This is a genomic window from Streptomyces sp. NPDC058663 (assembly GCF_042716745.1).
Taxonomy (GTDB): domain Bacteria; phylum Actinomycetota; class Actinomycetes; order Streptomycetales; family Streptomycetaceae; genus Streptomyces.
Window position 1 is genome coordinate 1 of the sequence record NZ_JBHXRV010000047.1, and the last position, 57,164, is coordinate 57,164.

Annotated in this window: 48 protein-coding genes (1 of these 48 running past the window's edge); 20 read left to right on the top strand and 28 right to left on the bottom strand. The window is 70.7% G+C overall.

What is annotated here, in order from left to right; all coding sequences use genetic code 11:
* The first annotated feature begins 140 nt into the window (after positions 1-140).
* The 5 genes from ACFWVV_RS29095 (at position 141) to ACFWVV_RS29115 (ending at position 5,418) form a co-directional block, all read left to right on the top strand.
* Positions 141-1,871: a protein kinase gene (locus ACFWVV_RS29095; RefSeq protein ID WP_384355386.1), complete on the top strand. Its 1,731-nt coding sequence runs from the start codon at positions 141-143 to the stop codon at positions 1,869-1,871.
* Between the two features lie 106 nt (positions 1,872-1,977).
* Entirely contained in the window at positions 1,978-2,943 is a 966-nt protein-coding gene (locus ACFWVV_RS29100; protein WP_384355384.1) for a zinc-binding dehydrogenase, read from the top strand.
* A gap of 69 nt (positions 2,944-3,012) precedes the next feature.
* Complete coding sequence (locus tag ACFWVV_RS29105; RefSeq protein ID WP_384355382.1) at positions 3,013-4,524, top strand: cellulase family glycosylhydrolase; 1,512 nt, start codon at positions 3,013-3,015, stop codon at positions 4,522-4,524.
* A gap of 82 nt (positions 4,525-4,606) precedes the next feature.
* Positions 4,607-4,816 carry a helix-turn-helix domain-containing protein gene (locus tag ACFWVV_RS29110; protein ID WP_384355380.1) on the top strand — a complete coding sequence of 70 codons (210 nt, stop codon included), beginning with the start codon at positions 4,607-4,609 and terminating at the stop codon, positions 4,814-4,816.
* Positions 4,816-5,418, top strand: coding sequence for a Clp protease N-terminal domain-containing protein (locus ACFWVV_RS29115; protein ID WP_384355396.1), 603 nt, complete (start codon positions 4,816-4,818; stop codon positions 5,416-5,418). Before ACFWVV_RS29110 ends, ACFWVV_RS29115 begins: the two co-directional genes overlap by 1 nt.
* Before the next feature lie 26 nt (positions 5,419-5,444).
* On the opposite strand, the gene ACFWVV_RS29120 is transcribed toward ACFWVV_RS29115, so the two are convergent.
* The gene (locus ACFWVV_RS29120; protein ID WP_384355378.1) at positions 5,445-5,642 is read right to left on the bottom strand and encodes a hypothetical protein; all 198 of its coding nucleotides are present in this window, start codon (positions 5,640-5,642) and stop codon (positions 5,445-5,447) included.
* Positions 5,643-5,926: 284 nt separating this feature from the next.
* On the opposite strand from ACFWVV_RS29120, the gene ACFWVV_RS29125 reads away from it, so the two are divergent.
* Positions 5,927-6,187, top strand: a complete 261-nt coding sequence (locus tag ACFWVV_RS29125) for a Scr1 family TA system antitoxin-like transcriptional regulator (protein ID WP_384355374.1) — start codon at positions 5,927-5,929, stop codon at positions 6,185-6,187.
* On the top strand, positions 6,184-6,387 hold the full coding sequence (locus tag ACFWVV_RS29130; protein ID WP_384355372.1) for a DUF397 domain-containing protein: 204 nt from the start codon (positions 6,184-6,186) through the stop codon (positions 6,385-6,387). Before ACFWVV_RS29125 ends, ACFWVV_RS29130 begins: the two co-directional genes overlap by 4 nt.
* 1,816 nt (positions 6,388-8,203) lie before the next feature.
* Here the strand turns inward: ACFWVV_RS29130 and ACFWVV_RS29135 are convergent.
* The 4 genes from ACFWVV_RS29135 to ACFWVV_RS29150 all read right to left on the bottom strand — a co-directional run bounded on the left by ACFWVV_RS29135 (position 8,204) and on the right by ACFWVV_RS29150 (position 15,006).
* Positions 8,204-8,731 carry an RHS repeat-associated core domain-containing protein gene (locus tag ACFWVV_RS29135; RefSeq protein ID WP_384355370.1) on the bottom strand — a complete coding sequence of 176 codons (528 nt, stop codon included), beginning with the start codon at positions 8,729-8,731 and terminating at the stop codon, positions 8,204-8,206.
* Between the two features lie 238 nt (positions 8,732-8,969).
* On the bottom strand, positions 8,970-12,356 hold the full coding sequence (locus ACFWVV_RS29140; protein ID WP_384355368.1) for an RHS repeat-associated core domain-containing protein: 3,387 nt from the start codon (positions 12,354-12,356) through the stop codon (positions 8,970-8,972).
* Positions 12,357-12,851: 495 nt separating this feature from the next.
* Positions 12,852-13,934, bottom strand: a complete 1,083-nt coding sequence (locus ACFWVV_RS29145) for a helix-turn-helix transcriptional regulator (RefSeq protein WP_384355366.1) — start codon at positions 13,932-13,934, stop codon at positions 12,852-12,854.
* A gap of 1 nt (position 13,935) precedes the next feature.
* Positions 13,936-15,006, bottom strand: a complete 1,071-nt coding sequence (locus ACFWVV_RS29150; protein WP_384355364.1) for a hypothetical protein — start codon at positions 15,004-15,006, stop codon at positions 13,936-13,938.
* 148 nt (positions 15,007-15,154) lie between these two features.
* Between ACFWVV_RS29150 and ACFWVV_RS29155 the strand changes: the two genes are divergently transcribed.
* Both ACFWVV_RS29155 and ACFWVV_RS29160 read left to right on the top strand, forming a co-directional pair.
* Positions 15,155-15,997, top strand: a complete 843-nt coding sequence (locus ACFWVV_RS29155) for a hypothetical protein (protein ID WP_384355362.1) — start codon at positions 15,155-15,157, stop codon at positions 15,995-15,997.
* Positions 15,998-16,077: 80 nt separating this feature from the next.
* Positions 16,078-16,953 (top strand): hypothetical protein, encoded by an 876-nt coding sequence (locus ACFWVV_RS29160; protein WP_384355360.1) that lies wholly within the window; start codon positions 16,078-16,080, stop codon positions 16,951-16,953.
* 15 nt (positions 16,954-16,968) lie between these two features.
* On the opposite strand, the gene ACFWVV_RS29165 is transcribed toward ACFWVV_RS29160, so the two are convergent.
* The 5 genes from ACFWVV_RS29165 to ACFWVV_RS29185 form a co-directional block, all read right to left on the bottom strand.
* Positions 16,969-17,436, bottom strand: coding sequence for a nuclear transport factor 2 family protein (locus ACFWVV_RS29165; protein WP_384355358.1), 468 nt, complete (start codon positions 17,434-17,436; stop codon positions 16,969-16,971).
* A gap of 98 nt (positions 17,437-17,534) precedes the next feature.
* Complete coding sequence (locus ACFWVV_RS29170) at positions 17,535-17,720, bottom strand: DUF6104 family protein (RefSeq protein ID WP_384355356.1); 186 nt, start codon at positions 17,718-17,720, stop codon at positions 17,535-17,537.
* 202 nt (positions 17,721-17,922) lie between these two features.
* On the bottom strand, positions 17,923-21,774 hold the full coding sequence (locus ACFWVV_RS29175; RefSeq protein WP_384355354.1) for a multifunctional oxoglutarate decarboxylase/oxoglutarate dehydrogenase thiamine pyrophosphate-binding subunit/dihydrolipoyllysine-residue succinyltransferase subunit: 3,852 nt from the start codon (positions 21,772-21,774) through the stop codon (positions 17,923-17,925).
* A gap of 279 nt (positions 21,775-22,053) precedes the next feature.
* Positions 22,054-23,109, bottom strand: coding sequence for an ATP-binding protein (locus ACFWVV_RS29180; protein WP_384355394.1), 1,056 nt, complete (start codon positions 23,107-23,109; stop codon positions 22,054-22,056).
* A gap of 77 nt (positions 23,110-23,186) precedes the next feature.
* The gene (locus ACFWVV_RS29185) at positions 23,187-23,924 is read right to left on the bottom strand and encodes a response regulator transcription factor (RefSeq protein WP_362418308.1); all 738 of its coding nucleotides are present in this window, start codon (positions 23,922-23,924) and stop codon (positions 23,187-23,189) included.
* A gap of 868 nt (positions 23,925-24,792) precedes the next feature.
* Between ACFWVV_RS29185 and ACFWVV_RS29190 the strand changes: the two genes are divergently transcribed.
* Positions 24,793-25,707, top strand: a complete 915-nt coding sequence (locus ACFWVV_RS29190; protein WP_384355351.1) for a rhomboid-like protein — start codon at positions 24,793-24,795, stop codon at positions 25,705-25,707.
* Between the two features lie 68 nt (positions 25,708-25,775).
* Here the strand turns inward: ACFWVV_RS29190 and ACFWVV_RS29195 are convergent, their stop codons facing one another.
* From ACFWVV_RS29195 to ACFWVV_RS29205, 3 genes are all read right to left on the bottom strand, one after another.
* Positions 25,776-26,369 carry a hypothetical protein gene (locus ACFWVV_RS29195; protein WP_384355349.1) on the bottom strand — a complete coding sequence of 198 codons (594 nt, stop codon included), beginning with the start codon at positions 26,367-26,369 and terminating at the stop codon, positions 25,776-25,778.
* Between the two features lie 245 nt (positions 26,370-26,614).
* The gene (locus tag ACFWVV_RS29200; protein ID WP_384355347.1) at positions 26,615-27,265 is read right to left on the bottom strand and encodes a GNAT family N-acetyltransferase; all 651 of its coding nucleotides are present in this window, start codon (positions 27,263-27,265) and stop codon (positions 26,615-26,617) included.
* A gap of 126 nt (positions 27,266-27,391) precedes the next feature.
* Positions 27,392-28,255, bottom strand: coding sequence for a hypothetical protein (locus tag ACFWVV_RS29205; RefSeq protein WP_384355345.1), 864 nt, complete (start codon positions 28,253-28,255; stop codon positions 27,392-27,394).
* A 125-nt stretch (positions 28,256-28,380) separates the two neighbouring features.
* On the opposite strand from ACFWVV_RS29205, the gene lon reads away from it, so the two are divergent.
* Positions 28,381-30,786, top strand: coding sequence for an endopeptidase La (gene lon, locus ACFWVV_RS29210; protein WP_384355343.1), 2,406 nt, complete (start codon positions 28,381-28,383; stop codon positions 30,784-30,786).
* A gap of 235 nt (positions 30,787-31,021) precedes the next feature.
* On the opposite strand, the gene ACFWVV_RS29215 is transcribed toward lon, so the two are convergent.
* Both ACFWVV_RS29215 and ACFWVV_RS29220 read right to left on the bottom strand, forming a co-directional pair.
* On the bottom strand, positions 31,022-31,408 hold the full coding sequence (locus tag ACFWVV_RS29215) for a VOC family protein (RefSeq protein ID WP_384355341.1): 387 nt from the start codon (positions 31,406-31,408) through the stop codon (positions 31,022-31,024).
* Positions 31,409-31,535: 127 nt separating this feature from the next.
* A complete protein-coding gene (locus ACFWVV_RS29220; protein WP_384355339.1) occupies positions 31,536-32,543 on the bottom strand; it encodes a helix-turn-helix domain-containing protein in 1,008 nt (335 codons plus the stop codon).
* 164 nt (positions 32,544-32,707) lie between these two features.
* Between ACFWVV_RS29220 and ACFWVV_RS29225 the strand changes: the two genes are divergently transcribed.
* Both ACFWVV_RS29225 and ACFWVV_RS29230 read left to right on the top strand, forming a co-directional pair.
* On the top strand, positions 32,708-35,578 hold the full coding sequence (locus ACFWVV_RS29225; protein ID WP_384355337.1) for a M4 family metallopeptidase: 2,871 nt from the start codon (positions 32,708-32,710) through the stop codon (positions 35,576-35,578).
* 336 nt (positions 35,579-35,914) lie between these two features.
* The gene (locus tag ACFWVV_RS29230; RefSeq protein WP_384355335.1) at positions 35,915-36,346 is read left to right on the top strand and encodes a MarR family winged helix-turn-helix transcriptional regulator; all 432 of its coding nucleotides are present in this window, start codon (positions 35,915-35,917) and stop codon (positions 36,344-36,346) included.
* 270 nt (positions 36,347-36,616) lie between these two features.
* Here the strand turns inward: ACFWVV_RS29230 and ACFWVV_RS29235 are convergent, their stop codons facing one another.
* A complete protein-coding gene (locus tag ACFWVV_RS29235; protein ID WP_384355392.1) occupies positions 36,617-37,423 on the bottom strand; it encodes a hypothetical protein in 807 nt (268 codons plus the stop codon).
* 384 nt (positions 37,424-37,807) lie between these two features.
* Here ACFWVV_RS29235 and ACFWVV_RS29240 point away from each other — a divergent pair, with 384 nt between their 5' ends.
* From ACFWVV_RS29240 to ACFWVV_RS29260, 5 genes are read left to right on the top strand one after another with little or no spacing between them, the layout of a single operon-like run.
* Complete coding sequence (locus ACFWVV_RS29240) at positions 37,808-40,948, top strand: nitrate- and nitrite sensing domain-containing protein (RefSeq protein WP_384355333.1); 3,141 nt, start codon at positions 37,808-37,810, stop codon at positions 40,946-40,948.
* Positions 40,945-41,424: a roadblock/LC7 domain-containing protein gene (locus tag ACFWVV_RS29245; RefSeq protein ID WP_384355331.1), complete on the top strand. Its 480-nt coding sequence runs from the start codon at positions 40,945-40,947 to the stop codon at positions 41,422-41,424. The genes ACFWVV_RS29240 and ACFWVV_RS29245 overlap by 4 nt, the downstream gene beginning before the upstream one ends.
* Complete coding sequence (locus ACFWVV_RS29250) at positions 41,421-41,837, top strand: DUF742 domain-containing protein (protein WP_384355329.1); 417 nt, start codon at positions 41,421-41,423, stop codon at positions 41,835-41,837. The genes ACFWVV_RS29245 and ACFWVV_RS29250 overlap by 4 nt, the downstream gene beginning before the upstream one ends.
* The gene (locus ACFWVV_RS29255; RefSeq protein ID WP_384355327.1) at positions 41,818-42,591 is read left to right on the top strand and encodes an ATP/GTP-binding protein; all 774 of its coding nucleotides are present in this window, start codon (positions 41,818-41,820) and stop codon (positions 42,589-42,591) included. Before ACFWVV_RS29250 ends, ACFWVV_RS29255 begins: the two co-directional genes overlap by 20 nt.
* 35 nt (positions 42,592-42,626) lie before the next feature.
* Positions 42,627-43,874 carry a styrene monooxygenase/indole monooxygenase family protein gene (locus ACFWVV_RS29260; protein ID WP_384355325.1) on the top strand — a complete coding sequence of 416 codons (1,248 nt, stop codon included), beginning with the start codon at positions 42,627-42,629 and terminating at the stop codon, positions 43,872-43,874.
* Between the two features lie 20 nt (positions 43,875-43,894).
* On the opposite strand, the gene ACFWVV_RS29265 is transcribed toward ACFWVV_RS29260, so the two are convergent.
* The 3 genes from ACFWVV_RS29265 to ACFWVV_RS29275 form a co-directional block, all read right to left on the bottom strand.
* Positions 43,895-45,217, bottom strand: coding sequence for an NlpC/P60 family protein (locus ACFWVV_RS29265; protein ID WP_384355323.1), 1,323 nt, complete (start codon positions 45,215-45,217; stop codon positions 43,895-43,897).
* Between the two features lie 100 nt (positions 45,218-45,317).
* Positions 45,318-45,626 carry a hypothetical protein gene (locus ACFWVV_RS29270; protein ID WP_384355322.1) on the bottom strand — a complete coding sequence of 103 codons (309 nt, stop codon included), beginning with the start codon at positions 45,624-45,626 and terminating at the stop codon, positions 45,318-45,320.
* A gap of 125 nt (positions 45,627-45,751) precedes the next feature.
* The gene (locus ACFWVV_RS29275) at positions 45,752-46,711 is read right to left on the bottom strand and encodes a diiron oxygenase (protein ID WP_384355321.1); all 960 of its coding nucleotides are present in this window, start codon (positions 46,709-46,711) and stop codon (positions 45,752-45,754) included.
* A 226-nt stretch (positions 46,712-46,937) separates the two neighbouring features.
* Between ACFWVV_RS29275 and ACFWVV_RS29280 the strand changes: the two genes are divergently transcribed.
* A complete protein-coding gene (locus ACFWVV_RS29280) occupies positions 46,938-48,044 on the top strand; it encodes a ferritin-like domain-containing protein (protein ID WP_384355319.1) in 1,107 nt (368 codons plus the stop codon).
* 224 nt (positions 48,045-48,268) lie between these two features.
* On the opposite strand, the gene ACFWVV_RS29285 is transcribed toward ACFWVV_RS29280, so the two are convergent.
* Complete coding sequence (locus tag ACFWVV_RS29285; RefSeq protein WP_384422841.1) at positions 48,269-48,637, bottom strand: hypothetical protein; 369 nt, start codon at positions 48,635-48,637, stop codon at positions 48,269-48,271.
* A 64-nt stretch (positions 48,638-48,701) separates the two neighbouring features.
* Complete coding sequence (locus ACFWVV_RS29290) at positions 48,702-49,562, bottom strand: alpha/beta fold hydrolase (protein WP_384355315.1); 861 nt, start codon at positions 49,560-49,562, stop codon at positions 48,702-48,704.
* Between the two features lie 328 nt (positions 49,563-49,890).
* On the opposite strand from ACFWVV_RS29290, the gene ACFWVV_RS29295 reads away from it, so the two are divergent.
* On the top strand, positions 49,891-50,502 hold the full coding sequence (locus ACFWVV_RS29295) for a Uma2 family endonuclease (protein WP_384355313.1): 612 nt from the start codon (positions 49,891-49,893) through the stop codon (positions 50,500-50,502).
* Between the two features lie 53 nt (positions 50,503-50,555).
* On the opposite strand, the gene ACFWVV_RS29300 is transcribed toward ACFWVV_RS29295, so the two are convergent.
* The 7 genes from ACFWVV_RS29300 to ACFWVV_RS29330 form a co-directional block, all read right to left on the bottom strand.
* Positions 50,556-51,008: a DUF3291 domain-containing protein gene (locus tag ACFWVV_RS29300; RefSeq protein WP_384355311.1), complete on the bottom strand. Its 453-nt coding sequence runs from the start codon at positions 51,006-51,008 to the stop codon at positions 50,556-50,558.
* The gene (locus ACFWVV_RS29305; protein ID WP_384355309.1) at positions 50,975-52,039 is read right to left on the bottom strand and encodes an amidase family protein; all 1,065 of its coding nucleotides are present in this window, start codon (positions 52,037-52,039) and stop codon (positions 50,975-50,977) included. The genes ACFWVV_RS29300 and ACFWVV_RS29305 overlap by 34 nt, the downstream gene beginning before the upstream one ends.
* A 22-nt stretch (positions 52,040-52,061) precedes the next feature.
* Complete coding sequence (locus ACFWVV_RS29310; RefSeq protein WP_384355307.1) at positions 52,062-53,519, bottom strand: penicillin-binding transpeptidase domain-containing protein; 1,458 nt, start codon at positions 53,517-53,519, stop codon at positions 52,062-52,064.
* Entirely contained in the window at positions 53,516-54,883 is a 1,368-nt protein-coding gene (locus tag ACFWVV_RS29315) for an FtsW/RodA/SpoVE family cell cycle protein (protein WP_384355305.1), read from the bottom strand. The genes ACFWVV_RS29310 and ACFWVV_RS29315 overlap by 4 nt, the downstream gene beginning before the upstream one ends.
* A 177-nt stretch (positions 54,884-55,060) precedes the next feature.
* Positions 55,061-55,486, bottom strand: a complete 426-nt coding sequence (locus ACFWVV_RS29320) for an SH3 domain-containing protein (protein ID WP_384355303.1) — start codon at positions 55,484-55,486, stop codon at positions 55,061-55,063.
* A gap of 97 nt (positions 55,487-55,583) precedes the next feature.
* Positions 55,584-57,035, bottom strand: a complete 1,452-nt coding sequence (locus ACFWVV_RS29325; RefSeq protein ID WP_384355301.1) for an ATP-binding protein — start codon at positions 57,033-57,035, stop codon at positions 55,584-55,586.
* Positions 57,023-57,164 carry the 3' end of a hypothetical protein gene (locus ACFWVV_RS29330; protein WP_384355299.1) on the bottom strand. 1,385 nt of this gene lie beyond the right edge of the window, so only the last 142 of its 1,527 coding nucleotides appear in the window; the start codon falls outside the window, past its right edge — the gene reads right to left on this strand; the stop codon is at positions 57,023-57,025. The genes ACFWVV_RS29325 and ACFWVV_RS29330 overlap by 13 nt, the downstream gene beginning before the upstream one ends.

Here is a 57,164-nt window from a genome sequence, read left to right on the forward strand (position 1 = left end):
TGCCCCCGGTGCGGGGGGCACGGGCGCGGCCCGTAGGTGCTTGTGGAGAGGAGTACTTGGGCCCCCGGGCCGGGTGACCCCGCGCCTATACTCCGTGTCTGCTCCGGGCTGCCGGGGCGTACGGCGGACACGGGGGAAGCATGTCGGTGGACTGGTCGGGGATGTCGTCGACGCTGGGGCTCGCCGCCGTCGCGGTACCCGCACTGGTGGTACGGCTGGCCTCGCTGCCCCTGCTGCACCGGGCCCAGCGGGACCTGCACGAGCGGGAGTCGGCGGCGCGTGCGGGAAGCGTCTCGCCCTGGGGGCTGTCCGGGGCCGGGGCGGGGGAACTGGTGCTGGGACTCGTCGGCGGGGCCGCTCTGTTCCTGTGGCTCGGGACGCAGTCGTTCGCGGGCTTCGACATGCTGTCCGGAGGGGTGCTCGGCATGGCCCTCGGTTCGAACCACGCCGCGCACGAGCTGGCGATGCAGTTCCACCTGACGATGTCGGGCGCGACGAACATCTTCTTCGGCATCGCCCTGACGCTGCTGGCCCTGTGGTTGCTGCTGTGGTTTCTGACGCAGCGCAATCTGCGGAGCGTCGGGATGCCCGCGTCGCGGGCATCGGGGGCGGCGCAGTCGGTGGGTCCGCGGCTGGCCCTGCTGGGCGGGGCGCGGCTGGCGCTCGGGCTAGTGCTGCCGATCGGTCTGGTCGTGGCGGCGCTGGTGGTCCAGCTCGTGGCCGCGCTGGCCAGTAGGCGGGTGCTGCCCGCTGTGGGAGCGCCCGCGCCGGGCGCGGGACTGTTCGGGCCGGGCGTGGGAACGCCGGGACCCGCCGCCGGGGTGTTCGGCCCGCCGCAGGGCTTCGCACCGGGCCCGCCGTCCCCCTACGCCCCGACCGCGTCGGCGTACGTCCCGGCCGCCACGACGCCGCCCGTGCCCGCGTCCGCGCCGGGGCGGCACTCCCCGTACCCGTCGGCGTCCGCGGGGCCCCACTCCCCGGTCTCGTACCAGGAACTCCACCCCAACGAGCCCCGCACCATCGCGGGCTACCACCTCATCGGCCGGATCGGCTCCGGCGGCATGGGCACGGTCTACCTCGCCCGGCGCGAGGGCTCCGCCACGCAGGTCGCGCTGAAGACCATCCACCCCGAGCTGCTCGACCATCCCGAACTGCTGCGGCGGTTCGCGCGCGAGTCGGAGGTGCTGGCGATGGTGCCCGGCGCGTACACCGCGCGCGTGCTCGATTCCGGGGTGGAGGCCGGGCGGCCGTACCTCGCCATGGAACTCCTCGACGGACGTCCGCTCGACACGCACCTGCGCGAACAGGGCCCGCTCCGCGCCCCCGAGGCCCTGCGCGCCCTCGCCCTCGCGCTGGCGACGGCCCTGTCCGGGGTGCACAGGCTGGGTCTTGTCCACCGGGACCTCAAGCCCGCCAACATCATGCTGACCACCGCAGGGCCCCGGCTCCTCGACTTCGGGATCGCCGCGCTCGTGGACGGGACCCGGCTGACCAGGACCGGCGGCGGGCCGGGGACGCTGACGTACATGGCGCCCGAGCAGTTCGGCGACGAGCCGGTGGGGACGGCGGCCGACATCTGGGCGTGGGCCTGTTGCGTCGTGTGCGCCGCACACGGCACCAGCCCCTTCCAGGCGACGAGCACCGGCGCGGTGATCCGCAGGATCGTCGACACCGGGCCCGCCCCGGAGGCACTGGAGGCCGTACGGGCCCTGGATCCGGCACTCGCGGATGCCGTGCGGCAGGCGCTGACGGCCGACCCGGCGGGGCGGCCGGCGGACGGGGCCGCCCTGGTCGCACTGCTCACCGCCGACCGGGACCCCGGCGACATCCGCGCGGAGATCACCCGGGGCTGGCAGACGATGGCGGTGTGAGCGGGGCGTCCGGTGGACGGGCGTGGGCGGCCGGGGCACGCGACGCGGCGCGGGTCACACCCTTCAGCGGTTCCGTCGCGGACCCCCGCCCGCCTAAGGTCGGGCCATGTTCGCCGCCTACGCAGCCCGTATCGACCGTGACCAGCCGCTCAACGGACTTGAGTTGGGGGAGCGCCCCGAGCCGGAGTCCCGGCCCGGGTGGACCACCGTGACCGTGAAGGCCGCGAGCCTCAACCACCACGACCTGTGGTCGCTGCGCGGGGTGGGGATCACCGAGGAGACGCTGCCGATGATCCTCGGCTGCGACGCGGCAGGCATCGACGACGAGGGCAACGAAGTCGTCCTGCACTCCGTCATCGGGCAGAGCGGGCACGGCGTCGGACCCCACGAGAAGCGGTCGATCCTCACCGAGAAGTACCAGGGCACCTTCGCCGAGCGCGTCTCCGTGCCCACCTGGAACGTGCTGCGCAAACCCGAGGAGCTCAGCTTCGAGGAGGCGGCCTGCCTGCCGACCGCCTGGCTGACCGCGTACCGGATGCTGTTCACGAACGCGGGCGTACGGCCCGGGGACGCGGTCCTCGTGCAGGGCGCAGGAGGCGGTGTCGCGACCGCCGCGCTCGTCCTGGGCAAGGCCGCCGGGCTGCGGATGTACGCCACCAGCCGCGACGAGGCCAAGCGGAAGCGGGCCGTCGAACTGGGTGCGGTGGATGCCTTCGAGCCGGGCGCCAGGCTCCCGCAGCGGGTCGACGCGGTGATCGAGACCGTCGGCGCGGCCACCTGGTCGCACTCGGTGAAGTCGCTCCGGCCGGGCGGCACCCTGGTCATCTCCGGTGCGACCAGCGGACAGAACCCGCCGTCCGCCGAGCTCAACCGGATCTTCTTCCTGGAGCTGAAGGTCGTCGGTTCGACCATGGGCTCCAAGGACGAGCTGGAGGACCTGCTCGCGTTCTGCGCGGCCACCGGCGTACGCCCGGTGATCGACCAGGTGCTGCCGCTGGACCGGGCCCGCGAGGGCTTCGAGCGGATGGCGGGCGGCGACCTGTTCGGAAAGATTGTGCTCACCGGGTCTTGAGAGTCCGAGGGGGCACTGTTTTGATCTCCGGCACCTGACTGCCTGCTTGCCCGCCGGAGGGGTGCCCCCATGCGCAGCACGTACGCAAGGTCCGCCACGTACGCAAGATTCGCCTCGTACGCCTCGTACGCCACGTACGCACGAGCAAGAACCGCCGTCGCCTGCCTGCTGGGCGGAGTGCTGCTCGCGGCCGGGGCACTCACCGCCCCGGCCGCGCAGGCAGCCCCCGCTCCGGTTCCTGATGCGGGCGCGGCCCGCACCGCCGCCCCCGCCATTCCGCCGCTGACCGACGAACGCGGCCGGGCGCTGACCCTGCGCGGCTGGAACGTCGAGGACAAGACCCACCGGGGCGACAAGGCCCTCTCCCTCATCACCGAGAAGCACTTCCGCGACATGAGCGCGCAGGGCTTCAACTTCGCCCGCCTACTGGTCTTCTGGGACGACCTGGAACCCCGGCGCGGCCGGTACAGCGAGCAGTACCTGCGCAAGATCGACCGGATCCTCGGGTGGGCCCACAAGCACGGCATGAAGGTCCTCATCGACGGCCACCAGGACGTCTTCGGCCCCGCGTTCGGCCACCGGGGCATCCCGGAATGGGCGACCCGCACGGACGGCCTCCCCTTCACACCCAACCCGGACGACTGGTTCTCCGAGTACTTCCAGCCCGCCGTACAGCGCGCCTTCACCCACCTCTACGAGGACAAGGACCTCCAGAAGGCACAGGCCGACATCTGGCGGCTGCTGGCCGACCGGTACGGCGACCACCCGGCCGTCTTCGGCTACGACTTCCTCAACGAGCCCATGGGCGAGCTGAAGGAGGGCGAGGACCTGCCCACGGCCGCCCGCCGGATCGAGCGCGACCAGGTCACCCCGATGCACAACCGGCTCGCGGCGGCGGTGCGTTCGGTGGACGCGAAGAAGTGGCTGTTCGTCGAGCCGACCCCGATCGTCGGCGAGGGCGTTCCGACCGGCCTCGGCGAGATCAAGGACCCGAAGCGCAAGGTGGTCTACGCCCCGCACTTCTACAACACCGCGATGGAGGCGGGCGCGGACTACGACCCGGCGGCCGGCTGGATCGAGGCGTACGAGGCGGCGGTGACGCAGTACCCGCAGCGGTACCGGGTCCCGGTGGTGATCGGCGAGTGGGGCCCGCTCAACAACGCAGGCCCGAACATGGCCCGCTTCTACGAGGACGCCCTCGCCTCCTTCGCCCGCTACAGCTCCGGCTGGGCAGGCTATGTGTGGTGCTACGGCGGCGGGTACTGCGCGGTGGACGGCGAGGGCAGACTGCGCGGACACAAGGCACGCACGGCCGAACCGTACGCGTCGGCGGTCGCGGGCCGGGCGTCATCGGCCTCGTACGACCCGGGCGCGGGCCGCTACTCCCTCACCTACGAGGCGGGCCGGCGCGGCGGCACGACGACCGAGATCTCGGTCCCGGCGAGCGCGAACGGCTGGTGGGTGAGCGTACGGGGCCGGGCGTGGAGCGGGACGCGGTACGTGGAGCCGGGGCGGGCGGAGGTGGTGCGGGTGCGGGCGGTGCCGGGGGCGGTGGTGACGGTCACGGTACGACGCGGCTGAGGGCCGCCCCGCCGACACGGGACGACACCCCTCTTTGTCAACCAGGGTTGACGCGAGGGGTCCGTCAACGTATGTTGACACCATGAGTGAAGCAACCGACCTCGCCGCCATGGCGGGGGACCGGGACCCACGGGTCGGGCTGCGCGCGGTGGTCGCCCTGCGGCGACTGCTGGAGCAGCTGGAGGCCGTGCAGGTCCGCGGTGCGAGGAATCAGGGCTGGTCGTGGCAGGACATCGCGGCCGAGCTCGGTGTCAGCAAGCAGGCCGTGCACAAGAAGCATGGGGGTCGATGATGTTCGAACGTTTCACGGAGAGCGCGCGCCGGACGGTGACCGGCGCGGTCGCCCAGGCACAACGGCTCGACCACCCCGAAGTCACCGAGGAACACCTCCTCCTCTCCCTGTTGGACGCAGCCGAGGGCCGCGTGCTCTTCGCCTTCACGGCCCTGGGCGTACGGGACCGGCGCGAGGAGATCGAGGCGGCACTGTCGGCGGCCCGCCGCAGGGGCGGCCTCTCGAAGTCCGAAACGGACGCGCTCGCCGACCTGGGTATCGACGTGGACGCCATCGTCCGCAAGGTCGAGGAGACGCACGGCGAAGGGGCGATGGCCGGTGCCCGCCGGAGCGCCGGTGACGACGTCCCCGAGCGGGAGGGCGGACGTGTCCGCGACCGGCTCAAGCGGAAGCTCCTGGACCACCGCCCCTTCACGCCGGAGGCGAAGAAGGTGCTGGAGCAGTCGCTGAGGGTGGCGCTGGGCCGCGGCGACAAACACATCGGTGAGGAGCACTTGCTGCTGGCGCTGGCGGTGCGCCCGGGAGTCGTCTCGGAGGTCCTGAAGGACTTCGGGGCGGGCTACGGGGAGGTGGAGAGGGTGATGTTCGGGGGCCCGAAGTAGGGGCGTAAAGGGTACGAAGGTCACTTTCACGCCCGCGGCGACGGAAACGCGGAACGGGGGAACGGGGCGCCCGGGTAGCTGTACGGGTAGTCGCGCCCCGCCACGGCCTCGCTCAGCGCGAAACGGCGCTCGTGCTGGAGGTGCCGGTGCTCGATGGCCCGCTGGATCTGCTGTTCGACGAAGCGGTGCGGCTTGTCGTGGAAGGGGCGGGGACGCCGCGTCACCCCTACGGGCTGGGGTGGGGACATGCAGACCCGAGCGATGCTCCGGTGACGGCCCCGCGCCGGTAGGAGGATGCGCAGGATGAGGTGCAGGGCGTGGGCGAGCAGGGTGCTCACGTGCCGGCCGCCGAGGTCTGCGCGGGCAGGTGTGCCCAAACGGTCTTGCCGGGGCCGCGAGGACGCACGCCCCAGTTGGCACTGAGGGCGTCCACGAGGATCAGCCCGCGTCCACCAGGATCCAACGCGTTCTCGGGCTTGCGCAGTTCGGGCATCCCCCACTGGTACAGGTGCTACCGCACGACGAATGGCGTGCGGCCCACTTGAGCTCGCACTTCGTCATGTTCAGCTTCGGCCCCGAGCCTTCGACCGAGGCCGTGGCATACGACACCACCACCAGCACGGTCATCCTTGAAGACCTCCCCGAGATGGCCACCCACTCGCGCATCTTCGAAGCACTGTGCTCCGCCGCGATGACTCCGGACCAGAGCCTTTCGTTCCTTCGCAAGGTTCTGCGCCAGATCCCGGACACCGAGAAGGAAGAGGAATGAAGAACCGAAGCATCGTGACGGCATTCAAGAAGGCCAGCGCCTCGCAGGGGGGCTCCCAGGAATGCGTAGAAGTCGCCCACACCGCCGACGGTGGCCGCGCCGTACGGGACACCAAGGACCGCGACCGGGGCACCCAGTTCCACCCCCCGGCCACCTGGAGCGACTTCCTCCAGGCAGTGAAGGCGAACAGCTTCTGTTGACCCCTCCTGTCTCCGAGCGGAGAACCGGGTGCCCCGGGAGGCCCATTCCGTACGGAACACTGGGCGCGGCCGCAGCCCACCATCCGTGCGCGGCAGCCCCTGGCGGCACTGCGCTGAACTTCCCTGCCTGGCAGGAGAGTTACCTCCGCCTGCGCCGCACGAGCAAGGCCGCGAGGGCGACGGCGAATATCACGAAGACGACGATGAAGATCGTCGCTCCTCCGTTGGATGACCACATCTTGGCCAGTTCAATCGAGGCCTCCTCCGATGCCATGTAGGTTCATCGTTACCGGAGGGTTGTCACTCAAGTAGGCGGCCAGAAAAACCATACGCCCTCCTTAAATCCCTCCTGCTGCGGCGGCGGTTATCGCCCAGTGGATACGGTGTACGCCTTATGCGTTGGTCCCGGCTAACCGATGGTACCTTCCGGACTCAATGCGCCCAGAGTGCTCTATTACTTTCTCAGTCGTACGTACAAAGCCGCCGCGATTCCGATGATCACGACCACTGTGGCTATGGCTGCGCCAGAAGTTCCGGTCAGTGCCGCGAGCGTAGTGCTGTTCATGTCGCCTCCTGGCGCGGGATGTTCAGGCAGCTGGAGGTGTCTCACGGATGCAGCCTCCCTTGCGCAATGAGAATTCGGCGGTGATTGCCTCGTTGAGGCGCCGGTACTGTTTGGGGGTAAGTAGATCTTTTGCAGAGCTATTGCGGTTCCCGCTGCGAACAACAGCAGGTGCAGGCCCGTCGGGTGATGCCCAAATGTCCGGCAGCGTCGGGCCGGGTACGCTCCACTTCGGAAGACGGTTCGGCTTCAGCCGGGCATGACCCCTTCCCTATTCCCCGACAGTCATGCCGCCGGCATTTTGTTGACCCATCTACTTGGCCGCGTCGCCCGTTAGATAGCGGGCGAGAGCGAAACCGGCAGCGGCCCCCGCCACGGCCCCTACCCCTGTAAGAACGACCAAGCACCAGCCGAACCCCGACGTAATCACACGCGGAACGAAGGTGGCAACTGCACCCATGAGTGCGCCTTGCATTGCTGCCCGGCTACGGTTGTATGACCTTTCCTTGCCGGATTCGACCATGACGCTCCTCGAAAGTGACATTCTGGGGCCTCGCTCAGTACCGAGCGAGGCCCCAGAAGAGATTAAAAGAGATTTCGAATGAATGGCGCCTTGCTGATTGGGGACGCCCCCAAAGCGCCACCGAGGGCCTCGTTGTAGAAGGCGTCCGTCGTGTCCTCGTTGTCGGCTCCTCCCGCAGCGTTGTCGGCTCCTCCCGCAGCGGCACCGATTGCCGCACCGGAACCGCCGCCAACCGCTATTGCCGCAGCTGGCACAGACACGGCCTGTTGACCTGGTTAGTCGTTGTCTTCCGCTCGCTGATATCACAAGAAGCAGATGTATACTCCACTCGTGCAAAGGAGTGCGCCACCTCCGATGAAGCAGGCCAGGAACATAGCCTTCTCGCCTTGACTTGTCTGACGATTAAGCCGGGTCTGAGACCTTTTGATGCTTGCCTGGGTTATGCGGGTGGAGAACAAGATGGAAGCTACCCCTAGAATCGCTAACAGTGATCCTGCTACCACCACGAGAACTACCCCTTCTTAAAGCGTCGGATGGTTGCGGTCTGCCCGCCGCCCTCAACAGTAAGAGGACGGCGGGCAGACGTTAGGTTGACTACTTGCCTTTTTTCTTCTTTTCTCGAATAGTCACAACAGCGAAGGTCAGGGCCCCGGCAGCAAGTACGATGATGGTCATCGTGGTGCTGTCCGTAATGAATGCGGCTAGTCGAGTCATGTTTTTCCTCCTTGTATCTACATAACCTTCCCCGCAACGACGCCAGCACCCCAGTAGCCGAGGTTGCTGCCACGGGAGGTCGACTTGCCCACCTTGGAGAGATCGGCGGCAAGTCCCACCTTCCCGCCGACAAGATTGACGACTGCACCGCCCGCAATTTTGGAGGCGCTGTCTCCGTTCGCGATTCCGCCAGCCACTTCGAGGCCAGTGCTCAACGCCGTCAGCCCAAGGCCTACCGGTAGGGCAGGCGCCGCGATGGCGCCTGCGAGTCCGACTGCCTGACCAGCGGGGTCGATGCGGTTGACCGGGTCGCCCTCCGCGTACAGGTACGGGTTCTTCTCCTGGCCGGAGGGGTCCGGGCTGGTGAAGCGGCCGATGCGGGGGTCGTAGTAGCGGGGTCCCAGGTGGTACAGGCCGGTCAGGTCCTGGTAGCCCCCGGCGTACCGGTAGGGCTGGGGGATCTTTTCGATGAAGGTGCCGTCGACGCGCGGGGACCGACGCGGCGCGGCGACGTGATCTTCGCCCAACGGCATGCGGCTGGCCACTGAGTAGCCAGTGACCAGCCGCAAACTTAGGCGCTCGCGAGAAGGGGCCCAGATTCCCGGTGACGCTGGCGATCCGCGTCACCGTTTCTTACTTTCCTCGACCTCGCATAAGACTGATCGCGAAGAACACGGCCACGGCAACCGCAACCACACCGAAGACGATCCCAAGCCACGGCGGGCCGTCAGGTCCGCCGCCAGGGGCTGCCAGTTCTATCGCACGCATCTGTGAGCCTCTCTATTAAAAGGTCTTTTTGATCTTCGCCGAGCACCCCGGCTTGGCGCTGTAAGAAGTACTGGCACCCGCCGAGGTCTCACCTTGAGAACTCACTGACGCACGGTAGTGACCGGCGGAGCATTCCACTTCGCCGGTCCAGCCCTCCGAAGCGTCACTGGCGCTGGTCTCGTATCCCCCACTCACTCCCGGGGTTCCTGCTCCGCCCGAAATGCTGGCATGGAGCGCACCGTCGTCATTCCTACTCAGACCGCCTCCGATGCAGCCTCCGAAGGCACAGACCTCGAGGTTCCATCCTTCCGAGGCGAGTCCGCTGGGGTCGATGCGGTTGACCGGGTCGCCCTCGGCGTACAGGTACGGGTTCTTCTCCTGGCCGGAGGGGTCCGGGCTGGTGAAGCGGCCGATGCGGGGGTCGTAGTAGCGGGCGCCGTAGTGGTAGAGGCCTGTCGGGTCCTGGAAGCCGCCGGCGTAGCGGTAGGGCTGGGGGGCCTTTTCGGTGAAGGTGCCGTCGACGCCGCGGGGGCTGTAGCGGTACTCGTTCACCTTGGTGCCGGTCTCGTCGGCCATGGCCAGGACGGAGCCCAGTGCGTCGGTGAGGTAGTAGTACGACTTGCCTGCGGTCGTCATGGAGTTCAGGGTGCCCCCGGGCTCCCGGTTGAATCCCATGTCCCCGGTCGGGTCGGTCTTGCCGGAGAGGCCGAGCGGGCCGTTGTGCATCGTGGTGTCGCCGTAGAAGAGGCGCTCGGACTGGTCGGTCGAGCCGTACAGGCCCACGTACTTCTTGCCCGCGACGGTCACCGACGTCTGCTGGGAGTGGTCGGACCAGATGCCGCCTGTGCGGGCCCGTTCGGCGCCGCTGGCGCCGTCGGTTTCGTTGCCTGCCTTGTCGTAGCCCCAGCCCGCGGTGGAGCCGGCGCGGGAGATGAGCTGGGAGACATCGTTGTAGGTCAGGGCGACGCCTGAGGGGCAGCCCTTCGTGGAGCCCTGGGAGGTGAGGTTGCCCGCTGCGTCGTAGCAGTACTGGTAGGACGCGGCGAGGGTGGTGCCCTTCTTCTCCTCGGAGTAGGAGAAGCGGCCCGCGCTGTCGTAGGTGTAGGTCTTCGTCAGACCCACGACCCCGTCGGTGGCGGTGCGGATCTTCGTGCCGTCCTTCGTCGCCGTGCCGGAGACGTAGGAGTAGGTGTACGAGGTGTTCGTCAGGGTGCCCTTGGGGGAGGTCGCCTTGATCAGGGTGGGCCTGCCGGACTTGTCCGGGGTGACCTCCTGGACCGTGCCGCCGGGGTACGTGGTCTTTGTGCGGGTGTCGTTGGCGTTGTAGGCGTACGTCGTCGTCCTGCCCGACGGGTCCTTGAGCGCGGTGAGGCGGTTGGCGGCGTCGTAGGTGTAGTCGGTCAGGCCCGCCGGGTCCTTGTAGGTGTCGACGTTGCCGGCCGGGGTGTAGGTCAGCTCGGTCTGGGAGCCGTCCTGGAGGGTGCGGATCGTCTCGCGGGACAGCGGGTCGAAGGCGTACTTGATGAGACCGCCGTCGTCCGTGCGCTGGGAGAGGTTGCCGTCGCCGTCGTAGACGTAGGTGACCGTGGTGGTGGAGGAGGAGACCTCCTTGATGCGGTCGCGGTTGTCGTAGGTGAAGACGGAGTTGACGCCGCGGCCGTCCACCGAGGTCTCGACGCGGCCGAGTGCGTCGTAGGTGTAGGTGGTCTTGCCGAGCGGGGCGGGCGGGGTGACCTCGGTCAGGTTGCCCTTGGCGTCGTACTGGAACTTGGTGACCTTGCCGCGTGCGTCGGTGGCCGTGCACCGCTGGCCCTCGAAGCCGCCGCAGGTCGGGGTCGCCTTGTTGTACGTGAACTTCTCCGTGCCGCCGCCCGTGCCCGAGACGGCCACCGATTCGGTGTTGCCCGCCGCGTCGTAGGTGAAGGACGTCTTCTCACCGTCTGCGGACTCCATCGTGCCGGGGACGTCCCGGCCCGCCTTCGTCGCGTACGCGCCGGCCGCCGAGGTCGCCCCGGTGGGGAGCTTGGCGGAGGTGGGATTGTTGCGGGCGTCCCAGCCGTAGGCGGTCTCGTTGCCCGGTGTGGTGCCCACCCCCATGGCGTCCGTGGCCGTCTTGACGTTGTGGTTCGCGTCGTAGGTGGAGGAGCGGGAGTGGCCCAGGGCGTCCGTGGTCTTGGTGACGCCGCCGTCCTTGTTCAACTCGTAGGTGGTGGTGTGCTGTTCGGGGTCGGTGACCTTCGTCTTGCCGGCCTCGTAGGTGTACGTGTGGGTGGGGCCCGTGTAGGCGTCGCCGTTGAAGGCGGTCGCCCGCTGCATGGAGGTGACGCGGTTCGTCGCGTCGTAGCCGAAGTTCGTCACCCGGCCGTCCGGGGTCGTGATCCGGCTCAGGCGGCGCGAGGAGTCGTACGCGAAGACCGTGGCCTTGCCGTCCGTGTCCGTGGTCTTCGTCAGGTCACCGGCCGCGTTGAGGTCGAAGACGGCGGTGCGGCCGGTGTGGTCCTTGGCCTGCCACTGCGAGGCGTCCGTCTTCACCAGGTCGACCCACCGGCCCGAGCGGGTCTCCGTCAGCTTGAAACCCTTGTGCTCCGCACCCTCGTCGTGCTGCGTGACGGTGATCGTGCCGTTGTTGCGGTCGGTCACCTTCGTCAGGGTGCCGCCCACGTTGTACGTCTCCTTCGAGCCGGACTTGCGGTCGGTCAGGGTGTACGTGCCGTCTGCGTTCTTCGTCAGGTCCTTCGAGTAGCCGACGGGGGTGGTGTACGTCCCGTCCGCCTTCTTCGCGAACCGCACCGAGGCGCCCGTCGCGTCGAACCACACGAACTCCGCATCCGTGATCTGCGCGTACCGCTCCCAGCCCTGCCACCACCGCTGCGAGACCTTGCCCCACGGGGCGTCCATGGAGTTGTACGTACGGGTCAGCTGGAGGCTCTGGCCGACACCCGGGACGTCGAAGTCCGTGCCCGCCAGCATCAGGTTGCCGGTCGAGTAGTTCACCCTGGCGACCAGGGAGTCCGTGATCCGGAAGTCGGAGATCCGGTGCCAGGGGACCGCGCCCTGCCCCTTAGGGATCTCCGCCAGCAACGGCGCTGCCGGGGCCGCCAGGCGGGCCTTCTGGGAGGAGCGCGAACGCTGCTTCTGTGCGGCACGCCAGGCCGCCCGGTCCTTCGACGGGGTCGCCTCCGCGACCGGCGCGGGAGCCTTGTTCGTGCCCACCTTCACCGGCGGAATCGGCAGCCGGGGTGCGTCCTTGCCCCACACGGAGTTCGCGGGCACCGGCGGCGGCTTCACCGGGTCGGCCATCGCGGTCGGCAGTGCGCCGGCGCCCAGGGCGAGTACCGCCAGCGCCACCGTCAACGTGCGTCTTGCCCGTACCTGCGTGCGGGCATGGGTGTGCTTCTGCATCAACTTCCCCCCACAGAAAGTCAGTTGCCGGTCGCCCCGACGGCCACCGGAGACGCACACGTTCACACATGTCCCACACGGATGTGGGGGCCGTGCCCCCTTCTCTCGAACGTATGCGCGCAGGAATCAGCCCCTCCCCTTCGGGGGAAACATCCCGACGTATCCGGATGGAAGCGATGGCTCCGTCCTGCGGTGCAGGTGAGGGCCGGACGGGGATTGGCTGGTCCTGTTCGCCGTGGGGTGGGCGGAATTTGCTGCCGAGAAGCACGGCATAGGCCGGGGGGATGAGTGGCGTTGGCTTAAGAGGGTGGGCTGTCCGGGTGCTACAGGCGTCCGGGGGCGGAGCGCACAAAAGAAGGAGTAGGACACTTTGGGGGTAAGTGTCCTACTCCTTGACCGCTGTAGCCCGCAGCGGTCCAGCCCCGGGGTGGCCTCCGAGCTCGGGCGGTTCGGGCCGGCTGCGGTGCCGGACGCTGAGGGGGTCCTCCCGGTTCGTTACTTCTGCGTACCCCGCAACATGTGACCGATGTGGGCCGCGGCACCCGCCAACCGGGCACGGGCGTCGGCCAGTTGTGCGTCCGTCACGCCGTGGTCGCGGGCCGCGTCGCGGATGTCGTCGCGGAAGCGGTCCAGGAGGCGGTCCAGTTCGCGCGCGGGGTCCGCACCAGGCTTTGTGTCCTCGTACGCCCAGCCGGGCAGGGGGAGATCGGGGGTGTCGTCGCGTACGGCGTCGGCCCAGACGCCGCCGGGGGCGGTCTTGTCGGCCTTATCGGCCTTGTCGGCGCGCTCCACCGTGATGTCCGGGGACTCCTTCGGAGCCTCGTGGCCCTTGCCGAAGCGGCCGAAGTCCTTGCCCCAGGCGCGGCTGAACTCCTTCTCGATCTCCGCCAGTCCGTCCCGTACGGCCGAGGGCCAGTCGCCGCGCGACACGTGTTCGCGGACCTGTTCCTCCACCCGGCGGGCGGCCTGCTGCATGTGCTCGCGGGCGCGGTCCGAGGCCTCCTTCGCCTGGCGGCGGGCCTCCTGGGCGTCCTCACGGGCGCGGCGGGACTCGTCCTTGGCCCGGCGGGCCTGGTCTCTCCACTCCTGGCGGGCCTTGCGCATCTCCTCCTTGGCCAGCCGCCAGGCCTCCTTGTCGCCCCACGGGCCGCCCCATTCACCGCCGGACGCCGCGGAGTCCTTGCCGCCCGCGCCGGCCGACGCCGCCTGGGCGCGCATCTCGCGGCGCAGGTCGCCCGCCGCGCCCCGTACGTCGTCCCGGATCTCGGCGGCCAGCTCGGACACCGACTCGCGGATCTCCAGCTCCAGGTCGGCCAGCTCGCCGCCCCGGCCCGCCAGTTCCTCGCGGCCCGCCTCGGTGATCGAGTAGACCTTGCGGCCGCCCTCGGTGGCGTGCGTGACCAGGCCCTCGGCCTCCAGCTTGGCCAGGCGCGGGTAGACGGTGCCGGCGGACGGCGCGTACAGGCCCTGGAAACGTTCTTCCAGGAGGCGGATCACCTCGTAGCCGTGGCGCGGGGCCTCGTCGAGCAGCTTGAGGAGGTAGAGGCGGAGACGGCCGTGGGCGAAGACGGGAGCCATGTCAGAGGACCTTTCCGGAAGAGGGGCCGTCGGAGGGAGGGGTGTCCGAGGGCGGAGTTTCCGCGGGCGGGGTGTCCGTGGGTGCGGAGCCGGTGGAGGGCGGGGTGGGCGGTGCGGCCGGAGGAGGGGTGTCCACCGGTGCGTCGCCCCGGGCAGGGGAGTCCGTCGGTACGTTCTCCCCGGCGGGCGTCTCGGCCGGTGCGGCCTCCTCCTGCGGGCGGCGCAGCAGGGCGATCGAGCCGGACACCGTCGTCGCGCGCAGCTTGCCCGCGCCCGTGCCGAGCGTGCCGGTGATCTTCTTCTGGGCCCAGCCCCACGCGCTCGGGCCGCCGTGCTCGGTGGCGCAGCCGCCGCCGGATACCCGCAGGTCCTCGAAGGCGTTGGAGACCGAGCCGCTGGTGGTGTTCGCCTCGACCTTGGCGTCGGCGGGGTGCGGCAGCCGGATCGCGATCTCGCCCGAGACGGTGGTCAGACCGATGTCGGTGGGGCCGCTCTTCGACGTGTCCACGTCGATGACCATCGCGCCGCCGACCGAGTCCGCCCGTACGGAAGGACCGGCGCCGTCGACCACGGTCAGATCGCCGGTCACGGACTTGAAGCGCAGCTTGCCGGTGAGGGAGTGGGTCTCGACGTTGCCGGAGACCGTCTCCGCGCTCGCCGGGCCCGACAGGCCGACCAGGGTGGCCTCGCCGGTGACGCTCCGGACGTCGGTGCGTGCGCGGAGCCCGAAGAGCACCGCGCTCGCGCCGACCACGCCCACGTCGACCTTCGCCCCCCCAGGGACGGTGAGCGTGACGGTCGCGGAACGCTGCCAGCTGTGCCGGTCGAACATCTTGAGGAAGCCCTGCCAGGGCAGGTCCTCGTACGTGACGGTCAGTTTGCCGTCCTCATGCGTGACGACCAGCGGCGGACCGTCGAGCTCGGTCACTTCGAGGCGGGCGGTCGGCTCCCCGTCCGAGAGTCCGTCCGTGCCGACGACATTGACGGTGCCGTTGACCACGCGCACGCTCAGCGCGGTCACCGGCCCGTCGAAGGAGAGTTTCCGCGGTTCGGTGACGGACCACTCGGACATGGTGATTCCTTCCCCAGTAGGTCTTTCCCCGTGAACGCAACATATCGCGTCTTCTGTCCAACACGATATATCGCGGGTAGGTGAAGTCAAGATAAGAACTTCGAGCAGCGAGAGGTGGGTATGAGCTATTTGCCCTAGCGTGGGCTCTATGTCACACCCTGTTTCGCCGTCCGCGCGCACCACCGGGGCCACCGGCGCCCTGCTCCTGTGCCGCGCCCCGGTCGCCGACGTACGCCCGGCGGCCCCCCTGCTGCGCGAGCGGATGCTGCTCGCGCCGGCGGGCGAGGGCTGGAGCGTGCTGGTCCCGGAGGGCAAGCCGTGGCTGGCGACGGGGAGTGCGTACGAACCCGTCGACCGCGTGCTCGCGGGCTGGGCCACCGCCCTCGCCGTCTCCACCCGCTGGCCGGTGCTGGCCCTGTGGTGGGACCCGGACCGGGCCGGCTACTCGCTGGCCGCCGGGTTCCGGCGGAGTGTGGGGTACGAGTGGCGGGCCGACGGTACGCCGCTGGGCGAGGACGAGGCGATGCGCTCCTTCGCGGTCCGGCTCGCGCTCGACCCCGTGCACGACATGGAGTCCCTGGAGACCTTGGCCCGCCCGGACGGCGACGCGGACGCCCGGGCCCGGCTGCTCGGACTGCTCGCCGTACTCCACCGGGCGGGCCTGCTGCTGCCGCCCGGCCTCGGCCCCGGCGGGAGCGCGGACCAGCTGCGCGAGGCGGCCAGGGCGGGCACGGGAGTGGAAACGGTGGAGTGGGCAGGCTGGCGCGACGCCCTGCGCGCCGAACTGGACCGGGTCGACCACGGCCCCCTGGGCGAGTGGCTGCGCGGCCCCCGCGCCCGGCTGACGGGAGCGGCCCAACTCGCCTGCGGACTGCCCCTGCTGGTGTGGGGACTACGCCGGGGCGGCCCGGGCTGGGCGGTCGCGGGCGCCCTGCTGACGGCGCAGGGAGCGGCGGGACTCACGTACGACAGGATCCGTGCAGGGGGGTGAGGGGGTGGGTTGTCACTCGTATGCATGAGGCATATTCGAAAGGCACCCGAAGGGCTGCGGCTCCCCGCTACGTTCCGAGCATGGTCAGCTCATCGCACGAGGCGATGCACCGCATCTTCCTGGCGGCGCCCGAACTGCTTCCCCGCACGATGCGGATCCTCAACCAACCGTTCGACGACCCCGTTTCCGTCACCGAGTTCCCCACCGATCTCACGGAACTCCGCCCGCTGGAGCGCAGAGTGGACTCACTGCTGTGCGTCGAGATGGCGGACCCTGCCGAGAGCTTCCTGCTGGTGGTGGAATCGCAGTCCGGGACGTCCCCGAAGAAGCCGTCGGCCTGGGCGTATTACCTGGCGTATCTCTACGCGAAGCACGGACTCCCACCGGTGCTCCTGGTGACCTGCCAGGACGAGGCCACCGCGCGGTGGGCGTCGCGGGCGGTCGGGATCGGCCCGTCTCTCGTCCTGACTCCACTGGTGCTGGGCCCGCACAACGTTCCCGCGGTCACGGACCCGGACGAGGCCGTGGCCGACGTCCGGCTGGCGGTGCTGTCCGTGCTGACACACAGCCGGGATCCGGACGTCGGTGCCATACTGAAAGCGCTGGCGACAGCCCTGAAGACCGTTGATGAGGACGCCGCGAGCGTCTACATCGAGTACACCGAACAGAGCCTGGGCTCGACCCCGGCAGCGGACCTCTGGAGGGAACTGATGGCTGCTGACCTCTCCTTCTTCGTGTCGGAGACGGCCCAGAAACTGCGTCGCGAGGGCAAGGCCGAAGGGAAAGCCGAGGGCAAGGCGGAAGCCATTCTGCGGCTCCTGGACATGCGGGGGATCGCCGTGTCCGAGGAGGTCAGGGGGCGGGTGTTCGGCTGTGCCGACGCGACCACCCTCGATCTCTGGTTCGAGCGGGCCTTCAGTGCGGAGGCGGCCGACGAGTTGTTCGGTGAAGGCTGAGCTGCATCGGAGGGATCAGGTCGTCGGGGTGGGTTCCGTGCAGGCGGCGGCGATGGCCGCGGTGTCCCAGTAGAAGGGGCGGACCTCGGTGATCCGGCCGTCCTCGACGGTGATCGTCTGGAGGATGGGGAAGCGGAGCTCACGGCCGCTCGCACGGGCCCGCGCACGGACCTGGGTGCGTACGACCGCGGTCCCGCCCGTGGCGAGGAATGCTTGGTCCAGCAGATCGAACGTTTCCCAGGCCCTCGCCATGGCGAGGAAGAACCGGGCCATTCCCTCGTGCCCGCGCCACGTGCCTCCGTACGGCAGGGCGTCCGCCTGGTGCAGCACCACATGGGGTGCGAAGTAGGGGGCGAGCAGGTCGAACGAAGCCCGGCCCGGGCCGCCGGCCGCCAGGTACTCGGCCTCGGCCGCGTACATGCCGTTCAGGACGGTCACTGAGTCCGACGTGGGTGGCGCGGGTGGGGTGGGTGAGGTGGTCATGGGGTCAGACTGCCCGGGGGAGGTGCGTCCCGCTCGCGGGAATCGGACCTCGTGGTGCGGCGCTGACGGCGCCCGCTGCCGACTGACCCCGGCCGGGCCTACTCCGCGTCGTCGTCCTCGTCGTCCAGCCGGGCCAGCCACGTGGCCAGACGTTCTACCGGCACCTCGAAGTCGGGGTTGAGGTCCACGAAGGTGCGCAGCTGCTCGGCGAGCCACTCGAAGGTGACCTCCTCCTCGCCGCGCCGCTTCTCCAGCTCTTCGATGCCACGGTCGGTGAAGTACATGGGGAAAGGATAAAGCGGACCCCGGACCCCGGTGTGCCCGGGACGGGTGCGCGAGATCGGTGCGCGGCCGGGCGCGCCGCGGCCGGGCGGTGCGCGGCTCCCGAAATCCCCACCGCACGCCAAAGGGCCCGCCCCCGCGAAACCGTCTCGCGGGGGCGGGCCCTCAGCCACGTACAGAGGCACGTACGGGGGTATCAGACGCTCACGCGTCGAAGACCTCGTTCACCAGCGCCTGCTGCTCCGCCTGGTGCCGCTTCGCCGAACCGACCGCCGGCGACGAGCTGTGCGGCCGCGAGATGCGGCGCAGGCGCTCGCCGTGCGGGATGTCCGCGCCGACCGCCAGGTCCAGGTGGTCGATCAGGTTGAGGGCGATGAAGGGCCACGAGCCCTGGTTCGCCGGCTCCTCCTGCGCCCACAGGTACTTCTCCGCGTTCGGGTACTTGGCGATCTCGGCCTGGAGCTCCGCACCCGGGAGGGGGTAGAGGCGCTCGACGCGGATGATCGCCGTGTCCGTGGCGCCCCGCTTCTCCCGCTCGGCGTCCAGGTCGTAGTAGACCTTGCCCGCGCAGAACACGACCTTGCGGACCGCGCCCGCTTCCACCGAGTCGTCACCGATGACCGGACGGAAGCCGCCCGTGGTGAACTCCTCCGCCTTCGACGCCGCCGCCTTCAGACGCAGCATCGACTTCGGGGTGAAGACGATGAGCGGCTTGTGGTGCGGGTTGTGCACCTGCCAGCGCAGCAGGTGGAAGTAGTTCGAGGGGAGGGTCGGCATGGCGACCGTCATGTTGTTCTGGGCGCACATCTGGAGGAAGCGCTCCGGGCGGGCGGACGAGTGGTCCGGGCCCTGGCCCTCGTAACCGTGCGGCAGGAGCAGGGTGACGCCGGACGTCTGGCCCCACTTCTGCTCGGCGGAGGAGATGAACTCGTCCATCACGGTCTGCGCGCCGTTGACGAAGTCGCCGAACTGGGCTTCCCAGATGACGAGGGATTCCGGGCGGGCCAGGGAGTAGCCGTACTCGAAGCCCATCGCCGCGTACTCGGAGAGCAGCGAGTCGTAGACGTTGTAGCGGGCCTGGTCGTCCGAGAGGTACTGGAGCGGGGTGTAGTCCTCGCCCGTCTCCTGGTCGACGAGGACCGCGTGGCGCTGGCCGAAGGTGCCGCGGCGCGAGTCCTGGCCCGCCAGGCGGACCGGGGTGCCCTCCATCAGGAGGGAGCCGATGGCAAGGGTCTCGCCCATGCCCCAGTCGATCGTGCCGTCCGAGACGGATGCCGCACGGCGCTGCATCTGCGGCATCAGGCGCGGGTGGACGTGGATGTGGTCGGGGATGTTGACCTGCGACTCGGCGATCCGCTTCACGGCCTCCTGCGAGATCGCGGTGGTCACGGCCACCGGGAACTCGGCCTGGATGTCGTGGTACGGGGCCGCGGACGGGGCCGAGTTGGCCTCGCGGACCTCCGCGAACACCTTCTCCAGCTGGCCCTGGAAGTCCTGGAGCGCCTGCTCCGCCTCTTCGAGGGTGATGTCGCCGCGGCCGATCAGCGACTCGGTGTAGAGCTTGCGCACCGAGCGCTTCTTGTCGACCAGCGAGTACATCTGCGGGTTGGTGAACTGCGGGTTGTCGCCCTCGTTGTGACCGCGGCGGCGGTAGCAGATGAGGTCGATCACGACGTCCTTGTTGAACGTCTGGCGGAACTCGAAGGCCAGGCGCGCGACGCGGACCACGGCCTCCGGGTCGTCGCCGTTCACGTGGAAGATCGGCGCCTCGATCATGCGGGCCACGTCGGTGGCGTACATCGAGGAGCGCGAGGCCTCCGGGGCGGCGGTGAAGCCGACCTGGTTGTTGATCACCACGTGCACGGTGCCGCCGGTGCGGTAACCGCGCAGCTGCGACATGTTGAAGGTTTCCGCGACGACGCCCTGGCCCGCGAAGGCCGCGTCGCCGTGCAGGGCGACCGGCAGGACGGTGAAGTCCGTGCCGCCCTTGTTGATGATGTCCTGGCGTGCGCGGGCGATGCCCTCCAGGACCGGGTCGACCGCCTCCAGGTGCGAGGGGTTGGCGGCCAGCGAGACCTTGATCTGCTCGCCGTCCAGACCGGTGAAGGTGCCCTCGGCGCCCAGGTGGTACTTCACGTCGCCGGAGCCGTGCATCGACTTCGGGTCGAGGTTGCCCTCGAACTCGCGGAAGATCTGCGCGTACGACTTGCCCACGATGTTGGCGAGCACGTTCAGCCGGCCGCGGTGGGCCATGCCGATGACGACCTCGTCCAGGCGCGACTCGGCGGCGCTGTCGATGACGGCGTCGAGCAGCGGGATGACCGACTCGCCGCCCTCGAGGGAGAAGCGCTTCTGGCCGACGTACTTGGTCTGCAGGAAGGTCTCGAAGGCCTCCGCCGCGTTCAGCCGGCGCAGGATGCGCAGCTGCTCCTCGCGCTCCGGCTTGGAGTGCGGGCGCTCCATGCGGTCCTGGATCCACTTGCGCTGCTTGGGGTCCTGGATGTGCATGAACTCGATGCCGGTGGTGCGGCAGTACGTGTCGCGCAGCACGCCGAGGATGTCGCGGAGCTTCATCATCGACTTGCCGGCGAAGCCGCCGACGGCGAACTCGCGCTCCAGGTCCCACAGGGTGAGCCCGTGCTCGTTGATGTCGAGGTCGGGGTGCTTGCGCTGCTTGTACTCCAGCGGGTCGGTGTCGGCCATGACGTGGCCGCGTACCCGGTAGGAGTGGATCAGCTCGAAGACGCGGGCGGCCTTCGTGACGTCGTCGTCGTGCGAGGCGTCGATGTCCTTGAGCCAGCGGACCGGCTCGTAGGGGATGCGCAGCGCCTTGAAGATCTCGTCGTAGAAGTGGTTCTCACCCAGCAGCAGGTTCGCCACATTGCGCAGGAACTCGCCGGAGGCGGCGCCCTGGATGACCCGGTGGTCGTACGTGGACGTGAGGGTCATCACCTTGGAGATGCCCAGCTTGTTCAGGGTGTCCTGCGAGGTGCCCTGGAACTCGGCCGGGTAGTCCATCGAGCCGACGCCCATGATGACCGACTGGCCGGGCATCAGACGCGGGACGGAGTGGACGGTGCCCAGACCGCCCGGGTTGGTCAGGGAGACCGTGACGCCGGTGAAGTCGTCCATCGTCAGCTTGTTGTCGCGGGCGCGGCGGACGATGTCCTCGTAGGCCTGCCAGAACTCGAAGAAGTCGAGCGTCTCGGCCTTCTTGATGCCGGCCACCACCAGCTGGCGGTCGCCGTTCGGCTTCACCAGGTCGATGGCGAGACCGAAGTTGACGTGCTCCGGCTTGACCAGGGTCGGCTTGCCGTCCTTCTCCGTGAAGGAGTAGTTCATCGACGGCATGGCCTTGATGGCCTGCACCATCGCGAAACCGATGAGGTGGGTGAAGGAGATCTTCCCGCCCCTGGCCCGCTTCAGGTGGTTGTTGATGACGATGCGGTTGTCGAAGAGCAGCTTCACCGGGACCGCGCGCACGGACGTGGCCGTGGGGACCTCGACGGAGGCGTTCATGTTCTTCGCGACGGCGGCGGAGGGGCCGCGGAGCGTGACGTACTCGGGGCCCTTCGGGGCCTCCGCCGCGGGCTCGGCCTCGGCGGGGGCAGGCTTCGCGGGGGCGGCGGCGGGCTTGGCGGCCGGAGCCGCGGCCTTGGGCGCCGGTGCGGCAGCCGCGGGCTGGGCGGCCTGCGCCGCCGGTGCCTGCGCGGCGGGCTCGGCCTTGGCAGGTGCGGCGGCCGGTGCGGCCGGTGCGGCGGCCGGAGCCGACGCCTGGGCAGGGGCCGCGGGTGCGGACTGCGCCGGGGCTGCTGGGGCTGCTGGGGCCTGTGCGGCGGGTGCGGGCTTCTCGGCCGCCGAGCCGGTGGTGCCCGGCTTGTAGTCGGCGAAGAAGTCCCACCAGGCGCGGTCGACGGAACTGGGGTCCTGGAGGTACTGCTGGTAGATCTCGTCGACGAGCCACTCATTGGGACCGAAGGCCGCGGCAGGGTTCTTCCCCTGCCCGTCCTGGTCGGTCGACGAGAGACTTGAGCTACTGGGGGACTGAGACGACACGGCGTTAACCGCCCTCTTCCGCTTCGCAAGGTGGTGGACAGCGGAAATAAAGGCTACGCCTCCCCGGCCGGGAGATGCAGACCGGGCGGGGCATCCGTCGCGTAAGTCACATCGGAGAGCTGGTTTCGGCGCACGATTTGGCGGGAAACAAGCGTGGTTCCGCTGTGGACCTCGCGTCAACCGGGTGCGAGCCGGGTGCATCCGACCGAGGACGCGGCCTTTAGTCCCGCATCCTGGCAGGACGGACGCAGAACGTCCGTTTCTATTTCGAACCCTACGTCAACCGCGTGGACCGCTGATCCCCGGAAGGCTGACCTGGATCCGGCAACCGCGTTCTGATTCGGCCACTCCGATGTGACCGCCGTGCAGATCGACCGCCCAGCGGGCGATGGCGAGACCGAGACCGGTACCGCCGTCACTGCCGGACGAGGGCTTGGCAGGCGCCTTCCCCTGGTTGAACCGTTCAAAAACCCGATGCCACTGGGACTTGGGTATACCGGGGCCCTCGTCGTGCACTTCCAGCTCCAGGGACTCCGGCAGCTCGCCGCGCCGCGCCCGTACCGTCACCCGGCCGTGCGGGGGACTGTGCTTGACCGCGTTGTCGATCAGGTTGGCGACGACCTGGTGCAGCCGCTCCTGGTCCGCGTGCGCGGTCAGCTCGGGCGGGGAGACATCCAGGTGCAGATGGACGTCCTTGCGCGTGTGGTGCCCGGAGCCGGAGATCAGACCGCGCTGCGCGGCGGCCAGATTGGCCTCCTTCAGCACCCCGGAGAGGTACGGCCACACTTCGAAGCGGTACGCCTTCAGCGGTACGACACCGTTGTCCAGCCTGGCCAGGTCGAGGAGGGTCTCCACCAGCCCGCCGAGCCGCTCGGTCTGCTTGAGCGCGGTCCGCATGGTCTCCGGGTCGGCCGCCACCACACCGTCCACCACGTTCTCCAGCACGGCGCGCAGCGCGGCGATCGGGGTCCGCAGCTCGTGCGAGACGTTGGCGACCAGCTCCTTGCGGTTCTGGTCGACGGCCTGGAGCTCCTCCGCCATGCGGTTGAGCGTGGTGGCAAGCCCGCCCAGCTCGTCCCGGCGGCCCTCGCCGCCGACCCGCCCGGTGTAGTCGCCGTGCGCCATGGCCGCGGCCACGTCCCGCATCTCGTCCAGCGGCTTCGTGAGGTTGTGCGCCACGAACTGGGTGATCAGCATCGACGCGATGATCGAGAAGACCGTGATGAAACGCAGCTCGGTCTTGGTGGCCAGCGCCACCATCACCAGACCCGTGGTGAGGGCCACCGACACCACGACGAGCGCGATCAGCTTCGCCCTGATCGTGAAGGGCCGCAGCACGAAGAGCGACGGCTCCCGCCGCTGCCCCGGCACCGCGCGCCGCAGGACCGACCCCTTCGTCCCGGCCGCGCTGGTCACGGCGCCGGTGTCTCCAGCGCGTAACCCACACCGTGAACGGTACGGATGCGCTCCGCGCCGATCTTCCGGCGCAGCGCCTTGATGTGACTGTCGACGGTCCGGGTGCCGGAGGCGTCCGCCCAGTCCCACACCTCTGCCAGGAGCTGCTCACGGGAGAGCACCGCGCGCGGGGTGTTCGCCAGACAGACGAGCAGGTCGAACTCGGTGGGGGTGAGGTGCACGTCCTCGCCGTGCACGCGCACCCGGCGCTGTGCGTGGTCGATCTCCAGCTCGCCGAGGCGCAGGATGCCGCTGCGCGGGGTGGCGGCGGCGATCGTCGCCCGCTCGACCCGGCGCAGCAGTACGTGCACCCGGGCCGCCAGCTCCCGCATGGAGAACGGCTTCGTCATGTAGTCGTCGGCTCCGACGCCCAGACCGACGAGCATGTCCGTCTCGTCGTCGCGGGCCGTGAGCATCAGCACCGGAACCGGCCGCTGTGCCTGGACCCGGCGGCAGACCTCCAGGCCGTCGAAGCCGGGCAGCATGATGTCGAGGACCATCAGGTCCGGCTGCCAGGCCTCGGCGGTGTCCACCGCCGCGGGGCCGTCGCCGGCCGTCTGTACCTGGAAGCCCTCGGCCCGCAGCCGGGCCGCGATGTTGTCCACGATCGTGGAGTCGTCCTCGACGACCAGTACCCGGCGCTGAGCGCCTGGCGTGGCCGCGAGTCCGTTGTGGCTGGTGTGTGTCTGCTCCATCGCCCCGCCCCTGGAGTGCGTTCGTATTCCCGCGGTCAGATGAGCAGCGTACGGGCACTGACCAGCCCACGGCTACGCGGTGCAACAACCGGAGAGGGGGACCGAACGGGATGTGCCAGGCAAGTCGCACGGCATCCTCCCAATCCTGCTGAATACGACATTCCGCAATGACTCTTCGTAAGTCCCGTCGTGACAACTCGCCCTGTGCACAAGGAGGTAGACGTTGCGTAGGCAAGGTGTCCCGCTGTGTCGTCAGGGTGACGCCCTGTTCACCCGCGGCAGGGTTGTACCGGCACCCGTGGGGAACCTGTGAATGTTCTCCCGGGGGCGGGGATCAGGTGTGCGGGGAGCCGCCCGGGAGGGGCCGGGGGGTCGGTCCTGCCGACGCTCCCTCTGCTGTGAAGGTTGCCTCGGGAGGATGCGATGTGAGGTGTGTCATAGACGTGGCGGGATATCGGGGCAGAAAGTGAGCGTTGTCTGCAAGAGAGCAGGAACGACGGGCCGACGGGTCTGTCCGTAAGCAGCAGGCGAACGCGAGAGACGCGGCCGAGGGACACGGGCGTGGCTTGACGATTCCGGCCGCGCACCCCGGGTGCGGTGGTCCGGGGGAATGGGGCCTCACGCAGTGCACCGTGCAGCGACGCAACATCAGCAGAAGGCCGGGCGGCGAGGGGCCGCAGCGGGAGAGTGGGCCTCAGCCTCAGCGGGTCCGCAGGCGCGGTCGGCGGAGGAGCAGGGGCTCACCGGGGTGCCGGCGCTCTCCGGGGTGCCGGGCCAACGGCAGGTGACTGTCTCGGCCGCGGTCCCGGATGAGGTGTCCGTGGTGGGTCCGGCCGGTCCGGTGCCGCTTGCGGGTGCTGGTGCCGCGGTGGGCCCGGCCGTCACGGCCGCTACCCCGGATGCATCCGCCGCCACGGACCCCGCCGAGGGCGTTCGTACCGGCCGGGCCGTCACCGCCGACTCAGCGGTCGTCCCCGGTCGGGCCTCCGCCACCGGCGGGGACGCCCCCGCGGTCTGCGGGGTCACTGCCGCCCCCGTCGCCACCACAGGCCTGTCCGCCCCCACAGGCCCGACCGCCTCAACCGACCCGGCCGTCACCGCCGTCAGCCCCCCATCCGCGAGCCCTCACAGGCCCCCGCACGCCAGGCGTTGGCATCTCTGGCACCTGCTGCCCACTCCCACCGGCACCCCCTTCACGTTCTGTTACGCACTCGTCCTGGTCGCCACGTCCCTCTACGCCCAGCTCGGCGACCCGGCCACCGTTTCGGCGCTGCTGCGTGCTTCCAGCACCGACGTCGCACACCTCACCAGCACCCCGGTGTTCTCGCTGGTCGGCAGTGCGCTGTGGGTGGCCGGCGGGCTGGCCTCGCCGTACGCCCTGGGATTCCTGGTCGTGCTCACCGCGTTGGAACGCCGCATCGGGGGACTCGGTACCGCCGCGGTCTTCGCGTTCGGACATGTGGTGGCCTCGCTGGCCACCGAGGTGCCTGTCGGTGTCGCGGTCTGGGCGGGCCACCTCCCGGAGACCTCCCTGCACCGCCTGGACTTCGGCATCAGCTTCGGCCTGATGGCGTCGGTCGGAGCGCTGGCCGGAGTGCTGCGGCTGCCGTGGTTGAGGTGGGGGCTGCTGGGCGGCGTCGGTCTCGTACTGCTCCAGGACCTGGTGGCGTACGCGGACCCGCTGACCGCGCTCGGGCACCCGCTGGCGCTGTGCGTGGGGCTGACGACCTGGCCGCTGGTACGCCGCTGGAAGGAGCGCCGGGCCGCGCCCTCGTACCTGTAGGCGTCGCGCTTCGGGGCGCGGCGGTACCGGGGGCGGACGGGGAGGCGTCGGCCGCCGTCGGCGACCGGCTAACCGAGTCCCGGAAGGGCCGCGATGATCCGGTCCAGCTTCGGGATCTTCTTCATTCCGTCGGTGGTGACCTCGTGCCCCTGGTGGACGACCGCGGTGGTGATTCCGTCCATGACGGGCGGATCGGCCTTCGAGACCCGGGGGAGCTTCGCGAAGCCGGACTCGGCGAGCGCGGTGCGGAGTTCGGCCAGTTCGGCGGGGCTCATCCGGCCCCGTCCGGACCCCTTCTTCCGGTCCGTGGTGGTGTACGTGCCCTCGGTGCTGACCACGACGCTGCGGTGCCGGCCGTCGATGCCTCCGCTGACGGTGGCGGCGACGAGTTGCTGGCCCTTTCCGGGTACGGAGGTTGAGGGCGCGGGATCACCGGTCACCGGGGGCGCGGTGGGGGAGGGGGTGCCGTCGCCGGGCTGTGCCGTACCGGACGGGGCGCCGGTACTCGGCAGTCCCGTACCGGACGGGGTGCTGTCGCGCGGCGAGGCAGCCGAGGTCCCGGCGGACGAGGGGCCTCCGGTGGCCGTACCCGTTGCGCCGCACCCGGTCAGCAGCAGTCCGCCGCACAGGACCGCCGCCGCGGCCACCCCGGCGGACCGCACGGGCCGGGCGGAACCCAGCGGCCGGGCGGCGCCCAGGGACCCGGCGGCTCGCAGGGACCGGGCAACTCGCAGGGACCGGGCAACTCGCAGGGACCGGGCGGAACGCGTGCTCCGAGTGGATCGCATGATGCTCCCGTCGTGTGCTGTGTCGTCTGCTCCTGTCGCCGCTCTGACGTACGCACCACCCCCACGCGTTCCACCGCCCCCTTCCCCGGACGGTTCAACCCACTTCCTGCACCCGCCCGTCAAGGCCGGAAGACCCCCGTCAGCGGCGATACCCACTCCCAGCCCAGCGTCGAGTACAGCGCGTACCCGTCGTCCGACGCGCCGAGCACACAGTCCTCGGCGCCCTGCTGGGCCGCGTACGCCTGGAGTGTGCGCATCATCAGCGTGCCCAGGCCCCGCCTCCGGTGCACCGCGTTGGTCTCCACCTGGTCGACGACCGCCGTGCGCCCGACGACCGCGACCTGCCCGCGCACCCCGAGGGAGCCGTCGTCGGCCAGCACCAGCACCCGGGTCAGCCCCGCCCTGGACCAGCTGCGCCGGGTGAAACCGGCCGGCACCTCGGGCGCGGACACGCCGGGTGCGAGGGCGAGTGTCATCAGGTGCCCCGGGGCGTCGTACTCCCACCCCTGCGCCATCCACGGAGCCACCGCCTCGGGCGGCTCCACGCACTTGACCCAGGTGCCGGGCGCCGTGTCGTCACGCACCAGCTTGCGGAACGCGGCCCCGTCGGAGGCGTTCCGGCCGAACAGCACGTGCCGGGTGACGGCGTGCGGCAACCCGATGTCGATGGTGACGCCCCACGGCTGCGGCACCGGATCGGCGGCCCCGCGCGAAAGGGCCCACCCCTGCGCCCAGGCGTTGACGACGTCGGTGGTGGCGGCGAAGGCCATGCTGTTCCCCTTGCGCGACGTAATGGTCAGTTGCGGCTAGGGATCATTACACCTTCCCGGGTGGCGGGTTGTCGAGCTCCTTCTTGCAGGGAGGGGGAGTTGCCCGGGCCGCATGCGTCGGGGTGCTCAGCCGGCGCCGACCCGGTCGGCGACGACGAAGTCGGTCGCGCAGTCCGGGCAGGTGGCGTGCCCGAAGACATACGTCAGCAAGTGGGCGACCCGGTGCTGGCCGTCGGCGAGTGCGATGCCGTGCAGGCGCCGTCCGATGCCCGTCAGGTCGGCGGGGCTCACCGGCCGGAGCGGCTGCGCTCCGGCGTTGTCGCCAGACAGGTCGTACTCCTCGGCCGTGCAGAACAGTCCGCCCTCGGCCAGGACGACGAACAGGTCGCTCGCGCAGTCAGGGCAGGAGACCTCGTACTCCTCGTTCCCCAGGCCCCAGGCCAGGTCCTCGCTCCATCCTCCGGAGCCCGTGAGGCCTTTGACGCCTTCCACGCCGTCGAGTCCTTCCGTGCCCACGACGTCCTCGACGTCCTCGACGTCCTCGACGGCCTCCACGCCCTCGACGTCCTCCACGCCCTCGACGTCCTCCACGCCTTCGAGGCCGAGCATGGCCTCCAGGAGCCCGATGTACTCGGTGTGCCCGCTCGCGGACCGGAGGCGACGGCGCACCGCGGCCAGCAGAGTCGCGAGGTCCTGCGAGTGCTTCGTGCGCACATCGCCCGCCCCGTGCGGTTGCTGCCCGGCGCCCGCCATGATGGCGCCGGCCAGGGTCAGTGCGTTCACGGCCTGTTCCCGGTCGCCGCTCCCGGTCATGGCTGCCAGGTGGGGGAGGGCCGCGAAACTGGCCGTGCAGACGTCGCCCTGAGGGCAGAGGGCGGCCCACAGGTCGTCCCAGCGCGCGGGCGTGGGCTCCCGCGCGATCCGTTCCAGCAAGGCGGGGATGCCCTCGGCGGAGTCGTGGGCGCTCGTGGGTTCTGGCCAGTCGGTCATGGGCGGCATCCCACCAGGCCGGTGTCCGCCGGGTGATCGCTCAGAGCGAACACGGGTTGGGGAACACTGAAGGGCTCATATGCATTGAGTCGGTATAGCTCAACTTCACTGCCCAAGGGGAGATCATGGCATCGACGTCCACACCGCTCACCCTGCCCGTGCTGCCGCTCGACGACGAAGTCGTGCTGCCCGGGATGGTGGTGCCGCTGGACCTGTCCGACACCGAGGTGCGCGCGGCGGTCGAGGCGGCACAGGCTGCCGTCCGTACCGAGTCCAGCAAGCCGCAGGTGCTTCTTGTTCCGCGCATCGACGGCACGTACGCGGCGACGGGCGTGCTCGGCACCGTCGAGCAGGTCGGCCGGCTGTCCGACGGCGACCCCGGCGCGCTCATCCGGGCCCGCGGCCGAGTCAAGATCGGCGCGGGTACGACAGGACCCGGCGGCGCGCTCTGGGTGGAGGGCGCACGGATCGACGAGTCCGACCCCGACCCCGTGCCGGGTGCGGTCGCCGAGCTGGTCAGGGAGTACAAGGCCCTCGCGACGACCTGGCTGAAGAAGCGCGGCGCCTGGCAGGTCGTGGACCGCGTGCAGCAGATCGAGGGCGTCTCCGCGCTCGCCGACAACTCCGGGTACTCGCCGTTCCTGACCACCGCCCAGAAGGTGGAGCTCCTGGAGACCGCCGACCCGGTCGCCCGGCTGCGGCTCGCGCTGGCCGCCCTCAGCGAGCACCTCGCCGAGCAGGACGTCGCCGAGACCATCGCCAAGGACGTCCAGGAGGGCGTCGACAAGCAGCAGCGCGAGTTCCTGCTGCGCAAGCAGCTCGACGCGGTGCGCAAGGAGCTGCGCGACCTCAACGGCGAGGCCGAGGGTGAGGAGTCCGACGACTACCGGGCCCGCGTCGAGGCCGCCGACCTGCCGGAGAAGGTGCGCGAGGCGGCCCTCAAGGAGGTCGAGAAGCTGGAGCGCTCCAGCGACCAGTCCCCGGAGGGGTCGTGGATCCGCACCTGGCTGGACACCGTCCTGGAACTGCCGTGGAACGAGACCACCGAGGACCAGTACGACATCAGGGGCGCCAAGGAGATCCTGGACGCCGAGCACGCCGGTCTGGAAGACGTCAAGGAGCGGATCACCGAATACCTGGCGGTGCGCAAGCGCCGTGCCGACCGGGGGCTCGGGGTGGTCGGCGGCCGCAGGGGCGGTGCCGTGCTGGCCCTCGTCGGGCCTCCCGGCGTCGGCAAGACCTCGCTCGGTGAGAGCGTCGCCCACGCCATGGGCCGCAAGTTCGTCCGCGTGGCGCTCGGTGGTGTGCGCGACGAGGCGGAGATCCGCGGCCACCGGCGTACGTACGTCGGCGCGCTGCCCGGCCGTATCGTCCGTGCCATCAAGGAGGCCGGGTCGATGAACCCCGTCGTCCTCCTCGACGAGATCGACAAGGTCGGCTCCGACTTCCGGGGCGACCCGGCTGCGGCGCTCCTCGAAGTGCTGGACCCGGCCCAGAACCACACCTTCCGCGACCACTACCTGGAGGTCGAACTCGACCTGAGCGACGTCGTCTTCCTGGCGACCGCCAATGTGCTCGAAGCCATCCCCGAGGCCCTGCTCGACCGGATGGAGCTGGTCCGCCTGGACGGCTACACCGAGGACGAGAAGGTCGTCATCGCCCGTGACCACCTCCTGCCCCGCCAGCTCGACCGGGCCGGTCTGGAGCCCGGCGAGGTCACCCTGGAGGAGTCCGCCCTGCGCAAGCTGGCGGGCGAGTACACCAGGGAGGCAGGCGTACGGAACCTGGAGCGTGCGGTCGCGAGGCTGCTGCGCAAGGTCGCCGCACAGCACGAACTGGGCGACCGGGAGCTGCCGTTCGCCATCGAGGACGGTGACCTGCGCGAGCTGATCGGGCGTCCGCACCACGTGCCGGAGTCCGCTCAGGACCCGGCTGAGCGGCGCACCGCGGTGCCGGGCGTGGCGACCGGGCTCGCCGTGACCGGTGCGGGCGGTGACGTCCTGTTCGTGGAGGCGTCCCTGGCCGACGCGGAGACGGGCGGTGCGGGGCTGACCCTCACCGGCCAGCTGGGCGACGTGATGAAGGAGTCCGCGCAGATCGCGCTCTCCTTCCTGCGCTCGCACGGTGCCGAGCTCGAACTCCCGGTGGCCGACCTGAAGGACCGCGGGGTCCACATCCACTTCCCCGCGGGCGCGGTGCCCAAGGACGGCCCGAGCGCCGGCATCACCATGACCACCGCCCTGGCCTCCCTCCTCTCCGGCCGACCGGTCCGTACGGACGTGGCCATGACGGGTGAGGTCTCGCTGACCGGCCGGGTCCTGCCCATCGGCGGGCTGAAGCAGAAGCTGCTGGCCGCCCACCGGGCAGGGACCACCACGGTGGTCATCCCCAAGCGGAACGAGCCCGACCTGGACGACGTCCCGGCCGAGATCCTCGAAAAGCTGGAGGTGCACCCGGTGACCGACGTCCGCCAGGTGCTGGAGATCGCGCTGACCCCGGCGCGAGTGGTGGCGGAGCAGCTCGCCGCGTAGGCGACAGGTCGCCGCGTAAGCCTGGCGCCGCGTAAGCCTGGCGCCGCGTAAGCCGGGCGCCGCGCAAGACTGGTGCCGTGCAGGCCGGGCGCCGCGCACGCCGGGCGCCGTGCCGGAAGGGCCCCGCACCACAGGTGCGGGGCCCTTCCGGGTGCGCATTGACCGACGGGCCGACTCCCGTACCGCAGGACCGGCCAGGAGCCGCGTGCCGCCGGACGAACGGAAGCCGGTATGGCTAGAAACCGCCGTACGGCACCGTGATGATCTCCAGGCCATGGCCCGACGGATCCGGGAAGTAGACGCCCCGGCCGCCGTCGTTGGTGTTGATCTCGCCCGGCTTCTTGCCGTGCGGGTCCGCCGTGTAGGCCAGGCCCTTGGCGCGGATGCGGGCGAAGATGGCGTCGAACTCGTCCTCGGAGACGAGGAACGCGTAGTGCTGCGGGAAGACGTCCTGCGAGGGCGGGAGCGAAGCGAAATCGAGATCGACGCCGTTCGCAAGGGTGACCGGGATGAACGGGCCCCACTCGGTGCCTACTTCGAGGCCCATGACGTGGGCGAAGAACTCTGCGGATTCCCGGTTGTCACGGGAGAGGACGATCGTGTGATTCAGCTGTACCGACACGGTGGAATGCCTCCGTTGGGCAATCTCACGGGCTACCTTCACGCCCCACCCAGCCGGTGGCCGACGCGCGATGCCGTGGGCGAAAAACTAGGTGAGGCCACCGGCGCCGGTCAAGGGCCACCCCCCCTCACGCCAGCCACCCCCGCGTCGCCGCCTGCGCCCCCGCCTGGAAGCGGGTCTCCGCGTTCAGGGACTCCAGCAGGCGGGAGATGCGACGGCGGGCGGTGTGCACGTGGACCCCCAGCCGCCGCGCGATCGCCTCGTCCTTGAGGCCGGCCGCCAACAGGCCCAGGAGCTCCCGCTGCTGCCCCGGCACCGGGTCGGCGGGCGGCTCGGTGGTTCCGCTCAGCGGGATCGAGCGGTCCCAGACGGTCTCGAAGAGCGGGAGCAGCGCGTTGCGGAGCAGGGCGTCACCCACCACCAGCGCGGCGGCCGTCGGATCGGCGGCTTCGGTGGGCGGCAGCAGGGTGACCCGGCGGTCGATGCCGATGAGCTTGGTCGGGACCCCGGTGGTGACCCTGGCCCGCAGGCCGCGCGCGGCGAGGGAGGCCAGCGAGTGCATCCGGCCGGGGTAGGAGAGGCCCTCGCGGTCTATCACCGCGCGGACGGTGACGCCCCGGTCGAGCAGGGCCTCTATGTCCAGGGCGGGTGGCCGGTCCGGTGGGCCGGTGTCCGCCCTCGCGTACGGCGGCCGGTCGAGGATCACCACCTCGTGTTCGGCGGAGGCGAGGAGCGACTGGGCGCGCTCGCCGATCTGGCGCGGGCCCGTGATGATCTCGATGCCGCCCTCGGAGGCGGCCGGCGACGTCACGGCCAGACGCCCCGCGATGCGGTCCGCGGACATCATCAACCGCTCCAACTCGGCTGACTGAATGTGGAGTTCGGCTTGACGGCGGTGGATCAGTGTGCGGATGGCGGCGGCCGGGGCCGCCGGACGGGGTGTGCCGTCCTGGGTGGAAAGGGTGAATCCTGATGCTTCGAGGCTGGTCAGGGCCTCTTCAATGCGTGGAGCGGGGACTTCCAGTAAGTCGGTCAACTCGGTGGCGCTTGCGGCGCGTTCCATGAGAAGCGCCTCGTAGACACGTCCCTCGACCTCCCCCAGGCCGAGGCTGTGCAGTTCTTCCCCCTCGATCATGGGCCGGATTCTTTCGTGAGCACTGCATGCACACAAGTGTGCGTGTCCACATCTGAACACACGGGAAACATTGCCGACTTGAACACAGAGCGACTTGCATGGCCCTGCCCAACAGGCCCGAAGAGCGTCCGTACCGTGGGAGGGAAAGCGTGCACAACACCCGAGTGCGTGCAGCAAGACAGCCCGGCGGCAACACCACCGCCACATCCGGTATATCCAGGGGCACCAAGGGAGTGGCCGCCCTGATCGGCGCGGCAGCCCTGCTCGCAGGCGTCGTACCCGCCGCCCAGGCAGCCCCGCCTGCCGCACCCGCAGCCCCCGCCGAGGTGATCCCCGGCACCGACACCGCGACCCCCGCCCTGGTTGACGGCATCAAGGAGCCGGCGAAGTCCACCGGCAGCGCCGCCGCCGCGGCCGTCGGCCACCTCGCCGAGAAGCAGAGCCGCTACCGCATCGGCAACCCGGGCGCCAACCTCAAGGCCGTCGCCGCCCAGTCCGGCAAGGGCGGCACCGAGACGGTCCGCCTCCAGCAGAAGTACAAGGGTCTCGACGTCCTCGGCGGCCAGTACGTCGTCAGGATGGAGAACACGGACGGCAAGCGCAGCGTCGTCGGCACCTCGGGCAAGTACTTCACCGAGCTGGCAGCGCCCGCCACCGCCACGGTCTCCGAGAAGACCGCCGTGGAGCGCGCCGTCGCCGCCGTCGGCCGCGAGCTGAACGGCAAGAACCTCGGTAAGAAGGACCTGCGCAAGGCCGGGGGGCAGAAGTCCGCCGCCGCCACCGCGCTCTCCGGCACCGCCGGCAAGCTGGTCGTACTCCCGCAGGGCAAGGGCGTACTGACCCGCCAGGTCACGGTCAGGGGCAACCACCCGGTGACCGGCGAGGCCGTGCTGCGACAGGTGTACATCGACGCGCGGGCCGGATTCCCGGTCCTCCAGTACAGCAGCATCAAGACGTTCGGCAACAAGCCGGCGAAGGGTGCCGCCGTCAAGGCCGTCAAGGCCGTCAAGGCCGCGCAGGGTGAGCGGAAGGCCGCGGGCGCCGCCCTGGGCCCCGCCGACGCGACCGGCACCGGCGTCAGGACCGACGGCACCAAGGTCGATCTGAACCTGTACTTCGACGCCTCCCGCAAGGAGTACACGCTCCGGGACCACGTACGGATGCAGGACACCAGCAAGAACGCCGTCGCCACCTGGGACGCCCGCGGCGTGGAGGCCAACGACGCGGCAGGCACCTGGCCCTCCGGCATCAAGGAATTCGGCTCGCCCGTCCAGGACTTCGGCAAGGAAGCCACCGACGCGGGCGCCATCGACGCCCAGTGGGCAGCCACCCAGGTCTACGACTACTACAAGGCCAAGCACCAGCGCGACAGCCTCGACGGCCGCGGCATGGCCATCAACTCCCTGGTGGGCGTCACCAACGGCGGGCAGCCGTGGGTCAACGCCTTCTGGGACGGCAGCAAGATGGTGTACGGCGTCGGCGACGACGAGTACAAGCCGCTCGCCTCCGACGTCGACGTGGTCGGGCACGAGATGACCCACGGCGTCGTGGAGAACACCGCCAACCTGGTGTACGTCGGCCAGTCCGGCGCGCTCAACGAGGCTCTCGCCGACTACTTCGGCAACGCCATCGACACCAACAGCGGCGGTACCGCCATGGACAACCCGGAATCCGGGCTGGTCGGCGAGGACCTGTGCCGCACCCTGTCCAAGCGCGAGTGCGCCCTGCGCGACATGAACGACGGCCGCACCACCTCCAAGGACTTCCTCGGTGTCGCGTACAACGTCGACAACGGTGGTGTGCACCTCAACTCGACGATCTTCTCCGGCGCCCTGTGGGACATCCGCCAGGACCTCGACGAGGACTTCACCGACGCCGTCGTGTACAAGGCGCTCGCCGAGTACCTGACCCCGCTGGACGGCTTCACCGAGGGACGCAACGCGGTCCTCGCCGCCGCCAAGGACCTCGGCGCCACCGCGAAGCAGCAGAACGTGATCAAGCGCTCCTTCAGTGCCCACGGCATCGTCCCGGACTGGGAGGACGCGATGGGTCTCGACACCGACACCCTGCTGGGCAAGCTCAACACCTCCGGCACCGGGACCGGCGCGGGCGGCGGCCACTACGCCGTCGCCAAGTCCAACGACGACGGCTCCGAGCCGTACTCCATCTACACCGGCCGCACCGACGGCAGCGGCGCGGCGAAGCTGGTCAGCCCCAACGACGGCCGGTTCCACGTCTACCCGGCGACCGACGGCAAGAACGTCGTCTGGGCGGCCTACGGCACCACCAGCATCGACATCCTGGTGCGTCCGGTCGCCGGCGGCCCGATCAAGAAGGTGTGGTCCTCCTCCACCGGAGTACAGGGCCTGCGGATCGACGGTGACGTCGTCGTCTGGGAGGAGAGCGACCCGTTCGGCGGACGGCACGCCGCGTACAAGAACCTGAAGACGGCCGAGCAGGCCTACGTCGACGGCGGCCGCTACCACCTCGCCTCGGCACTGCCCTCCGTCAAGGACGGCAAGGTCGCCTACGCCAAGCTCGCGCCGGTCGCCGGCGAGTACCGGCTGGACGTCGAGGTCCTGGACACCAGGACCAAGAAGACGAACCTCATGCCGCAGAAGGCAGCCGTCGAGAGCCTCGGCCAGACCGGCATCTCCAGGACGCACGTCTCCTGGCTGGTCGACGAGGTCGCGTCAGGACCGATGGCCGTGCGCCGCGCCAACCTGGACGGCGGCAAGATGCTCGACCTCAGCCCCGAGAGCGGCGACAAGGCGCTGTACGCCTTCGACCTGACCGCCTCCGAGGAAGCCGTCACGGTCAACTCGCAGGAGCCCGACACGCAGTACCGCAACGAGACGCTGCCGAAGCTCTGGCAGTTCGAGACCTCCGGCACCCGGGAGGGCGAGCGGATGTCCTGCAACCGCGGCGACCAGTCGTACGCCTCGGCCGACACCGGCAAGCGCGTCGTGTGGATCGACGGCACGACCAGCAACACGGACCTGGTGGTACGGGACCGTGCGGCCGGCCGCTGCTGAACACGCTGAACACCTTGACGGGTGAGCATTTCGCGGAGTAGTCCGTGGAGTACCCCGTGAATCCGACGGACAACCGGTACATCCGACGGACAACCCGTGAACCGGACCTCCGGCGCCCGTGCGCCGGGGGTCCTTCGCGTGCCGTGCCGCGTGGCCCGTGCCCGGGGGCCGGCCGGGGGCACAGGGACCCGAGGTACGGAAGGGGGACCGGATGCCGGCATTGGTCCACACCTGAGAAATACTGGGTGAGCTGCGGCGACGTGCGCCGCGGAAGGATTCCGGCACGGTCCGGAACGCTCACCGGGGACGGCTCCGGAAACGACAGGAGACCTCCAAGTGGATCAGGAATTCCTCGCGCTGGAACGGGAGTTGGCGCTCTTCCTGCGCCGGGCGCGGGCCTCGTCGGGCGACATGGCCCGGCAGGTGCACCCGGACCTGGAACCCGCGGCGTACGGGCTGCTGGTCCGGCTGGATGAGGCGGACCGGCAGCGGGCGACGGAACTCGCGGCCTGGTTCGGTGTCGGCAAGGCCACCATGAGCCGGCAGCTGCGGGCGCTGGAGGAGCTGGGGCTGGTGGCCCGCGAGCCGGACCCGGCGGACGGCCGGGCCTCGCTGATCCTGCTCACCGAGGAGGGCCGGGCACGGTTCCGCCGGGTACGGGACGCCCGCCGGGCCAGCTACGTGCGCAAGCTCTCCAACTGGGACCGGGCCGAAGTGGCCGAACTCGCCCGCCTCCTCCACCAACTCAACACCCAGCCAGACTCCTGACCCACCCGCCGCCCGACCCCACCCCCTGTCCCCTTGGACGGCGGGGCTGCCCACACCCCTTACCCCCCGCCCCCTTGGGCGGCGGGCCCGCCCGCACCCCTCCCCCCCGGCCCCCTTGGGCGGCGGGCCCGCCCGCACCCCTCCCCCCCCCGGCCCCTTGGGCGGCGGGGCCGCCCCCGGGGGCGGAACGGGCGGGCAAGGGGGCGGCCCCCGGCGGAGCCGCGCACCCCTGTCCCGCCCACCCGAAACCCGCACCCCGCTCCCCACCCCTCACAGCTCCGCGTACACCACCGCCGCATCGTCATGCCGCTTCACCCTCACCGCCCCCGGCTCCCCCCGCTCCGGCACCCCCCGCTCCAGCTCCCGTACCCGGTCGATCAACCCCTGCGCCCCCTCCTTCCGCAGGACCCCCATGCAGTCCCCCCAGTCCCCCTCCCCGAACATGTCCACCCAGCGGGTGACCCCGTCCGTCATGGCCGCCACCGCCGCGACCTCCGCCCGCGGCGTCACCCCGACGACGGCCCGCCCGGCCACCGCCGGATCCGCCGCGGCGGTGAAGAACCCACCGGGCGCGTTCCGGTACACGTCCGCGGTCGCGTGCGCGCGCAGTGCCTCGCGCGGAATCCGGTCCAGCCGGTCGTCCAGTACCGCGCGCACCTCCCCGTCCGCCCCCTGGAGCAGCAGGGCGGAGTCCGACAGCACCAGGTGTTCGACCCGCGCGGCCCCCCAACGCACCATGACCACCGCCGCCTGAGGTGTACGTACGTGAGAAAGGTCACAGGTGTCGCGGTGGGCGTCCGCGGTCCGCGTGATCGCGGCGGCCAGCACTTCCGCGAGGGTCAATTCAGGCCTTGATCCGGACAATTCGATCATCGCGCCACCCAGTCGCGCCGTGAACCAGGGCACCGAGTGCACACATCCCGTTTCGAAGGGTGGCGGAGTGACGCCGTCCAGTACGACGAGGGTGCCCCCCTGACCTCCGGTGCCGTGCTCACCCGCCGCAGGCAGTGCCACGGACGTCCAGTCCTCGTTGGGGCGTTCGGGGTTTCCGGGGGCGGTGGCCAGTTCGATGCGCATAGCGGCCAGTTTGCCGGAGCGGTCGGCGCATTCGGCCGACGTCGCGAATTGGCCCATACCAGCAGGTCAAGAGAGTGGATTGCGAGGGAATGATCTATTCCGGGAAGCTGCGAGGGGGCATCTTGCCAAAGCCCGCACGGAACTTCCAACCGACGCACCGCGGGGGCGTCTGACGGACCGTGACGGGAGTTGTTCGCCAACTCCCGAGTGATGTTCACTCGTTCGGGTGGCGGGTCGGTTGATGCGCGCCTCCCTCCCCAGGGCGCTGGAATGGTCGAAAGCTGAATCAGGTGTGGGGGGTGGGGTGCCCGGTCCGTACGCACCTGATGTACCAGTCGTCACCTCGGCCAGCTGGGCGGACGAAATACAAGGATGCGAGCACCGGTGCAGAACAAGCGGCCTCGGGGCGGCGGCAGTGAAAGCTCCACGGGAGACCGGCCGGAGCAGCCGCGGCAGTCGCGCCCCAAGCGCGTACGCAGTCGACTCGTCGCCTCGGTGGCAGCGGTCGGCGTGCTCGTCCTGGCGGCCGGAGCCCCTGCCGTCATCAGCGCGTCCGACGAGCTGACCCGGTCCCAGCGGTTGCTGGATCTCGCGGAGCTCAACCGGCAGGCCCTCGCGCTCGCACACTCCCTCGCCGACGAGCGCGACGACACGACGGCCCGCGCGGCCGCCGCCGGCGCCACAGGCGGGAGCGCGAGCGGCTCCGAGAGCGAAACCGGCAGCAGCTCCGGCTCCGGCAGCAGCTCCGGCTCCGGCAGCCGCGACAAGGGTGTCGCCCGCGACGACCGCACCGCCCGCGTCGACCGGCAGATCGCCGAGTTCACCGACCCCTCCCACGAGGCAGCCGAGGCCCCGGCCGCCCTGCGCGACGCCCTCGCCAGGATTCCCGCCGTGCGCCGCGCCGCCCTGGACGGCACCGCGGGAGCGGGCACCGGAGCGGGTACGGGCACCGGAGCGGGTACGGGCACCGGCACAGGTACGGACACCGGTGCGGGTACGGACACCGGCACAGGTACGGACACCGCCACCAGCACCACCCCCCTCGACATCCACAAGACGTACTCCGAGGTCATCGACCAGCTCCGCGGACTCACCCGTGAACTGGCCCGCAGGACCCCGCCCCGGGCCGGCGGCTCCGGCAACGCGCCCGCCACCCTCGGCAGTGCCGTCGAGCAGGCCACCGCCACCCGCGGTCTGCTGCTCGCCGCCCTGTCCGTACCGAGCGGCAACGGCACCACCCGGACCGACCCCCTCACCGGCCTTCCGGTGCGTACCGAGGGCTCGGTCAGGAACGCCCGCACCCGCGACGCGCTGAGCGGCGCCGCCCAGCAGGCCCGCTTCCGCGAGGTCGCCGCCCTGGCCGACTTCGACCTGGCGGCCCCCGTCAAGGACCGCGACTCCTTCGCCGCCACCGTCAGCGGCCCCGAGGTGAAGGCCGCCGAGCGCTACCTCGGCGCCCTCACCGACCAGCCCACCCTCAGCTCCGCCGAGCGCCGCATCGACCCCGACCGCGTCGGCTCCGCGCTGACCGCCAGGATCGACCGGATGCGCGGCGCCGAGGCCGCCCAGGCCTCCGCGCAGACCGAGAACCTCGCCGCGCTCCGCGACGGCGACGTCACCGACCTCGAAATGCACGTCGGGCTGCTCGGCGTCTGCTTCCTGCTCGCGGTGGGCATCTCCACGGCCGTCGCCCGCACCCTGACCCAGCCGCTCGCCGTGCTGCGGCTGGGTGCCGCCCGGCTCGCCGCCGCCCCGCAGGACGAGGAACCGGTCCGCTACACCGGCCGCAACGACGAGTTCGCCCAGGTCGTACGGTCCCTCAACAGCCTGCACGCCCACGTACGCGACCTCGGCACCCGTGCCCAGGAACTGGCGGGCGACCGCAGCCAGCTGGCCGGACAGCGCGAGAGCCTGCACGCCAAGCAGCGCGCCCTCGCCGCCGAGCGCGATCAACTGCTCGCCCAGCACGCGGAGTTGCTGGAGCGCGCACAGGACTCCACCGCCGAGCTGGAGGAGCTCCGCTCGACCGTCCACTCCTCCTTCGTCAAGCTCTCGTTGCGGACCCTGGGCATCGTCGAGCGCCAGCTCGCCGTCATCGAGAGCCTGGAGGAGCGCGAGCAGGACCCCGACCGCCTGGCCACGCTCTTCAAGCTGGACCACATGGCGACCGTGATGCGCCGCCACGGCGAGAACCTCCTCGTGCTGGCAGGCAGCGACCACGGCGTCGCGCACACAGGCCCGATCCCGCTCGTCGACGTCACCCGGGCGGCGATCAGCGAGATCGAGCGGTACGAGCGGATCACCCTCCAGGCCCTCCCGCCGCACGCCCAGGTAGCCGGGTACGCGGCCGACGACCTCAGCCACCTGCTCGCCGAACTCCTCGAGAACGCCACCGCCTTCTCCCCGCCGGACACCCATGTCCAGCTGTCGGGCTGGCTGCTGGAGAGCGGCGAGATCATGCTGTCCGTGCAGGACGGCGGCATCGGCATGGCTCCCGAGCGGCTCGCCGACCTCAACTCGCGGCTCGACGACCCGGCGACGTACACCCCGGGCGACCACGGCGACGACGCGGCCCAGGGGCTCGGCCTCCAGGTCGCCTCGCTCCTCGCCGCCCGGCACGGGGTCCGCATCCAGTTGCGCGAGCAGACCCAGGGCGGCATCACGGCGGTCGTCGTCCTGCCCAAGGCGCTGCTGCCGCTCGAGCCGCCCGCGGTGCCCGAGCACATCGAGGCGGCGCACCAGCTGCCCGGCTCGGTCGCCGAGAACAACTCCAACGTCCTGCCGGGCCGCGCGTCCGGCCAGGACCCGCTGATCGCGATCGCGGAGAAGGCGGTCGAGGAGGCGGAGGCGGGGTCCGAGGCGGAGCCCGGGACCGAGTCCGGGGCCGGGGCCGGGTCCGAGGCGGAAGCCGACAGGCCCGCCGAACACGGCCGTACGCCCGACCCGTCGACGGACCAGGACACCCCGGGGGACGCCCGCGAGGAGCCCGCCCGCGACGTGTCCGCCCGCCAGGATCCCGCCCCCGACGTGCCCGCCCACGACGAGTTCGCCAGGGACCAGCCCACCCGGGAGATCCGGCTGCCCCAGCAGTCCCCGGAGCCCCTCGTACGGGAACAGCCGCAGCAGGCCGTCGTACGCGAGCAGCCGCAGCAGACCGCCGTACCGGAGGAAGCCCCCGTCCCCGAGCCCTCGGAGCCGACCACTCCGCGCCTCACCGACAAGGGACTTCCCAAGCGCACGCCCAAGGTCGTCAAGCCCGCTGCCGACGCCGCACCGCCGCGTTCCGGCGGGGTGGACGCGGAGGCGCTCCGCCGTCGCCTGGGCGGATTCCACCAGGGTGCCAAGGACGGCAGGCGCGATGTCGAAGCGGAGATCGCCGGCAGTGATAACAACGGGGAGCACGGGGTAAGCGGGGTAGCCGGGGGTGCCGGTGGCCAGACGGACCACACCGGCAGCATCAGCAGCACCCGAGGCACCGACCGTACCGAGACCGAGGGGGACACCGTCGAGGAGGCACGCAGTTGACCGCGTCGATCACGTACCGGCTGAGCAACGAAGCCCGCAACCTGCACTGGCTGTTGAGCAATCTGGTGGAGGAGGTGCCCGGCCTCGTCTCGGTCGCAGTCGTGTCCTCCGACGGACTGCTCCTGCTGTCCTCCGACCCCGACCACATGCTGCCGGACACCGCACCGGCCCTGGTCGGCCCCAAGGGCTCCACGGCCGACCTCGCCACCATCGTCTCCGGCCTGGCCTCGCTCACGATCGGTGCCGCCCAGCTGATGGAGGGCGGCGGCGTCAAGCAGACGATGGTCGCCATGGAGTACGGCAGCCTCTTCGTGATGTCGATCAGCGACGGCTCGCTGCTCGGGGTGCACGCCGCACCGGACTGCGACATGAGCATCGTGGCGTACCACATGGCGCTCTTCGTGGGCCGGGCCGGCCACGTCCTCACCCCCGAACTCCGCAGCGAGCTGCGCAAATCGATGGAGAGTGCCAGTTGAGCCCGCAGCCGGTGACCGTGTCCCCCCGCCTGCCGATACGCGGCGAGGGCCGCCGTCCCGCCCGGGTCCGCCCGTACTCCCTCACCGGCGGACGCACGCGCTTCACCCGCGTCCTGCTGGTGGAGACGTTCGTGGCGGCCCTCGAAGCCTCGCCGGAGCGGCCCGAGCTGACCGGCCGCCCGGCCGGCAACCGGGTCGCCCCCGAGATGCAGGCGATCGTCGAGCTCTGCCGCCGGATGCGGACCGTGGCCGAGATCGCCGCCCTGCTGAAGATGCCGCTGGGCGTGGTCCGGGTGCTGCTGAGCGACCTGGCCGACCAGGGAAAGATCCGCGTGTACGGAACCGGCCACGGCGCCGGCCGCCCCGATCGCGCACTGCTCGAAAGGGTGCTGAATGGGCTCCGTCGCCTCTGAGGCCGTCGCCGCACAGACCGTCAGGCCGAGGGACGCACAGGGCGTCCTGCCGAGGGACGCACAAGGCGTCCTGCCGACGGACGCACAGACCGTCCTGCCGACGGACGCACAGGGTGTCCCGCCGACGGCCGGACAGCTCTTCGTCCCCGCGGACGGCGTGCCGCTCGACGAACAGTCGCTCCCGGCCTGGCAGCTGGACCACACCCGGGCCCCCACCGCCACCAAGATCGTGGTGGCGGGCGGCTTCGGCGTGGGCAAGACCACCTTCGTGGGCGCGGTCTCCGAGATCACGCCGCTCAAGACCGAAGCGGTCATGACCACCGCCAGCGAGGACACCGACGACCTCTCCGGCGTCCCGGACAAGACGACGACCACCGTCGCCATGGACTTCGGCCGGATCACCCTGGACGACGACCTGGTCCTGTACGTCTTCGGCACCCCCGGGCAGCAGCGCTTCTGGTTCATGTGGGACGACCTCGTCCGGGGCGCGATCGGGGCGATCGTCCTCGCCGACACCCGTCGGCTCACCGACTGCTTCCCGGCCCTCGACTACTTCGAGAGCTGCGGCATCCCGTACGTCGTGGCCGTCAACCACTTCGAGGGCACCCCGCTCTACGCCGCCGAGGACGTGCGCGAGGCGCTGACGGTCCCGCCGCACGTACCGGTCATGGTCATGGACGCGCGCAGCAAGATCTCCGTGGTCGAGACCCTGCTCGGCATGGTCGGCCACGCTCTGGACGCCACCCCCGCGTAACCCCCTCCTCGTTGAACGAAAGAGCCACGCACCCCATGCGGAAGATCCTCATAGTCGGAGCCGGTCAGTCCGGCCTCCAGCTCGCCCTCGGCCTCCAGTCCAAGGGCTACGAAGTCACCCTGATGTCCAACCGCACGTCCGACGAGATCCGCTCGGGCCGGGTCATGTCGACGCAGTGCATGTTCCACACCGCGCTCCAGCACGAACGCGACCTCCAGCTGAACTTCTGGGAGTCGCAGGCGCCGCGCATCGAGGGCGTCGGCGTGTCGGTCGCCGCCCCGGACGCCACTCGCGCGGTCGACTGGGTCGGCAAGCTGGACGGCTTCGCCCAGTCCGTCGACCAGCGGGTGAAAATGGCCGGCTGGATGGACAGCTTCGCGCAGCGCGGCGGCCAGCTCGTCATCCACGGCGCGGCGGTCTCCGACCTGGACTTCTTCTCCCGTACGTACGACCTGGTGATGGTCTCGGCCGGCAAGGGCGAGCTGGTCCAGCTCTTCGGCCGCGACGCCTCCCGCTCCCCGTACGACGCACCGCAGCGCGCGCTGGCGGTCTCCTACGTGCACGGTCTCGGCCCGCGCCCCGAGCACCCGGAGTTCGAAGCGGTCCGCTGCAACCTGGTCCCCGGCGTCGGCGAGCTCTTCGTCATGCCCACCCTGACCACCTCGGGCCGCGCGGACATCCTCTTCTGGGAAGGCGTCCCCGGCGGCCCCGTCGACGCCTTCAAGGGCATCAAGGACCCGGCCGAGCACCTCTCGCTGACCCTGGAACTGATGGAGAAGTTCACCCCCTGGGAGTACGCCAGGGCCACCAAGGTCGAGCTCACCGACGCGGGCGGCACGCTGGCCGGCCGCTACGCCCCCACCGTCCGCAACCCGATCGGCCGCCTGCCGGGCGGCGGGGCGGTACTCGGCGTCGCGGACGTCGTCGTCGCCAACGACCCGATCACGGGCCAGGGTTCCAACTCGGCCTCCAAGTGCGCGGCCTCCTACCTGGACTCGATCGTCTCGCACGGCGACGCCGCCTTCGACGAGTCCTGGATGCAGTCCACTTTCGACCGCTACTGGAACACCGCCCAGCACGTCACCAAGTGGACGAACGCCATGCTCGGCGTCCCGCCGGAGCACGTGCTGAACCTGATCGGCGCGGCAGGACAGCTCCCGCCCGTCGCCGACCGCTTCGCCAACGGCTTCAACGACCCGGCGGACTTTGAGAACTTCTTCTACGAGCCGGAGAAGACGTCGGCGTACCTGGCCGAGGCGGGGGCGCAGGCGTCCGCCGGTTAGCCGTGCCGGACGGGCCGGTCCTACTCGGGGGCCGACTCCGACGCGTAGCCCGCGTCGGAGTCGGCCTCGTCCGTTGTGCTGTGGGGCTCCGCGGGCAGGTCCGGCGGTACGTAGGAGGGGAGCGGGGCCAGTCGCGGGTCGGGGCGGACCGCACCGAGCACGGGATTGGCCGCGAGGGGGGAGACCTTGACGCGGGCGCCCGGGCGCGGGGCCTGGACCACTTGGCCGTTGCCCAGGTAGATCGCCACATGGGTGGCCTTGGGGAAGTAGACGACCAGGTCGCCGGGCCGGAGCGCGGTCAGCGGGACGCGCGGCAGCAGGCGCCACTGTTCCTGGCTGGTGCGCGGGATGCTGCGGCCGGCCGCGGCCCAGGCCTGCTGGGTGAGGCCCGAACAGTCGAAGGAGCCGGGACCCTCGGCACCCCAGAGGTAGGGCTTGCCGATCTGACGGGCCGCGTAGGCGAGCGCCCGTGCTCCCTCCCGGGAGGGAGCACGGGAGGCACGGGAGCCGCCGGGGCCGGCGGCACCGAGGGCGCCGGATGCGAGAAGGTCCTGCTGGGCACGGTCGGCCGTACGGTCCTCCAGGCCGGCGAGTTCCGCCAGCTCGGTGGCCGACAGGGAGGCCAGGAGCGCCTCGACCTGTTTCAGCCGCGCCTGGACCGCGTCGCGTGCTTTCTTCTGCTTCGCGGCCAGGGTCTGCTGTACGTCGAGGGCGCCGCGCGCCTTGGTGGCCAGCGCGTCGGCCCGCCGCTCGCTGCTCTCCAGCCGGGCCACCGTGAGGGCGCGGGCCGCCCCTGCCCGGCGCAGGGTGTGGTGGTGTGTCAGCGCGTGCTCGGGGTCACTGGAGGTCAGCAGGCGCACGAAGGAGGAGTACGCGTAGTCGCCGCGGCCCTTGTACTGCTCGCGGGCCAGCTGCCCGGCGGCGCGCCGGTTGCCGGCGAGGGTTTCCCGGACCTTTCCCAGGTCGGCGGACAGGCGGCGGACCTCGGCGCGCTGGGTCTTCAGCTTCTCCTCGGTGCCGTTGAAGGTCTCGGTGGCCTCCTCGGCCTCCCGGTAGAGGCGCTGGAGGTCGGTGAGGAGCTTGCCGATGCGGGGGGTGCCGGTGCCGAGGCCGGTGTCGGTGTCCAGGTCGTCGGTACCGGGGTCGAGGTCGTCGGCACCGCTGCCGGAGTCGTCCGTGCCGGTGCCGAGGCCGGTTCCGGCACCGAGGTCGGCCCCGGTACCGGTCTCCAGAGCGGAGTCCGTGGGGTCCGGGTCGGGGGGTGCCGCCGTCGCGCTTCCCGTCGCGGCCAGCACCACCGCTGCCGCCGCCACGGCCACCGCGGTCGTGAATCTCCCTGACATACCGTCACCTCCGCTGCCGGGCCGGGCAGGAGGCCCGGCTCAGCCCGATGGTGCGGGCGCGGGGCGGACGCCACCCCTCGGGTGGGCGCAACGGCGCAGTTCAGTCATTCGTACCGGTCGAAGTGGGGCTGCCCCCGGCGTGGCGGGTGGACTTGGTCCACGGCCACTTCGGGCTCCACGGCTCACGGCCCTCGGGGACGTACACGTACTTCCAGCCGCGCTGGAGCCCGAGGCGCTTGGTGTGGCCGAGGGGCGCGCGCGTGTAGGCATGGACGGTCGCGGGGGCGCCCGCCGCGTCCGGCACCGGGACCTCGTACCACTTCGGGGGGTTGCCGGTCGGGCCGGTCAGCACGGACAGCACCTGACCGTCCAGCGGCCCGCCGACGAAGAGGGTCTTTTCGCTTCTCACGGTCCCAGTGTCACAGCACGGCCAGTGCTATCGCCGCGCCGGGAGCACGCACCGCGCGCCGGGAGAGGACGGGAACAGCCCGCCGGGCCGGCTCCTCGGCCGCCCCGGCGGGTGGTGCACGACCCTCAGCGTGCCAACAGGCCCGACTTGACCCACAGCCTGCGGCCGGGCCCGCGCAGGACGCCGATGTCGTCCAGGAAGTCCGTCAGCCGCTTCGCCCCGCTCTGCATCACCTCGGCCCGATGGCCGCTCGCCTTCACCTGGGCGATCGCCTCACGGCGGTCCAGGCCGACGTTCTCGTACGCCTTGGGGTTGATGAAGCAGGTGGAGAAGACCCGGGCGGCCTCCCCGCTGCTCAGCCGGGTGAACTCCCGCTCCCAGCGCGGCGCGGTGATCATCTGGCGGCGCAACTCCTCACGGGCGTACCGGACATGGCGCGCCTCCTCGACGACGTGGATGCGCGTCACGCCGCGCACCAGGGTCTGGACGCGCTCGTCGGGGAAGGTCAGCCGCTGCATCCAGTCGAGGATCTCCTCGCCGAGTAGCGTGGCCGCGAAGGAGCCGGGCGTGGTGGAGACGGTCTTCAGGACGCGGGCGAGGTTGTGGTAGACGCGCGGCACCGGGTAGTTCGGGGCGCCGCCCTTCTCGATCATCCTGGCGAACATCATCGAGTGCCGGCATTCGTCCGCTATCTCGGTGAGCGCGTACCGCACGTGGTTGCTGGTCACCGACTTGTCGTAGATGTGCCGCACCAGCAGCTGCATCAGGATGATCTCGAACCAGATGCCGAGCGACGCGATGGCCGCCGCCTCGTGCCGGGCCAGCTCCATCCGCTGGTCCTCCGGCATCTTCTTCCACAGCGGGGTGTCGTAGAGGGAGACCAGCTCCGGCGGCCAGTACCACTTGCCCTCGTCCTCCGGGGCGTCCCAGTCGAGTTCCTTGTCCGGGTCGAAGGAGTGCTTGGCGGAGGACTCCAGCAGCCGCTTCGCCACCTGCTCGCGGTCCTTGAGCATCCCGAGTGCGTCGCGGAGGGCGGTGAAGTCGGTCTCGCTCGGCTCGGTCGTCCTGGTCGGCGCGGTCGTCATCTTCGGTGCACCTCGTGTGTGGGGATACCGGGTTGCCCGGAAGCCTGGGCATGCGGCTGTCGCGGCCGTGCCCCATGGGGTTACCGGGGGTCACTTCTTATGAGACTCCTTGTCAGCAAGCGCGTCAATCCCCTGTGCGGCACTTGTTGACCACCCGTCCACCCACGTGTGAGCCTGCGAACTACCGCCGGACGGAACGGCTGTTGAAGAGGCAGAGGGGTCGCGGATGTCGACGCACGAGCTCTACACGAAAAGCCCGGAAGAACCGATCTGGCAGGTGCCCGCCACCGGGGCGGCCCGGTTCAGCTGGGAGTACGACGAAGGCCGCGAACGCCTCCTCGCGCTCTACCAGAAGGGCAAGGACAAACAGTGGGACGGCGCCACCCGGATCGACTGGTCCGCCGAGGTCGACCCGATGGACCCGCTCGGCACCCCCGACGAGGCACTCAACCTCTACGGCACCCGGCACTGGGCCAAAATGACCGAGAAGGACAAGGGTGAGCTGCGCCGGCACTACACGGCGTGGCAGTTCAGCCAGTTCCTGCACGGCGAACAGGGCGCCATGATCTGCGCCGCCCGCATCGTCGAATCGGTCCCGGACCTGGACGCCAAGTTCTACTCCGCCACCCAGACCATGGACGAGGCCCGCCACGCCGAGATCTACAGCCGCTTCCTGCACGAGAAGCTCGGCATGCTCTACCCCGTCAACGACAGCCTCCAGGGACTCCTCGGCGACACCCTGCGCGACTCCCGCTGGGACATGCCCTACCTCGGCATGCAGGTCCTCATCGAAGGCCTCGCCCTCGCGGCCTTCGGCATGATCCGCGACACCACCAACAAGCCGCTGCCGAAACAGATCCTCGCGTACATCATGCAGGACGAGGCCCGTCACGTGGCCTTCGGCCGCATGGCTCTGCGCGACTACTACAAACAGCTCACGGACGTGGAACGCAAGGAGCGCGAGGACTTCGTCATCGAGGGCTGCTACCTGATGCGGGACCGGCTGCGCGGGATCGAGGTCCTGGAGAACTTCGGCATCCCCAAGCAGGAGGCGGAGGAACTGAGCGAGCAGTCCGAGTTCCTGCACCTGTTCCGCCAGCTGCTGTTCAGCCGGATCGTGCCGTGCGTGAAGGACATCGGTCTCTGGGGCGAACGGCTGCAACAGGCGTACGTCGACATGGGCGTCTTCGAGATGGGGAACTCCAACCTGGACCTGCTGATGAGCCAGGACGAGGAGATCGCGGAGCAACTGGACCGCGAACGGTTCGCGGCGGAGGAGGCGGAGCGGGTCGCGGAGGTACGCGGCGCCATCGCGGACGGCGGAACGGTTTAGGGCCGCCCGGGTCCGGTGCGGGCAGCCGAACGGTTCAGGGCCGTCCAGCCCCCGCCAGGCCCTCCGTGCGGAACTCCGCCCAGACGGTACGCCCGCCGGGCGTCCGCTGCTCGCCCCACCGGTCGGCGAGCGCCTCGGTGATCAGCAGCCCCCGCCCGTGTTCCTGCTCGGGCCCGGGGGCCGCCCGTACGGAGACGAACGCGGCGGCGTCCGCCCTTCGTCGGTCACCCCGACCACCACCCGGCCGCCCCCCCCAGCGTCACCGCCAACTCCGCGCTGTCGCCGTGCTCCAGTGCGTTGGCGACAAGCGCACCCGTCACCGTCTCCAGCGAGTCGAGGACATCGACAGGCACGCCCCGGGCGCGGGCGGTCGTCCGTACGTGACGGCGGGCCGCCGGTGTCGAAGCGAGGTCCGTGCCGGGCAGGCCGAGCAGGGCCACCCGGCCGGGGGAGTGCGGGTGGGCGGTGCGGACGGCGGCGAGGAGAGGCCCTTCCGGCCGGTCCAGCCACCTGCGACGGCAATCGGCGATCCGGAGCGCGTCCCCGAGGGCGTCCGTCAACTGGCGTACGACATCTCGGGCCGGCTGAGGCACCCCGTACGTCCTGACTTGGGGGAGACGGGCCACCCGCCCGAGGCAGGGGCGGCCCGTCCCACGGTCACTCCGCGAGGAACCGCACCACCAGCCCCGCCACCGCCTCCGGCTCCTCCAGCAGCATCGCGTGCGTGGCGTCGAGGCCGCGTACGGTGACGGTCTCCGGCCGGTCCGCGAGCAGCTCGGCGAGGTCGCGTGTCAGCCCCACTCCGTGCTCCGCGAGGAACGCGTCGAACCACTCCATTCCGGGCGGGCCCGGCGGCTGCGCCCGCTCGGCGCGGACGAGGAGCAGTGGGCACCCAGCCGCACGGAACAGGGCGAAGAGGTCCAGCGCGTCCAGTGCGTCATACATCGCGAGGGCGGTGTCCCGCTCCGGCAGCGTCTGCCAACGCCCGTCGGGGAGTTGCCGCGCGGCGGCCCGGGCGGTGCGTTCGGCGCGCTCGGGCGTGACCCCGAACAGAGACGCGTAGGCGGCCTGTTGGGAGATGTGCTCGGCGGGTGCGACGGCCCCCGCCGACCCCCGTACGATCTCGCCGACCCGGGCCCTGTCCTCCTCGCTCCCCGCCCGGCCCCACCAGAAGCCGTCCAGATCGACGGCGGCCGGGGTGCCGGACCGGGTCGCGGCGAGGTGGGCGGCGACCATGCCGCCGAGGGAGTGGCCGACGGGTATCGCGTCCGGCGCCCCGTGCGCCTGGAGCGTCGCGTCGATCGCTTCGGCGGTGGCTTCGAACGACCAGCCGCCGGGGTCGGCAGGAGAGCCCCCGTGTCCGGGCAGGTCCGCCGCGAGGACCCGGTGGTGGGGGAGGAGGAACGGCAGGGTGTCGTCCCAGTCGGCGTGCGAGCGGCCGGCGCCGTGGAGGAGGAGTACCGGCTGGCCTTCGCCGCCGTGGTCGCGCACGTGGAGCGGGAGATGGGGATCCGTCATGCCCCCACGGTAGGGGCGGGAAGGGAGGTGAAGATCATCCCCGTGAAGGACGGAATCTGCCCGCCCCCCGACCCATAATGGATGTACACCTCCTCGACCCCCGGGGCAGCCGAACCGGCCGCTGCGGTCCACGCGAAGGCCGCCCGCGACAGGCTCGAAGCCCTTGCCCTCGGTGACGCCTTCGGGGAAAGGCGGCTGTCCCTTTTTCCGCTGCCACGACGGGCCGTGGGCGAAGGATGGCGTCAATGCTGGCGCGCCACTCACTCGTAGGAGGGGCGCTTCGGCAACCACGCTGGGTAGGCTTTCCGTGTCGGACAGACTCCGCCCCATGGGAGCAATCATGAGCGCCGCACGCGAGTACGGGCTGGACGAGGACTACGAGTGGGCCCGTCCGCCTGCCGGCGGGTGGACGGCTGACGATCTCGACCGGCTTCCCAACCTTCCTCCGCACACGGAGTTGATCGACGGGAGCCTCGTTTTCATGAGTCCGCAGACTGACTTCCACATGGCCACCTTGCGCCTGCTGGAGAACGCCTTGCTGGATCTTGCGCCGGAGCACCTCTACGTCGTGCGTGAAATGACCACGAAGCTCTCGGAGCGGGACCGCCCCGAGCCCGACCTCATGCTGGTCCCGCACGAGGCGCGCACGGGGCCGTCGCAGACCTGGTACGACCCCGCACATATGGTGCTGGCCGTCGAGATCGTGTCCACGGAGTCCGCCGTACGGGACCGCGAGGTGAAACCCCGCAAGTACGCCGCCGCTGGCATTCCCCATTTCTGGCGCGTCGAGGAGAACCACGGCCTGCCCGTCGTCTACGTCTACGAACTCGACCCGGCGACGCGCGCCTACGGCGCCGCCGGGATCTTCCACGACCGCCTGAAGCTGTCCGTCCCGTTCCCTGTCGACATCGATCTGACCGCCGCCAACCGGCGCCGTTGAGTATCTGGTGGCACGGACGGGGGGTGTCGTCCGCAGCCCCCCCGCCCCCCTCGCTATCCCGCCGGGAAGACCGTCATCAGCGTGAACGCCCGCTCTGTGGGGCCGTGTTCACGCAGCTGCACCAGTCGCCCCTCCGCCTCCTGCACGGTCGGGCGGTGTCCCGACGGGACCCACCACAGGGCCGTCATCGCCTCCGTCACCCGCTCGAACCACTCGTTGCGGCGCTTCAGCAGCTCGCGGTGGCGGCCGGCGTACATGAACGCCTTCAGTGCGTCGACGTCGCGCCACACGGTCAGATTGATGATGAGCCAGTCGTCGCCGAAGACCCGCAGTTCGGTGGCGTCACCGCCGTCCGTCTGGAGCCGCCAGACGAAGCCGTCCGCCGCGTCGGCGGTCGCGTTCACGGGCTCCAGTGCGTCCACGAAGTCCTTCAACTCCGGTGAGTCCAGAGGAAATCTGAGTCGGGATATGTTTACTTGCGCGAGTTCGAACGAGGTATCGGCCATGGCGGCACGCTAGCCGCCACCCGCGCCAGCAGTGCTTCCGATCCGAACTCCGAGACGAGCTGCAGCCCCACCGGGCACCCGTCCGCGGTGAATCCCGCCGGAATACTCACCGCCGGATGGCCGCTGACGTTGAACGCCCAGGTCAGCGCGGTCGAAAAGCGGCCGCCGGGTCCGTCGTGGCCGTGCGGGGGGAAGGGGGCCGTCGGCGTGGCCAGCAGCGAGGTGCGGGAGAAGAGGTGGTCGAGGCGGGCCGTGTTCTCCGCCGCCACCGCTCCCGGCCGGGCTCCGCCCCGGATCGCGAACCACTCGTCCTGCGGGTCCAGCAGGGCGAATCCCTGCGGGGGTTCCTCCAGCGTCAGGATGCGTTCCGCCGCGGCCCGTGCCACCGCGACCACCTCCGGGTCGAGCGCGGGCCCCGCCGCGAAACCGAGGTCGGCCGACCACACCGCGCGTGCAGGCCCGGCCGCCACCGGTCTGTACCCGTCCACCACGCACCCCAGATACCTCTCCAGCTCCGCCGCCGACCGGCCCAGCACCCCCGCCGTCGCCAGGCCCGTACGGTCCGGCGACGGGAGCAGGCCCCGCGTCGTGCGCAGCCCGAACACCCCGCACCAGGCCGCCGGGATCCGTACCGACCCCGCCCCGTCGCTCCCCGTGGCCAGCGGCACCATCCCCGCGGCGACCGCCACCGCCGAACCCGCCGATGACCCGCCCGGCGTGCGGTCGGGGCGGTACGGGTTACGGGTGCGGCCCCCGGCCCCCATGCCCCAGGTCTGCCAGTACGTTCCGGGGCCCGGCACCGACGTGGAGCCCACCGGCACCGCCCCCGCCGCGATCAGCCGCCGCGCGGCGAAGGAACGTACCCCAGAGGTCCCCTTGACCGCGAACGGCACCCCCGCGAGCGGCAGTTGAGGAGCGGGTGTGCACTCCCGCGCCGACCGCTCCCACACCTCCACGAAGGCACACAGCTCCGGATCCGCCGCCGCGATCCGGGCCAGCGAATCCTCCACCGACACCCGTTCCCCGCTCATTCCTCTCCTCCCCGCCGGCCACTCAGGGCCCCAGCACAGCCTGCATCACGGACCTGGCGACCGGCGCGGCGAGCCCGCCGCCGGTGATGTCCCCGCGGCGTGCCTGCGAGTCCTCCACCACCACCGCGACGGCCACCCCCGCCTGCCCGGCGTCAGGACGCTGCGCCCAGGAGATGAACCAGGCGTACGGGATGCCGGAGTTGCCCACCCCGTGCTGCGCCGTGCCCGTCTTGCCCCCGACCGTCATGCCCGGGATCGCCGCGTTGCCGCCCGAGCCCTTCTCGACGACCTCGACCATCATCCGCTGGAGCTGCATCGCCGTCGCCGGATTCATCGCCTGCTGGTAGGAACGGGTGGCCGTCTGCGATACGAAGCCGCCCGACCTCGTCGACGTACTCTCCACCAGGCGCGGCCTGTTGAGGTCGCCGCCGTTCGCCACCGCCGCCGCGACCATCGCCATCTGCAACGGCGTCGCCCTTGTGTTGAACTGGCCGATCGAGGACAGTGCCAGCTGGTCGGGGCTCATGTCCGTGTCGAAATTGCTCGCCGACACCGGCGACGGAATTCTGATCTTCTTGTCGTTGAAGCCGAACCGTTCCGCCGCTCCGGCCATCGCGTCCAGCCCCACCGTCACGCCCAGCTTGGCCATCACGGTGTTGCAGGACACCCGGATCGCATCCGCCAGCGAGGCGTTCTCACAGCCCCTGGCCTCGTTCGGCAGCGAGGTGCGGGTGCCGGGCAGCAGGTAGGGGTCCGGGGTCTTCGTCGGCGCGTCCACATCCGTCACGACCCCCTCGTCCAGCGCGGCGGCGGCCGTCACGATCTTGAAAGTGGAACCCGGCGGGTACGTCTGCCGGATCGCCCGGTTGAGCATCGGCTGACTGCGCGAGGCGTTCAGCCGCGCCCAGGCGTCCGTGACCGGCTTGCCCGTACCCGACAGCTGCCCCGGATCGTACGAGGGGCTGCTCACCAGCGCGAGGACGCGGCCCGTGGAGGGCTCGATGGCCGCGACCGCACCGCGCCGCCCGCCCAGACCCTCGTACGCCGCCCGCTGAGCGGCCGCGTTCAGGGTGGTCGCGACCTGGCCTCCCGGCTGCTGGGAGCGGGTGATCTCGTTCCACAGGGGGAGCGGGGCGAGCATCGGATCGGTGCCGGAGAGCACCTCGTCCTCGGCCGCCTCGATGAAGGCGGTGCCGTACGTCTGCGAGGCGTAACCGGTGACCGGAGCGTACAACGGCCCCTGGGTGTATGTCCGTTCGTAACGGAGCTGCTCGCCGGTGTCCTTGGACCCGGTGACCGGTTTCCCCCCGACCAGGATGTCCCCGCGCGGCTGGTCGTAACGGACGATGTTCTTGCGGCGGTTGGCCGGGTTGTCGTCCAGCGACTCGGCCTGGATGACCTGCACGCGGACCGCGTTGAGCAGCAGGGCGACCAGCAGGAGCAGGCAGCAGGCGGCGGCCCGGCGGATGTAGGGGATCACGGCACCCTCACCGCCGCGATCTGGCCCGTCTCCACCGTCGTCGGCCGGGGTCTTCGCGCCGAATCGCTCACCCGGATCAGCAGCGCCACGATGATCCAGTTCGTCACCACCGAGGACCCGCCCTGCGCTAGGAAGGGCATCGCCATGCCCGTCAGCGGGATCAGCCCCATCACCCCGCCCGCGATCACGAACACCTGGAGCGCCACAATCGATGCCAGCCCGATCGCGAGCAGCCGCCCGAACGGGTCCCGCAGCGAGAGGCCCGCCCGGTATCCCCGCGCGACCAGCAGCGCGTACAGCAGGAAGATCGCGGTCAGCCCGGAGAGCCCGAGCTCCTCGCCCGCCGTGGCGAGGATGAAGTCCGACTTGGCGGCGAAGCCGATGAGGATGGAGTGGCCCAGGCCAAGACCGGTACCGAGGATGCCGCCTGCGGCGAACGCGAAGAGCGACTGGGCGAGTTGGCCCGGTCCTTCGCCCGCCTCGATGGAGGCGAAGGGGTGCAGCCAGTCCGTCACCCGGCCGTGCACGTGCGGCTCCAGCGAGCCGACCGCGTACGCGCCGACGGCCGCGAGCAGCAGCCCCACCGCGATCCACCCGGTCCGCCCTGTCGCGACGTACAGCATGATCACGAAGAGTCCGAAGAAGAGGAGCGAGGTGCCCAGGTCCCGCTCCAGGATCAGCACGCCCACGCTCAGCAGCCAGATCGCGACGATGGGGCCGAGCACCCGGCCGGTGGGCAGCTGGAGGCGCTTGAAGAGGAAGGTACGGCCGGTGTAGGCGAGCGCGTTGCGGTTGGCGGCGAGATACGCGGCGAAGAACACCGCGAGCAGGATCTTCGCGAACTCGCCCGGCTGGAAGGAGAGTCCGCCGAACCGGATCCAGATCTTCGCACCGTTGACGGCCGGGAAGAAGATCGGGACCACCATCAGGACGAGGGCCGCGGCGCAGGACAGGTAGGCGTACCGCTGGAGGATCCGGTGGTCGCGCAGCAGGACGACGGCCGCGATGAACAGCCCGACCCCGAGCGTCGACCAGGTCAGCTGGGTGAACGCGGCCCGGTCGTGCGGGGTTTCGAGGTCGAGCCGGTAGATCAGGACGAGGCCGATGCCGTTCAGGAGTACGGCGATGGGGAGCAGCAGGGGGTCGGCGTACGGGGCGCGGAAACGGACCGCGCAGTGCGCCAGGATCGCGAGAACGCCCAGGCCCGCGCCGTACCGCAGGGCGTCGGGCGGGGCGGTGCCGGTCTTGCCGACGCCGGTGGCGATGTACCCGAGCACGGCGATGAGGACGGCGCCGACGAGGAGCGAGAGCTCTACGCCGCGTCGCTTGGGGAGGCGGAGTTCGGGTGGGGGCGCGTCCGTCATGCCCGGAAAACTAGCAAGCCTTTGGGGTTAATGTCCGTAAATGTCACCGAGGGGGCGGGGCGTCATCGCGGACGCCGCCGCCCCCTCGCGCAGTGTGTGGTGCGGGGCCGGGGGTGCGGGCGAGTGGTCCGACCCGTGGCCCGGTCCGGTGGTCCGGTGTGCTGTACGGGGTGCGGGTCAGCACCAGCGCGGGTTGTGGCCGCGCTTGGGCACGATGTACTGCGCGGAGCCCCAGGCCCAGGTGCCGTCGGTGAGCAGGTACCAGTGGTTGTTGTTCCCGACGTGGTCGCCGGTGGTCTTGCAGAAGATGTGCACCGTGGCGCCGTAGGGCTCGGTGCGGATGATGCGGCTGCTGCGGGTGGGCTTGTCGCGCAGCCTGAGGCCGGACTTGGCGGTGACGCGGCCCTGGGTGTAGCGGGGGTGGGCAGCGGTCGCGGTGTCGACGGAGTCCGCCTCGGACGCGCTCGCCGTGCCGGTTGCGAATCCGGCTCCGGAGCCGGGCCCGGAATCCGGGTCGGATTCGGCGAAGGCGGGGGTGGTGGCGAGGGTGGCGGTCAGAGCCCCTGCGGCTATGTACAGGGCGGTCTTCTTGAGCGTGAGCATGCTGCCTCCTAGGGAGGAGGGGTGGCGCCCCGGTGCGGAACGCAGCCCTCAACTCGCGTGATCCACCCTAGGATCGCTACTTATTGATCGCAATGTGTCACTTTGTGTGGCTATGTCGGGATCGGTGGGCGCGATCCTCCCCGCTTTCGTGCCCGGGCAGGACAAGGGTTGCCACCGCGCCTGCCGCCGGGTCGTTCCGGAACGTCAACCGCGCCCCGATCGCCTCGGCCTGACCGACCGCGATGGTCAGGCCGAGTCCGTGGCCCCCCTTGCTGCCACCGGCCTCGGTACGGAAACGCTGCGGGCCGTGCTCCACCAGGTACGCCGGATAGCCGTCGCCGTGGTCACGCACGGTGATCACGGGGCCGTCCACCGTCACCACCACCGGGGCCCGGCCGTGCTTGTGCGCATTGGCGACGAGATTGCCGAGCACGCGTTCCAGGCGCCGCTTGTCGGTCTCGATGCCGACGCTCCGGACGACCTGGACCTCGGTGGCAGTGGGAGCGGGGGTGGGCGCGGAGGTGGGGGCTGGGGTGCCGGGGCCCGTGCGCGTGCCCGGGCCCGTCGCCGTGCCGGAGCCGCGGCTTCCGGTCGGGCCCGACGTTGCCCCGGTACTACTGGCGCGGCCCGCGTCCACTCCGCGTACCGCCCGCTCGGCCAGCGGTCCGAGCTGGTGCACATCCAGCTCCACCTGTTCGTAGCCCGAGTCGAGCCGGGAGATCTCCAGCAGGTCCTCGGTCAGCCGCCGCAGCGCGGCCACCCTGTCCTGCACCATCTCCGAAGGCCGTCCCGGCGGCAGCAACTCGGCGGCGGCGGTCAGCCCGGTCAGCGGAGTGCGCAGTTCATGGGCGACGTCGGCGGTGAACCGCTGCTCGCTGAGCAGCTTGCCCTGGAGGGTCCCGGCCATGGTGTCCAGGGCGCCGGAGACGGTGGCCACCTCGTCCTGGTGGCGTCCGGGGTCCTGATTGCGGGGGTCGTTCACCCGGGCATCGAGATCGCCCGCACCGATCCGGCGGGCGACCCGGGCGGTCTGGTGCAGCCGGCGGGTGACCCGGGTGACGGCGAACGCGCCGACCAGCAGGGTCGCGCCGATGGCCAGCACCGACGAACCGATGATCGCCCGGTCCAGCCCGACGATCGTCTCCACGCTCTGCCGGTAGTCGAGCGCGACGGTGAGCGCCCGCCCGTCGGCGGGGCGAGCGGCCCACATCCGGGGACGTCCCTCCAGGTCGTTCTCGACCAGGGTGCCGCGCTTGCCCTTGAGGGCGAGGTCACGCAGCGAGGCGGGCAGGCCGGGCAGGTCCAGCCCGGCATCGGGCGGCAGCGCCTCACCGGCCTCGTACGCCACAGTGGCCCGGTCCAGCTTGTCGAGTGCCTTCTCGCGGGCCTGCTCGACGGTCTGATGGGTGACGGAGACGTGCACCAGGGCGCCGAGGAAGAAGGCGAGCGCGCAGCACATCACCGTGAGGAAGGCCAGCGCCTTCCAGGTCAGCGAGGCGGTCCAAGCGGGAAACCGCAACCGTGCCCGCACCCGCTTCACGTCCCCCATCCCTTCCCGCGGAAGAGGCCTGGGGGGCGGGCTTCGGGAACCCCCTGACCGGGGAGCCCCCATGCGCCGGGGCGCCGGCCGAGGCCGAGCCCCTTTCGGAAGCTGAGCCCCTTCCCGAGGCCGAGCCCC

Excerpts from the sequence above, each read along its gene's own strand:
- ACFWVV_RS29280 (WP_384355319.1), top strand. The coding sequence starts at position 46,938 with ATGTCGACGCACGAGCTCTACACGAAAAGCCCGGAAGAACCGATCTGG.
- ACFWVV_RS29255 (WP_384355327.1), top strand. The coding sequence starts at position 41,818 with ATGGGCTCCGTCGCCTCTGAGGCCGTCGCCGCACAGACCGTCAGGCCG.
- ACFWVV_RS29185 (WP_362418308.1), bottom strand. The coding sequence starts at position 23,924 with ATGGAGCAGACACACACCAGCCACAACGGACTCGCGGCCACGCCAGGC.
- ACFWVV_RS29320 (WP_384355303.1), bottom strand. The coding sequence starts at position 55,486 with ATGCTCACGCTCAAGAAGACCGCCCTGTACATAGCCGCAGGGGCTCTG.
- ACFWVV_RS29235 (WP_384355392.1), bottom strand. The coding sequence starts at position 37,423 with ATGCGCATCGAACTGGCCACCGCCCCCGGAAACCCCGAACGCCCCAAC.
- ACFWVV_RS29100 (WP_384355384.1), top strand. The coding sequence starts at position 1,978 with ATGTTCGCCGCCTACGCAGCCCGTATCGACCGTGACCAGCCGCTCAAC.
- ACFWVV_RS29295 (WP_384355313.1), top strand. The coding sequence starts at position 49,891 with ATGGGAGCAATCATGAGCGCCGCACGCGAGTACGGGCTGGACGAGGAC.
- ACFWVV_RS29290 (WP_384355315.1), bottom strand. The coding sequence starts at position 49,562 with ATGACGGATCCCCATCTCCCGCTCCACGTGCGCGACCACGGCGGCGAA.
- ACFWVV_RS29315 (WP_384355305.1), bottom strand. The coding sequence starts at position 54,883 with ATGACGGACGCGCCCCCACCCGAACTCCGCCTCCCCAAGCGACGCGGC.
- ACFWVV_RS29140 (WP_384355368.1), bottom strand. The coding sequence starts at position 12,356 with ATGCAGAAGCACACCCATGCCCGCACGCAGGTACGGGCAAGACGCACG.
- ACFWVV_RS29160 (WP_384355360.1), top strand. The coding sequence starts at position 16,078 with ATGGTCAGCTCATCGCACGAGGCGATGCACCGCATCTTCCTGGCGGCG.
- ACFWVV_RS29275 (WP_384355321.1), bottom strand. The coding sequence starts at position 46,711 with ATGACGACCGCGCCGACCAGGACGACCGAGCCGAGCGAGACCGACTTC.
- ACFWVV_RS29145 (WP_384355366.1), bottom strand. The coding sequence starts at position 13,934 with ATGGCTCCCGTCTTCGCCCACGGCCGTCTCCGCCTCTACCTCCTCAAG.
- ACFWVV_RS29170 (WP_384355356.1), bottom strand. The coding sequence starts at position 17,720 with ATGTACTTCACCGACCGTGGCATCGAAGAGCTGGAGAAGCGGCGCGGC.
- lon (WP_384355343.1), top strand. The coding sequence starts at position 28,381 with ATGGCATCGACGTCCACACCGCTCACCCTGCCCGTGCTGCCGCTCGAC.
- ACFWVV_RS29105 (WP_384355382.1), top strand. The coding sequence starts at position 3,013 with ATGCGCAGCACGTACGCAAGGTCCGCCACGTACGCAAGATTCGCCTCG.
- ACFWVV_RS29155 (WP_384355362.1), top strand. The coding sequence starts at position 15,155 with ATGTCACACCCTGTTTCGCCGTCCGCGCGCACCACCGGGGCCACCGGC.
- ACFWVV_RS29220 (WP_384355339.1), bottom strand. The coding sequence starts at position 32,543 with ATGATCGAGGGGGAAGAACTGCACAGCCTCGGCCTGGGGGAGGTCGAG.
- ACFWVV_RS29110 (WP_384355380.1), top strand. The coding sequence starts at position 4,607 with ATGAGTGAAGCAACCGACCTCGCCGCCATGGCGGGGGACCGGGACCCA.
- ACFWVV_RS29095 (WP_384355386.1), top strand. The coding sequence starts at position 141 with ATGTCGGTGGACTGGTCGGGGATGTCGTCGACGCTGGGGCTCGCCGCC.
- ACFWVV_RS29205 (WP_384355345.1), bottom strand. The coding sequence starts at position 28,255 with ATGACCGACTGGCCAGAACCCACGAGCGCCCACGACTCCGCCGAGGGC.
- ACFWVV_RS29115 (WP_384355396.1), top strand. The coding sequence starts at position 4,816 with ATGTTCGAACGTTTCACGGAGAGCGCGCGCCGGACGGTGACCGGCGCG.
- ACFWVV_RS29150 (WP_384355364.1), bottom strand. The coding sequence starts at position 15,006 with ATGTCCGAGTGGTCCGTCACCGAACCGCGGAAACTCTCCTTCGACGGG.
- ACFWVV_RS29260 (WP_384355325.1), top strand. The coding sequence starts at position 42,627 with ATGCGGAAGATCCTCATAGTCGGAGCCGGTCAGTCCGGCCTCCAGCTC.
- ACFWVV_RS29165 (WP_384355358.1), bottom strand. The coding sequence starts at position 17,436 with ATGACCACCTCACCCACCCCACCCGCGCCACCCACGTCGGACTCAGTG.
- ACFWVV_RS29325 (WP_384355301.1), bottom strand. The coding sequence starts at position 57,035 with ATGGGGGACGTGAAGCGGGTGCGGGCACGGTTGCGGTTTCCCGCTTGG.
- ACFWVV_RS29300 (WP_384355311.1), bottom strand. The coding sequence starts at position 51,008 with ATGGCCGATACCTCGTTCGAACTCGCGCAAGTAAACATATCCCGACTC.
- ACFWVV_RS29130 (WP_384355372.1), top strand. The coding sequence starts at position 6,184 with ATGAAGAACCGAAGCATCGTGACGGCATTCAAGAAGGCCAGCGCCTCG.
- ACFWVV_RS29265 (WP_384355323.1), bottom strand. The coding sequence starts at position 45,217 with ATGTCAGGGAGATTCACGACCGCGGTGGCCGTGGCGGCGGCAGCGGTG.
- ACFWVV_RS29305 (WP_384355309.1), bottom strand. The coding sequence starts at position 52,039 with ATGAGCGGGGAACGGGTGTCGGTGGAGGATTCGCTGGCCCGGATCGCG.
- ACFWVV_RS29200 (WP_384355347.1), bottom strand. The coding sequence starts at position 27,265 with ATGGCCTTCGCCGCCACCACCGACGTCGTCAACGCCTGGGCGCAGGGG.